General features: G+C 35.5%; 56 protein-coding genes, 1 other RNA gene, 1 riboswitch and 1 other annotated feature (1 of these 59 running past the window's edge). Of the genes, 40 read left to right on the top strand and 17 right to left on the bottom strand.

Going from position 1 to position 57,671, the window contains the following annotated elements; all coding sequences use genetic code 11:
- Positions 1 to 110 precede the first annotated feature (110 nt).
- On the bottom strand, positions 111 to 944 hold the full coding sequence (hisJ, locus tag JOC48_RS13530; protein ID WP_204500547.1) for a histidinol-phosphatase HisJ: 834 nt from the start codon (positions 942 to 944) through the stop codon (positions 111 to 113).
- A 185-nt stretch (positions 945 to 1,129) separates the two neighbouring features.
- On the opposite strand from hisJ, the gene JOC48_RS13535 reads away from it, so the two are divergent.
- From JOC48_RS13535 to hisIE, 8 genes are read left to right on the top strand one after another with little or no spacing between them, the layout of a single operon-like run.
- A complete protein-coding gene (locus tag JOC48_RS13535; RefSeq protein ID WP_204500548.1) occupies positions 1,130 to 2,254 on the top strand; it encodes an ATP phosphoribosyltransferase regulatory subunit in 1,125 nt (374 codons plus the stop codon).
- Positions 2,251 to 2,871: an ATP phosphoribosyltransferase gene (hisG, locus tag JOC48_RS13540; protein ID WP_204500549.1), complete on the top strand. Its 621-nt coding sequence runs from the start codon at positions 2,251 to 2,253 to the stop codon at positions 2,869 to 2,871. Before JOC48_RS13535 ends, hisG begins: the two co-directional genes overlap by 4 nt.
- Positions 2,868 to 4,151, top strand: a complete 1,284-nt coding sequence (gene hisD, locus JOC48_RS13545) for a histidinol dehydrogenase (protein ID WP_204500550.1) — start codon at positions 2,868 to 2,870, stop codon at positions 4,149 to 4,151. The genes hisG and hisD overlap by 4 nt, the downstream gene beginning before the upstream one ends.
- A gap of 29 nt (positions 4,152 to 4,180) precedes the next feature.
- Positions 4,181 to 4,768, top strand: a complete 588-nt coding sequence (hisB, locus tag JOC48_RS13550) for an imidazoleglycerol-phosphate dehydratase HisB (RefSeq protein WP_204500552.1) — start codon at positions 4,181 to 4,183, stop codon at positions 4,766 to 4,768.
- On the top strand, positions 4,765 to 5,364 hold the full coding sequence (hisH, locus tag JOC48_RS13555) for an imidazole glycerol phosphate synthase subunit HisH (protein WP_204500554.1): 600 nt from the start codon (positions 4,765 to 4,767) through the stop codon (positions 5,362 to 5,364). The genes hisB and hisH overlap by 4 nt, the downstream gene beginning before the upstream one ends.
- Complete coding sequence (gene hisA / locus JOC48_RS13560) at positions 5,361 to 6,065, top strand: 1-(5-phosphoribosyl)-5-[(5-phosphoribosylamino)methylideneamino]imidazole-4-carboxamide isomerase (RefSeq protein ID WP_204500556.1); 705 nt, start codon at positions 5,361 to 5,363, stop codon at positions 6,063 to 6,065. The genes hisH and hisA overlap by 4 nt, the downstream gene beginning before the upstream one ends.
- Positions 6,062 to 6,820 (top strand): imidazole glycerol phosphate synthase subunit HisF, encoded by a 759-nt coding sequence (gene hisF / locus JOC48_RS13565; RefSeq protein ID WP_204500558.1) that lies wholly within the window; start codon positions 6,062 to 6,064, stop codon positions 6,818 to 6,820. Before hisA ends, hisF begins: the two co-directional genes overlap by 4 nt.
- Positions 6,810 to 7,460, top strand: coding sequence for a bifunctional phosphoribosyl-AMP cyclohydrolase/phosphoribosyl-ATP diphosphatase HisIE (gene hisIE, locus JOC48_RS13570; protein ID WP_204500560.1), 651 nt, complete (start codon positions 6,810 to 6,812; stop codon positions 7,458 to 7,460). Before hisF ends, hisIE begins: the two co-directional genes overlap by 11 nt.
- 272 nt (positions 7,461 to 7,732) lie before the next feature.
- Here the strand turns inward: hisIE and msrA are convergent, their stop codons facing one another.
- A complete protein-coding gene (msrA, locus tag JOC48_RS13575; RefSeq protein WP_204500562.1) occupies positions 7,733 to 8,263 on the bottom strand; it encodes a peptide-methionine (S)-S-oxide reductase MsrA in 531 nt (176 codons plus the stop codon).
- 132 nt (positions 8,264 to 8,395) lie between these two features.
- Between msrA and JOC48_RS13580 the strand changes: the two genes are divergently transcribed.
- From JOC48_RS13580 to JOC48_RS13595, 4 genes are all read left to right on the top strand, one after another.
- A complete protein-coding gene (locus tag JOC48_RS13580; RefSeq protein ID WP_204500565.1) occupies positions 8,396 to 9,808 on the top strand; it encodes a PAS domain S-box protein in 1,413 nt (470 codons plus the stop codon).
- Between the two features lie 87 nt (positions 9,809 to 9,895).
- A complete protein-coding gene (locus JOC48_RS13585) occupies positions 9,896 to 10,777 on the top strand; it encodes a 5'-3' exonuclease (RefSeq protein WP_204500567.1) in 882 nt (293 codons plus the stop codon).
- Between the two features lie 55 nt (positions 10,778 to 10,832).
- On the top strand, positions 10,833 to 10,973 hold the full coding sequence (locus JOC48_RS13590; RefSeq protein ID WP_204500569.1) for a small, acid-soluble spore protein L: 141 nt from the start codon (positions 10,833 to 10,835) through the stop codon (positions 10,971 to 10,973).
- Positions 10,974 to 11,166: 193 nt separating this feature from the next.
- Positions 11,167 to 11,493 (top strand): CHY zinc finger protein, encoded by a 327-nt coding sequence (locus JOC48_RS13595; RefSeq protein WP_204500737.1) that lies wholly within the window; start codon positions 11,167 to 11,169, stop codon positions 11,491 to 11,493.
- 15 nt (positions 11,494 to 11,508) lie between these two features.
- Here the strand turns inward: JOC48_RS13595 and gltC are convergent, their stop codons facing one another.
- Positions 11,509 to 12,411: a glutamate biosynthesis transcriptional regulator GltC gene (gene gltC, locus JOC48_RS13600; RefSeq protein ID WP_204500571.1), complete on the bottom strand. Its 903-nt coding sequence runs from the start codon at positions 12,409 to 12,411 to the stop codon at positions 11,509 to 11,511.
- Positions 12,412 to 12,547: 136 nt separating this feature from the next.
- On the opposite strand from gltC, the gene gltB reads away from it, so the two are divergent.
- From gltB to JOC48_RS13635, 7 genes are all read left to right on the top strand, one after another.
- Positions 12,548 to 17,101, top strand: a complete 4,554-nt coding sequence (gene gltB / locus JOC48_RS13605) for a glutamate synthase large subunit (protein WP_204500574.1) — start codon at positions 12,548 to 12,550, stop codon at positions 17,099 to 17,101.
- A gap of 16 nt (positions 17,102 to 17,117) precedes the next feature.
- Positions 17,118 to 18,614, top strand: coding sequence for a glutamate synthase small subunit (gltD, locus tag JOC48_RS13610; protein ID WP_204500576.1), 1,497 nt, complete (start codon positions 17,118 to 17,120; stop codon positions 18,612 to 18,614).
- A gap of 348 nt (positions 18,615 to 18,962) precedes the next feature.
- The gene (locus JOC48_RS13615) at positions 18,963 to 20,195 is read left to right on the top strand and encodes a cysteine desulfurase-like protein (RefSeq protein WP_204500579.1); all 1,233 of its coding nucleotides are present in this window, start codon (positions 18,963 to 18,965) and stop codon (positions 20,193 to 20,195) included.
- A 198-nt stretch (positions 20,196 to 20,393) separates the two neighbouring features.
- Positions 20,394 to 21,467 carry a branched-chain amino acid aminotransferase gene (locus JOC48_RS13620; RefSeq protein WP_204500581.1) on the top strand — a complete coding sequence of 358 codons (1,074 nt, stop codon included), beginning with the start codon at positions 20,394 to 20,396 and terminating at the stop codon, positions 21,465 to 21,467.
- A gap of 275 nt (positions 21,468 to 21,742) precedes the next feature.
- On the top strand, positions 21,743 to 22,939 hold the full coding sequence (locus JOC48_RS13625) for an MFS transporter (RefSeq protein WP_420829222.1): 1,197 nt from the start codon (positions 21,743 to 21,745) through the stop codon (positions 22,937 to 22,939).
- Between the two features lie 19 nt (positions 22,940 to 22,958).
- Positions 22,959 to 23,246 carry a hypothetical protein gene (locus JOC48_RS13630; protein ID WP_204500585.1) on the top strand — a complete coding sequence of 96 codons (288 nt, stop codon included), beginning with the start codon at positions 22,959 to 22,961 and terminating at the stop codon, positions 23,244 to 23,246.
- A 60-nt stretch (positions 23,247 to 23,306) separates the two neighbouring features.
- Positions 23,307 to 25,289 carry a tripartite tricarboxylate transporter permease gene (locus JOC48_RS13635; RefSeq protein ID WP_204500588.1) on the top strand — a complete coding sequence of 661 codons (1,983 nt, stop codon included), beginning with the start codon at positions 23,307 to 23,309 and terminating at the stop codon, positions 25,287 to 25,289.
- A gap of 41 nt (positions 25,290 to 25,330) precedes the next feature.
- Here JOC48_RS13635 and lipA read toward each other — a convergent pair whose 3' ends face one another.
- The 4 genes from lipA to JOC48_RS13655 form a co-directional block, all read right to left on the bottom strand.
- Entirely contained in the window at positions 25,331 to 26,278 is a 948-nt protein-coding gene (gene lipA / locus JOC48_RS13640; RefSeq protein WP_204500590.1) for a lipoyl synthase, read from the bottom strand.
- Positions 26,279 to 26,289: 11 nt separating this feature from the next.
- Positions 26,290 to 27,108: a lipoate--protein ligase family protein gene (locus JOC48_RS13645; RefSeq protein WP_204500592.1), complete on the bottom strand. Its 819-nt coding sequence runs from the start codon at positions 27,106 to 27,108 to the stop codon at positions 26,290 to 26,292.
- 194 nt (positions 27,109 to 27,302) lie between these two features.
- Entirely contained in the window at positions 27,303 to 28,274 is a 972-nt protein-coding gene (locus JOC48_RS13650) for a tripartite tricarboxylate transporter substrate-binding protein (RefSeq protein ID WP_204500594.1), read from the bottom strand.
- Positions 28,275 to 28,368: 94 nt separating this feature from the next.
- Entirely contained in the window at positions 28,369 to 28,995 is a 627-nt protein-coding gene (locus JOC48_RS13655; RefSeq protein ID WP_204500596.1) for a YitT family protein, read from the bottom strand.
- Positions 28,996 to 29,229: 234 nt separating this feature from the next.
- Positions 29,230 to 29,453, top strand: a binding site (T-box leader).
- 123 nt (positions 29,454 to 29,576) lie between these two features.
- Here JOC48_RS13655 and proB point away from each other — a divergent pair.
- The 3 genes from proB to JOC48_RS13670 all read left to right on the top strand — a co-directional run bounded on the left by proB (position 29,577) and on the right by JOC48_RS13670 (position 33,025).
- Complete coding sequence (proB, locus tag JOC48_RS13660; RefSeq protein ID WP_204500597.1) at positions 29,577 to 30,695, top strand: glutamate 5-kinase; 1,119 nt, start codon at positions 29,577 to 29,579, stop codon at positions 30,693 to 30,695.
- Entirely contained in the window at positions 30,692 to 31,939 is a 1,248-nt protein-coding gene (locus tag JOC48_RS13665) for a glutamate-5-semialdehyde dehydrogenase (RefSeq protein WP_204500599.1), read from the top strand. Before proB ends, JOC48_RS13665 begins: the two co-directional genes overlap by 4 nt.
- Positions 31,940 to 32,101: 162 nt before the next feature.
- Entirely contained in the window at positions 32,102 to 33,025 is a 924-nt protein-coding gene (locus JOC48_RS13670) for a manganese-dependent inorganic pyrophosphatase (RefSeq protein WP_204500602.1), read from the top strand.
- A gap of 137 nt (positions 33,026 to 33,162) precedes the next feature.
- On the opposite strand, the gene JOC48_RS13675 is transcribed toward JOC48_RS13670, so the two are convergent.
- A complete protein-coding gene (locus JOC48_RS13675) occupies positions 33,163 to 34,146 on the bottom strand; it encodes a LacI family DNA-binding transcriptional regulator (RefSeq protein ID WP_204500605.1) in 984 nt (327 codons plus the stop codon).
- Between the two features lie 391 nt (positions 34,147 to 34,537).
- On the opposite strand from JOC48_RS13675, the gene JOC48_RS13680 reads away from it, so the two are divergent.
- From JOC48_RS13680 to add, 5 genes are all read left to right on the top strand, one after another.
- Entirely contained in the window at positions 34,538 to 35,824 is a 1,287-nt protein-coding gene (locus JOC48_RS13680) for a Gfo/Idh/MocA family protein (RefSeq protein ID WP_204500607.1), read from the top strand.
- A gap of 201 nt (positions 35,825 to 36,025) precedes the next feature.
- The gene (locus tag JOC48_RS13685; protein WP_204500609.1) at positions 36,026 to 36,385 is read left to right on the top strand and encodes a sensory rhodopsin transducer; all 360 of its coding nucleotides are present in this window, start codon (positions 36,026 to 36,028) and stop codon (positions 36,383 to 36,385) included.
- A 110-nt stretch (positions 36,386 to 36,495) separates the two neighbouring features.
- Entirely contained in the window at positions 36,496 to 37,629 is a 1,134-nt protein-coding gene (locus tag JOC48_RS13690) for an MFS transporter (RefSeq protein WP_204500612.1), read from the top strand.
- A 136-nt stretch (positions 37,630 to 37,765) separates the two neighbouring features.
- Positions 37,766 to 39,025, top strand: a complete 1,260-nt coding sequence (ilvA, locus tag JOC48_RS13695) for a threonine ammonia-lyase IlvA (RefSeq protein ID WP_204500614.1) — start codon at positions 37,766 to 37,768, stop codon at positions 39,023 to 39,025.
- Positions 39,026 to 39,284: 259 nt separating this feature from the next.
- Positions 39,285 to 40,343, top strand: a complete 1,059-nt coding sequence (gene add, locus JOC48_RS13700; RefSeq protein WP_239584373.1) for an adenosine deaminase — start codon at positions 39,285 to 39,287, stop codon at positions 40,341 to 40,343.
- 104 nt (positions 40,344 to 40,447) lie between these two features.
- On the opposite strand, the gene JOC48_RS13705 is transcribed toward add, so the two are convergent.
- Both JOC48_RS13705 and JOC48_RS13710 read right to left on the bottom strand, forming a co-directional pair.
- A complete protein-coding gene (locus JOC48_RS13705) occupies positions 40,448 to 41,374 on the bottom strand; it encodes an exonuclease domain-containing protein (RefSeq protein ID WP_204500616.1) in 927 nt (308 codons plus the stop codon).
- An 81-nt stretch (positions 41,375 to 41,455) separates the two neighbouring features.
- Positions 41,456 to 42,400: an AEC family transporter gene (locus JOC48_RS13710; RefSeq protein ID WP_204500617.1), complete on the bottom strand. Its 945-nt coding sequence runs from the start codon at positions 42,398 to 42,400 to the stop codon at positions 41,456 to 41,458.
- Between the two features lie 275 nt (positions 42,401 to 42,675).
- Here JOC48_RS13710 and JOC48_RS13715 point away from each other — a divergent pair, with 275 nt between their 5' ends.
- Positions 42,676 to 42,972 (top strand): rhodanese-like domain-containing protein, encoded by a 297-nt coding sequence (locus tag JOC48_RS13715; RefSeq protein WP_204500618.1) that lies wholly within the window; start codon positions 42,676 to 42,678, stop codon positions 42,970 to 42,972.
- Between the two features lie 30 nt (positions 42,973 to 43,002).
- A complete protein-coding gene (gene cysK / locus JOC48_RS13720) occupies positions 43,003 to 43,926 on the top strand; it encodes a cysteine synthase A (protein WP_204500619.1) in 924 nt (307 codons plus the stop codon).
- Positions 43,927 to 44,198: 272 nt separating this feature from the next.
- Here the strand turns inward: cysK and JOC48_RS13725 are convergent, their stop codons facing one another.
- Entirely contained in the window at positions 44,199 to 44,552 is a 354-nt protein-coding gene (locus JOC48_RS13725) for a hypothetical protein (RefSeq protein WP_204500620.1), read from the bottom strand.
- A 321-nt stretch (positions 44,553 to 44,873) separates the two neighbouring features.
- Here JOC48_RS13725 and JOC48_RS13730 point away from each other — a divergent pair, with 321 nt between their 5' ends.
- The 3 genes from JOC48_RS13730 (at position 44,874) to ssrS (ending at position 46,476) form a co-directional block, all read left to right on the top strand.
- Positions 44,874 to 45,041, top strand: coding sequence for a hypothetical protein (locus JOC48_RS13730; RefSeq protein ID WP_204500747.1), 168 nt, complete (start codon positions 44,874 to 44,876; stop codon positions 45,039 to 45,041).
- 19 nt (positions 45,042 to 45,060) lie between these two features.
- Complete coding sequence (locus tag JOC48_RS13735) at positions 45,061 to 46,227, top strand: iron-containing alcohol dehydrogenase (protein WP_204500621.1); 1,167 nt, start codon at positions 45,061 to 45,063, stop codon at positions 46,225 to 46,227.
- Between the two features lie 63 nt (positions 46,228 to 46,290).
- A non-coding RNA gene (gene ssrS, locus JOC48_RS13740) (6S RNA) lies at positions 46,291 to 46,476 on the top strand.
- Between the two features lie 65 nt (positions 46,477 to 46,541).
- On the opposite strand, the gene JOC48_RS13745 is transcribed toward ssrS, so the two are convergent.
- On the bottom strand, positions 46,542 to 46,991 hold the full coding sequence (locus JOC48_RS13745; protein WP_204500623.1) for a YaiI/YqxD family protein: 450 nt from the start codon (positions 46,989 to 46,991) through the stop codon (positions 46,542 to 46,544).
- 133 nt (positions 46,992 to 47,124) lie between these two features.
- On the opposite strand from JOC48_RS13745, the gene JOC48_RS13750 reads away from it, so the two are divergent.
- From JOC48_RS13750 to JOC48_RS13760, 4 genes are all read left to right on the top strand, one after another.
- The gene (locus tag JOC48_RS13750) at positions 47,125 to 47,988 is read left to right on the top strand and encodes a CvfB family protein (protein WP_204500626.1); all 864 of its coding nucleotides are present in this window, start codon (positions 47,125 to 47,127) and stop codon (positions 47,986 to 47,988) included.
- Positions 47,989 to 48,158: 170 nt separating this feature from the next.
- Positions 48,159 to 48,380 carry a hypothetical protein gene (locus tag JOC48_RS21685; protein WP_338024315.1) on the top strand — a complete coding sequence of 74 codons (222 nt, stop codon included), beginning with the start codon at positions 48,159 to 48,161 and terminating at the stop codon, positions 48,378 to 48,380.
- Between the two features lie 14 nt (positions 48,381 to 48,394).
- Positions 48,395 to 49,294 carry a M20 family metallopeptidase gene (locus JOC48_RS13755; RefSeq protein WP_338024316.1) on the top strand — a complete coding sequence of 300 codons (900 nt, stop codon included), beginning with the start codon at positions 48,395 to 48,397 and terminating at the stop codon, positions 49,292 to 49,294.
- 119 nt (positions 49,295 to 49,413) lie between these two features.
- Positions 49,414 to 49,665, top strand: coding sequence for a sporulation protein (locus JOC48_RS13760; RefSeq protein ID WP_204500628.1), 252 nt, complete (start codon positions 49,414 to 49,416; stop codon positions 49,663 to 49,665).
- Between the two features lie 148 nt (positions 49,666 to 49,813).
- On the opposite strand, the gene dapA is transcribed toward JOC48_RS13760, so the two are convergent.
- From dapA to JOC48_RS13780, 4 genes are all read right to left on the bottom strand, one after another.
- Entirely contained in the window at positions 49,814 to 50,701 is an 888-nt protein-coding gene (gene dapA / locus JOC48_RS13765) for a 4-hydroxy-tetrahydrodipicolinate synthase (protein ID WP_204500630.1), read from the bottom strand.
- 153 nt (positions 50,702 to 50,854) lie between these two features.
- Positions 50,855 to 51,037, bottom strand: a riboswitch (Lysine riboswitch).
- Positions 51,038 to 51,205: 168 nt separating this feature from the next.
- Entirely contained in the window at positions 51,206 to 52,021 is an 816-nt protein-coding gene (locus tag JOC48_RS13770) for an ATP-grasp domain-containing protein (protein WP_204500632.1), read from the bottom strand.
- Between the two features lie 100 nt (positions 52,022 to 52,121).
- Positions 52,122 to 52,388 carry a YqhV family protein gene (locus JOC48_RS13775; RefSeq protein WP_239584375.1) on the bottom strand — a complete coding sequence of 89 codons (267 nt, stop codon included), beginning with the start codon at positions 52,386 to 52,388 and terminating at the stop codon, positions 52,122 to 52,124.
- An 85-nt stretch (positions 52,389 to 52,473) separates the two neighbouring features.
- Positions 52,474 to 53,430 (bottom strand): nucleotidyltransferase domain-containing protein, encoded by a 957-nt coding sequence (locus tag JOC48_RS13780; RefSeq protein WP_204500636.1) that lies wholly within the window; start codon positions 53,428 to 53,430, stop codon positions 52,474 to 52,476.
- A gap of 172 nt (positions 53,431 to 53,602) precedes the next feature.
- Here JOC48_RS13780 and JOC48_RS13785 point away from each other — a divergent pair, with 172 nt between their 5' ends.
- Positions 53,603 to 54,433, top strand: coding sequence for a deoxyribonuclease IV (locus tag JOC48_RS13785; RefSeq protein ID WP_204500637.1), 831 nt, complete (start codon positions 53,603 to 53,605; stop codon positions 54,431 to 54,433).
- Positions 54,434 to 54,473: 40 nt separating this feature from the next.
- On the opposite strand, the gene JOC48_RS13790 is transcribed toward JOC48_RS13785, so the two are convergent.
- On the bottom strand, positions 54,474 to 54,725 hold the full coding sequence (locus tag JOC48_RS13790) for a DNA alkylation repair protein (RefSeq protein ID WP_204500638.1): 252 nt from the start codon (positions 54,723 to 54,725) through the stop codon (positions 54,474 to 54,476).
- 149 nt (positions 54,726 to 54,874) lie between these two features.
- On the opposite strand from JOC48_RS13790, the gene JOC48_RS13795 reads away from it, so the two are divergent.
- The 3 genes from JOC48_RS13795 to JOC48_RS13805 all read left to right on the top strand — a co-directional run.
- Complete coding sequence (locus tag JOC48_RS13795; RefSeq protein ID WP_204500639.1) at positions 54,875 to 55,366, top strand: hypothetical protein; 492 nt, start codon at positions 54,875 to 54,877, stop codon at positions 55,364 to 55,366.
- Positions 55,367 to 55,798: 432 nt separating this feature from the next.
- Positions 55,799 to 57,169 carry a hypothetical protein gene (locus JOC48_RS13800; RefSeq protein ID WP_204500640.1) on the top strand — a complete coding sequence of 457 codons (1,371 nt, stop codon included), beginning with the start codon at positions 55,799 to 55,801 and terminating at the stop codon, positions 57,167 to 57,169.
- A 65-nt stretch (positions 57,170 to 57,234) separates the two neighbouring features.
- On the top strand, positions 57,235 to 57,671 hold the 5' portion of the coding sequence (locus tag JOC48_RS13805) for a carbon-nitrogen family hydrolase (RefSeq protein WP_204500641.1). The gene runs 352 nt beyond the window's last position; 437 of the gene's 789 nt are visible here — the first part of the coding sequence; its start codon is at positions 57,235 to 57,237; its stop codon lies off the right edge, out of view.

A 57,671-nucleotide genomic window follows, 5' to 3' on the forward strand; every position in this document is an offset into this window, starting at 1 on the left:
AACAAAAAAAAGACCCTGCAAAACAGAGTCAGTAAAAAGTTCAAGGACAAGCCTCTTTTTTTAAACTGTCTATTCTACAGGGTCCATTTTAAAAAAGGATAGCCTCTTTTTTAATTTCGTTTGGCAGGTGCTGTAAAGAAAATACCATCTGGCAGTAAGTCAAATCCTCTTGCAATATCATTACTAGCGTGGCTATCTGACCCAGTGATTAATGGGATATTCAGGTCGCTTGCTAGTTTAATAATTTCAGGATCAGGATAGATTTTTCCGTTATAGGCTTTGAAATAACCTGATGTATTAACATCTAGTTCCAAGTTATTCTGTTTCATTAATTGAAGAATGTCTTCGATATCACCTTTAAAATTAGTAGACGCTGGAAATAATTTTGAAAATTTTTCGACTAAAGTAATATGACCAACACGTATTGGTTTAAAGCTTCCTAATTGGGCATGAATTGATTTTTTAATCGTACGATAATACCATGCGTAAACTTTATCAACAGAACCAAATAGCTGGATAATGCGTTCAAATTCAGTTTCACTAAAATCTAAACAAACATATTCACCATTTGGTGCTTTGAGCATGTGTACAGACAAAATGCTATCATCCATGAATTTCCCGTATTGATCTAAGAAGCTGGTTATTTCTTCTTCGTATCCTTCAATGTAGTCAACTTCAAGGCCGATATAAATCGTTATTTTTTCCTTGTATTGATTCTTTAATCGATTGGCTTCATTAAAATAATCCTCAATATCCTCCCATTTCATTGCACTGTCCTGATCAGGTGTAGGGTCGTTAAAGTTTTTGGGAAGAGGAGCATGCTCAGTAAACGTGATATATTGTAAACCTTTTTCGATGGCTTCTAAAACATAGGATTCCATTAAATCATTGGAACCGTGAGGACAATACGGGCTATGTATATGAAAATCTCCTTGTGTGATCATTCGATTAATTCCTTTCTATTGGCTATAATGAGATGTAACTAGCTATCAACATTTCTTGTTATTTTACAGTAGACGGTTGACTTGAACAAGTAAATTATGATAACTTCTAGGTACCAAAAACACTTTACCGTAGTAGAGTGGTAAATAACTAAAGAATGAAATTGACTTTTAGGAAGTGATTAAAATTGTTTTTACCAGCAGGTAGTATAGATGAAACAGGACAAACAGTTGATGCACGTTCACAAGCATATGAAGTATTTCGAAATGTTACGACTCAAAGAAATTATAAACAAATCTCCACACCAGTTGTGGAATATGCCAACACATTTACCAATGAAATAGCTGGAATGAAATTACAAAATATGCTCAAATGGTTTAATCGTGAGGGAGAAATCGAGGTATTGCGTCCTGATTGGACTACTGCCATTGCAAGAGCATTAGTCAATCAACACCCTTCTCAATTAAAATGGTCCTATCAAGGTTCTGTTTTTCGCAGTGATAAAGATGGTATAGAAAGTAGACAAGCTGGGATTGAAATCGTTCATACTCCAGTGTTTTTAGGTGAAGGTGAATGTTTATTAACTGCTATTCATTATCTAAAAGAATTAAATATTTCCAGTTACCTCATAGAACTCGGACATACTGCAATTTTTGATGAGCTCACTTTTCCACTTCAGTTAACTTCTGAAGAGGTTGATCAGCTTAGAGAAGCAATGCATGATAAGCGGCGCGATGTCGTCTATAGTATTGTGATAAATAAGGGGTCAAAACAAATTGCAGATGAGTTAACTTCATTAGTTGACGCGTTTGGATCGTTCGATATTATTGAAAAATATGAAGATAAATGGAAAAACAATCGCAAGCTTTTGGAAATTATTCAACATATAAAGCAGCTAGCATTATTGTTAAAAGATAGTGGTGTCGATGAAGTCTCAGTCGACCTTGGCAGAGTGAAAAACTTACCATATTATTGCGGGACGATGTTTAGAGGATATATAAAAGGAAATGGTGCTACCTGTTTCTCAGGTGGACGATATGACAAACTGTATGAACAGTTCGATGAGAGTATTTCTGCAGTAGGATTAGCTTTTGATGTAGATGTATTAGCAGAAAATATTGATATGAATGAAACGAACCAAAAAATATGTATAGTTGCATCAGAAGAAACGCATGCCTATGCAGAGTCCATGCGACAATCGTATCCAAATGTAATTGTTGATATTCGATATAACTTACCGGAAGTTCACCAATTTGATAAAGTGTTAGAAATAAAGAAAGAAAATAATGATTACAAGGTGGTTGAAAAATGAAACCATGTATCGCATTAACAAAAGGTAGGATTGAAAAGCAGTTTTTAGAGTTTTTTCAGTCTCTTTCCTATGATGTTGAACCATTAATCAATAAAGGTAGAAAGCTTCGAGTTGAAACTGATCAATTCTCTTTTGTATTTGCAAAAGGGGTAGATGTTACGACATATGTCGAGTATGGTATTGCTGACTTAGGTATTGTCGGAGAAGATATTTTAATAGAGCATCAACCGGATGTTTTTAACTTATTTCCTTTACCATTTGGACACTGTCGAATGGCACTTGCAACAGAAGTAGGAAAAGAGTGGCCAGAAAGAAAAAGGCGAATTGCCAGTACGTTTACCAATATCACGAAAGAGTATTTTCGACAAAAGGGTGAATCGGTAGATATTGTGAAGCTAGAGGGATCAGTGGAGTTAGCTCCAATTTTAGGGTTGGCTGACGGAATTGTGGATATTGTCGAAACTGGAACTACACTAAAAGAGAACGGTCTTGTTATAAAAGATGAATTTTTAGAGTTTAGTGCACGCTGTATCGCTAATCGTTCCTCATTAAAAATAAAGCGTGATGTATTGACACCTGTTATTGAGTCCTTCCAGAAGGGGGTAGCAGTTAAATGATACCAAACTACGATACGAACACATTCTCAGATTTGTTTTTGAAGAAGAATAGTAAAAATCAACCAGATAATGAAATTTTACGAACGGCAAAAGAAGTAATTGATGACATTCGCATAAATGGAGATATCGCACTCAAAAAATATGTCGAGAAGTTTGATCGAACAATACCTTCTAATTGGGAGGTAACAGAAGATGAACGCGAACAAGCTTGGCAACTAATCGATGAATCTACCATTGATTCCTTAAAGAAAGCTGCACAAAACATAAAAAAATTTCACGAAAAGCAATTGCAATCATCAAGATTCATGGATGTGGAAGATGAAATCATTGCTGGTCAGTTGTATCGCCCGATTGAACGGGTCGGAATTTATGTCCCTGGTGGAACAGCATGCTATCCTTCTTCTGTATTAATGAATGCAATACCAGCAGTTCTTGCAGGTGTCACAGAAGTTATTATGGTCACACCTGCACGTAATGGCGAAAACATAGCACCGATTTTATCGGTAGCCGCTGATATTGCTGGTGTTTCAAAAATATATAAAATTGGTGGAATCCAAGCAATTGCGAGCTTAGCGTACGGAACAGAATCTATCCTATCTGTCGATAAAATTGTAGGACCAGGAAATGCATACGTAGCCGCTGCTAAATCATTGGTTTTTGGAGATGTAGGAATTGACATGATTGCGGGACCTTCAGAGGTAGCAGTTGTTGCTGATGATTCTGCTGATGCTTCTTTTGTAGCTTCGGATTTAATTGCACAAGCAGAACATGATACCAATGCTCGAGCGTTTTTGCTCACAACGTCCAACACACTTATTGAACAAGTGAATGAAGAAGTGGTCAGCCAATGTGCAACGTTACCTAGAAGGGATATAGCAGAAGAAGCATTAAAAACAAAAGGAGCTAGCATTCTTGTCAAAGATATTGATCAAGCGTTTGAATTAGTTAATCAACTAGCACCCGAGCACTTAGAAATTCAGTTGAATGATCCAATGATTTATTTAGGAAAGATTAAAAATGCCGGATCAGTCTTTTTAGGAAATTATACACCAGAAGCATTAGGTGATTATTTTGCAGGTCCTAACCACGTATTGCCTACCTCTGGAACTGCTCGTTTTTCATCAGGACTTTCTGTTGATGACTTTTTGAAGAAAACGACCTTTCTGTACTATTCGGAAAAAGCTTTACAAGATGCTTCACAGCACGTAATCAATATTGCTACAGAAGAACAATTAGACGGACATGCTCGAGCAGTCCAAAAAAGAATCAATAAGCAATAATAATAGAAGTTGATAAATGGAGTGATTGGATGCGAACTGCTAGTAAAACAAGAAAAACAAATGAAACATTTATTGAGGTAGCTTGTAACTTAGATGATAATAAAAATGTGGCCATCGAAACTGGTGTAGGTTTTTTTGATCATATGCTCGAGTTACTCGCTCGACATGGTCGGTTTGGGTTAACCGTTAAAGCAGATGGTGACTTACATATTGATAGTCACCATACCGTGGAAGACGTTGGAATAGTCCTAGGCCAAGTACTGAAAGAAGCCTTAGGTGACAAAAAGCAAATAAATCGGTATGGACATGCCTATGTACCAATGGATGAAACGTTAGGCTTTGTTTCATTAGATATAAGCGGTCGTCCTTTTTTAGCTTTTGATGCAACTTTTGATAATCAGAAACTAGGAAGCTTTGATACAGAGCTTGTTCGTGAATTCTTTCAGGCGTTTGCCTTTCAATCAGGAATTACATTGCATGCGAGAGTATTATATGGTATAAACACGCATCATAAAATCGAAGCTTTATTTAAAGCAACCGGGAGAGCTCTATCTGAAGCAATTCGTGTTAATCCAGATATAGAAGGAGTAAATTCAACAAAGGGGTTAATTGAATGATAGCAATTGTAGATTATGGAATGGGGAATGTCGCTAGTGTATCTACTGCATTTAGACGACTTGGATATGAAGTAATACTGACGGATAAAGAAGCTGAATTAGCAAAGGCTTCCCATATCATTTTACCAGGGGTTGGTTCTTTCCAAGCAGCTGTTCAAGAGATTGAGGAGCGAGGCTTAAAAGAACCGTTACAAAGGCTAGCAAAGGAAAAACCTTTTTTAGGCATATGTTTGGGAATGCAATTATTATTTTCGGAAGGATATGAGGGTGGTACATCAGCAGGATTAAACCTTATTCCCGGAACAATTGAAAAAATAGAAACAGACTATATTTTGCCGCATATTGGTTGGAATGCGCTGGATATAAAAGAAGGACATGAACCATTTGAAGCCTTTCAAAATAAACATGTATACTTTGTTCATTCTTTTGAAGCAAGAGTAGATCGTAAATACTTAGTGGCTAGTACGGAATATGGGACTGAAGTTCCAGCAATTGTAAAAAACGAAAACGTATATGGTATTCAATTTCACCCAGAAAAAAGCGGGGAAGTTGGAGTGGAAATTTTAAAGACATTTCTTCAGGGGGAAGCGAAATGAAAATTCTACCAGCAATTGACTTGATAGATGGGAAATGCGTTCGACTATATCAAGGCGATTTTGATAAAACGACACAAGTAGGAAGTGACCCTGAGTCACAGCTTCAGACTTTTATCGAAGATGGAGCGGAAATCGTTCATATTGTAGATTTAGATGGGGCGCGTAATGGGGAAGCCCGACAATATGATTTAATAAAAAAATTATGTGCACAATCAACGGTACCGATTCAAGTCGGTGGAGGAATTCGTACTTTAGAGACGATAAAAAACTTAGTCGATATTGGAGCAAGTCGACTCGTTCTAGGAACTGCTGCATTAGAAGATGAAAAATTTTTACGTGAGGCTTTAAACCAGTACGCTGATCACATCGTTGTGGGGATTGACGCAAAGGATGGAAAAGTTGCTACACGAGGATGGGAGACCGTATCCGAAATAAACTATATTGATTTTGCAAAACAAATGGAAGCTCTAGGTGTAAAAACGATTGTTTTCACAGATATATCACGCGATGGCACAATGACTGGTCCGAATCTTGATGCACTACAAGATTTGTTAAAGGCTGTAGACTGTAAAATCGTTGCTTCTGGAGGAATTAAAGACAATGCAGATTTAAAAGCGCTTGAGGAAATTGGAATAGAAGAAGCAATTGTAGGTAAAGCAATTTACGAAGGTAAGGTAACATTAAAGGGGGCAAAATCGTGATTGTTAAACGAATTATCCCCTGTTTAGATGTAAAAGAAGGCAAAGTTGTAAAAGGAACTAACTTTGTTTCATTACGCGAGTTAGGGGAACCAGTAGAAATGGCTTCTGCATACTCAAAAACAGGAGCAGATGAAATCATTTTTCTAGATATATCTGCCACGAATGAAGGTAGACAAACAATGGTTGATATTGTTAGGGAGACAGCTGAAAATGTGTTTGTTCCGTTTACTGTTGGTGGTGGCGTAAGAACAATTGATGACGTCACAAGATTGCTGCGTGCAGGAGCAGACAAAGTTGGTATGAATTCTGCCGCTGTAGCTGACCCGGAGCTAATCTCTGAATCTTCTGCACGATTTGGTGCGCAATGTATCGTTGTAGCGATTGATGCAAAGAAATATGAGGATGGATGGCATGTCATGACTCATGGAGGCAGTAAGGATACAGGTATTGATGCGATTGAATGGGCAAGAACAGCGGAACAAAAAGGAGCGGGAGAAATTTTATTGACTAGTGTTGATACGGATGGCGTTAAGGATGGCTTTGATATCGAATTAACGAAAGCTATCGTTGATGCAATTCGTATTCCAGTTATAGCTTCTGGCGGTTGTGGAAATCCTGATCACTTTGCAGAAGTTTTTGAAAAAACAGATGTCTCTGCTGGGTTGGCTGCCTCCATTTTCCATGAAGATACTTATTCCGTACAAGAAGTAAAAGAGCGTTGTAAACAGCAAGGAGTGAATATTCGTGAAACCTGATTTCTCAAAAGGACTAGTCCCAGCAGTAATCGTAGATAATCATACGGAGCAAGTGTTGATGTTAGCGTATATGAATGAGGAAGCATATCAAAAAACATTGGAAACGAAGCAAACCTGGTTCTATTCTCGATCACGAAATGAATTATGGAATAAGGGAGCCACCTCAGGGAACTTCCAAACCGTGAAATCTATCCAATTGGATTGTGACCAAGATACACTTCTAATTCGAGTTGATCCCAAAGGACCAGCCTGTCACACGGGTGAAACTTCTTGCTTTTTTGAAACAGTAATGGAAGAAGATGTAACTAGGTATGATCCGAATATTTTCGAAGAAGTAATGGCAGAAATAGAAGATAGATTAAAGGTAAAAGTAGAGGGTTCTTATACAAACTATTTATTCGAAAAAGGTATCGACAAAATAGGGAAGAAGGTTATTGAAGAAGCCGGTGAGGTAATTATTGCTGCTAAGAATAGAAATAAAGAAGAGGTAATGAGTGAAGTTAGTGACTTACTTTATCATTGTTTTGTATTAATGGCGGAGCAAAATGTTTCTTTAGAGGATATTAAAGCAAAGCTAACGAAACGGTTTTCTAAAAAAGGCAATCATAAAGGTGAGCGTCCCGAAATCAAAGAGTGGTGACGCTCTTTTTTCACGCAGTAAACATATAAAATTTTAAGCCACAGGATTACTGTTTTATTTGGAGGCTGCTTTAAAGTTATACATGTAAATAAATACTATCCTTTAACAGAAACGTATTGGAAAAAAGATCCATTATTAGAGAAGGAATGTTATTGTTGTCAAGTCTAATTTTGTAAAGCAGCTATAATCCGGTTGTTGTCTATAATGATATTATGTAAACTAATAAACGTAAAAAGGATGACTATAGAGTATATGTAGTCACCCTTTAATTTTCATGTTTGCCAGTATGATTCAATAAACTTATCTCTACCAGACTTTGCTCTATCTTCATCATATTCTTTTTTATTTTTTTTATAAAATTCTTGATGAAAATCTTCTGCTGGATAGAAAGTAGTAGCAGGTAGAATTTCAGTGACAATTGGTTTTGTAAATCTGCCACTATTTTTAATGTTTTCCTTAGACTTTTCAGCTATTACTTTTTGCTTTTCATTATGGTAAAATATAGCAGTTCTATATTGGCTGCCTCGATCGTGAAATTGCCCATTTGCATCGGTTGGATCAATTTGTTGCCAGTACAAGGATACTATTTTTTCATACGGGATAATTTCAGGGACAAATTCAATTTGTACAGCTTCATAATGACCAGTTGTTCCGGTTTTTACCTGCTCATAGCTCGGTTGTTTTGTGGTGCCACCGGTGTAACCTGAGATAACAGTTTCGACACCATCCCATTGATCAAATGGCTTAACCATACACCAGAAGCATCCGCCGGCAAATGTAGCTTTTTCAACTTGTTTTTTCATATTACTCACTCCAAAATAGGATTAGAATGTTAATATAGCACCATAAATATAAAAATAGCAACTATTTTTTGTAATAAAAGATTTACAATTACCTGTTAGTCATGTTTAATTTTAAAATAGGGGGGGGATTTTTTGACAACTAAATCAAGCTCAATTGATTTCTTTGAAATAATAGAGAAATCCCTTATTGGGATCGTAATTTTAAATAAAAATGGAATTGTGTATGCTAATCCATATGTGTATCAACTCCTCGGTTATAATATGGATGAACCCCTTCATTGGGAAAAAATTATACACCCTCAGTTCCAAAGTACTTGTAAGGAAAAATTCAGAGCTATCCTAGAAGAAAAATTGGTGGTTAAGCCTGAAGAACAAAAGTTCATTCGGAAAGATGGTTCAACCATTTATGTCGAAATTGACGGTTTGCCTTGTGTACAAGGGGACGAAGTATTAGGACAGATTCATATTCGGGATATTTCAAAAAGAAAAACATATGAAAAAGATTATGTATCAAGGAATGAAGAATATCAGTTGATTAGTAAACATATAAGCGATATTATCCTCGAAATTACGATACAGGGGGAAATTTGTTATATCTCTCCTTCTGTTGAATCAGTATTAGGATATAAGGTTAATGAAGTTATTGGGCGAAATACCTATGATTTTCTTCATCCAAGCGACGTACCATCGGTAAAAAAGGCACGTATCCAGTTAATGAAAAATGAACTCCCTATTTCAATTACATATAGAATTAAAAATAAAGACGGTATATATATTTGGGTGGAATCAAGGAGTCATGTTGTATCTAAACAAAACGAGAAAAGAATTGTTTTAGATATTCGAGATATTTCAGGACAAGTAGAAACTGAGAAACTCCTTAGACAATCGGAAAAGTTAGCTTTAATTGGAGAATTAAGTGCTGGTGTTGTCCACGAGATTAAAAACCCTTTAACTTCAATAAAAGGATTTTTACAACTTATGCAAGCGGGGACAATTGAAACAAAGGATTATATTGCGATACTCAACTCAGAAATTGATAGAATTGAACAAATTGCAAATGATTTATTAGGTTTTGCCAAACCAAAAGAGGAAATGCATCCATTAGATATTGCAAAAGTTATTGATGAAGTTGTTTTTTTATTAAATGCCCAAATAAAAAAGAAAGATATAATAATCGATTGGCAACCTCCTATTTCTGATGTTTATGTATTAGGTGATAAATCTCAGTTAAAGCAAGTAATGATTAACTTAATCAAGAATGGAATAGAAGCTTCTGATAATGCTGATAGGATTGAGGTTTTTCTTCAAACCAATGAAGCTTATGTATTTATTAAAGTTAAGGATTATGGTTGTGGGATTCCTCAAGAATATTTAAATAAAATCGGTGAGTCTTTTTTTACAACAAAGAAAAAGGGTACTGGATTAGGATTAATGGTCTCTCATAAAATTATTAATAATCATAAAGGGAAAATTGCAATTGAAAGTGAAGAAAATAAAGGAACAACTTTTACTATACAATTACCAATATATAAACTTGATTCGTAATTCGTCTTAATTTAAACTTGGTAAATCTATTTTTCTATGAGAATATATATATGGTTAAAAATAAAAAGGGTAAAGGGTAGGTACTTAATGGCAGATAAAGAAAGAGTCTTATTAGTGGATGGCATGGCATTATTATTTAGAGGCTTTTATGCTACAGCTTTTACAGGTAATTTTATGATAAATAGTAAGGGTGTTCCAACAAATGGAATTTTTGGTTTTTTAAATTATTTTACGAATGCAATAGAAACGTTTTCTCCTGATTACGTTATTTGTTGCTGGGATATGGGTAGTAAAACTTTTAGAAATGACATGTACCCAGAATACAAATCTAACCGAGGGGAGCCGCCAGTCGAATTAATTCCTCAATTTGATATAATAAAGGAAGTTATCCATGCCTTTGATGTACCAAACATCGGTGTACCGGGTTATGAAGCGGATGACTGCATTGGAACGCTTTCAAAGCATTTATGTGAAGAGAAAGAAGTAGTTATTCTCACAGGTGACAAAGATATGCTACAGCTTGTTGAGCCCAATATTTCTGTTTCAATTATGAAAAAAGGACAAGGGAATTATCATATATATAATGAAGAAACTTTTTACGAGCAAACAGGTCTTTTCCCCGAACAAATAGTTGACATTAAAGGCTTAATGGGTGATTCTTCTGACAATTATCCAGGAGTTAAAGGTATTGGTGAGAAAACGGCCTTAAAGTTAATTCAGGCATACGGTACAATTGACAAAGTACTCGATAACTTGGATCAATTGTCAAAAGGGATGCAGAAGAAGATTGATGAAAACATGGAAATGCTTCAATTGTCAAGAAACTTAGCTAAAATCCATTGTGATGTTCCATTGGAATGTCAATTAGATAAGGCTTGTTGGAACATAAACAATGATAAAGTTTTAAACAAAATGAAAGAGCTTGAATTTAAAAATCCTTCTAGATGGATGGTTAAGGTTGCTCATTAATTTTTTAGGATAAATGTTCCCTTCTTCAGATAGACTAACTGTTGGAGGTGTTAAAATGAGTGCAAAAAATAATATTCGTCAAAAAGGAAGAAATCGCTCTAGTGTAAATCCTCAAGGTTTATCCGAAGATGTTGCTGATCAACGTCCGAAATCAGAGCTGGAGGACAATGCAAAACAATCGAATACAAAAAGATAAATGATGTAAAGGAAACAAATCATTAACAAAATGCCGACCGATGTGGGCCCAAAAGGGAATAGGGTACAGCGGTCGGTTCTTTTTAATTTTAATCAAGGATCTTTTTCGTATTATTCATTGTTTTTTATCATTACAGTTAACACATAATGCGCAGCAAAAGAAAACGGCCGTAATCAAAAAGGAGAGGATCCGGATGGAAAAAGAATTAAAGGTACATGGATCTATAAAAGATAACCAAACTAGGTGTACACATTATCATGGTCAAACAGATATTATCGCCATTAAGTTTGCATGCTGTAATAGGTATTATCCATGCTATAAATGTCATGAGGAAAGTGAAGGTCATCCAATACAAACGTGGAAACAAAGTGATTTTCATCAAAAAGCAATACTATGTGGTAATTGTAAAACGGAGCTTCGAATATCAGAATATTTAAACTGTAATAATCGATGCTTAAGATGTTCTGCTCCGTTTAACCCAGGTTGTTCTAACCATTACCATTATTATTTTCAACTATAATTGAAAAATTAGATATTATTGAAATTGCTGGAGTACAGAGAAAAAGTCTTTTACAAAGTTATAAAAAACCTTTTCAGACGGTGCAAGGTTCCTGTGCTTCGGAATAATGATACCTACTGTCCTTCTTAATTGTGGACTTTCTATTGCTACTTTTTTCGTATAACGAGATAAGGTTTCGCCAAATGCACTTTCAGGTAACAAGGTAATACCAATTCCTGCTGAAACAAGTCCTTTAATCGCATCAAGGTCTTCACCTTCAGATGTAACAATTGGTTGAAATCCTGCTTGTTTACACCCGTCTATAGCTAGCTTATGAAGGATGTATCCTTTAGGGAAAAGAACAAATGGTTCATTACGAAGATCACGCAAGTTAATACTCTTCCTTTCTGATAAAGGATGGGAAGCAGGGATAAGTGCACTTAAATTTTCTGAGAATAAAATATCACCTTTGATGTCTATTTGATCTGTAGGTACAGGACCTAAAAAAGCCAAATCGATATCTCTATTTTTAACAGATTCAATTAAAAAGTTATAGGAACCTTGTCGTAATTGAAAGGCCACCTTTGGAAATTTTTCCTTAAATTCAGAAATGACAGTAGGTAGTAATTGACTAGCCAAACTAGTAGGAAATCCAATTTTAATCGTACCTCGTTCTGGATCTAAGTATTCGTCTATTTGTTTTCTTGCATGATCAATTGCTTTCATTGCAGTTGTTGTGTGGGTGAAAAAGATTTTTCCTATCTGTGTTAATTTAACATTTCGCCCTTCTCGCTCAAATAAAGAAACTCCTAATTCAGCCTCCAAATTTGCTATTTGTCTACTAATTGCTGATTGTGCGACATGTAGGTTGGCGGCTGCTTCAGAAACGTGTTCTCTTTCTGCAACTTCCATAAAATATCGTAACTGTCTTAATTCCATTTTAAACCACTCCTATACAAACCATCTCAAAATGAGATAACTTTAATCTATATTATATATTGTTTGGATGAATAAGAAAACCTACAATAGAAATAAGACACCTTAAAAGTTATATAGTAAACGGGGGCGTATAAGTATGAGTTACAATAAGATGCCTAAATCGCAAGGGCTATACCGTCCTGAATTCGAGCATGATGCATGTGGAATCGGTTTATATGCTCATATGAAAGGTCACGCTACACATGACATTGTAAAAAAAGGATTACAAATGTTATGCCAATTAGACCACCGTGGTGGTCAGAGTGACCCGAATACAGGAGACGGTGCTGGAATTATGGTTCAAATACCAGACGGTTATTTTCGTAAAGTTTGCTCAGATATAAACTTACCGGAAAAAGGCCGTTATGGTGTAGGAATGGTATTCTTTTCAAACAACGACAAAGAGAGAGAGAAAATTGAAACTTATGTAAATGAACTAATTGAGCAAGAAGGACAGCAGTTATTAGGCTGGAGAAGTGTGCCTACAGATGAAAGCAAGGTAGGTGCTGATGCACAAGAAACTGCTCCAGTAGTTCGCCAAGTATTTATCGGTGCTGCTGAAGACTTAACAGATGAACTAGCTTTTGAAAGAAAGCTATATATTATTAGAAAACAGGCTGAAAATTGGGCGAATGAGCAGGAAATGCGTTTTTATTTTGCTAGTCTTTCTAACAGAACAATTGTCTACAAAGGTTTATTAACTCCTACTCAAGTAGATGAGTTCTATCTAGATTTGCAGGATGAAGATTTTGTATCTGCATTTTCGCTTGTACACTCGCGATTCAGTACAAATACATTCCCTAGCTGGGAAAGAGCCCATCCAAACCGATACCTCATTCACAATGGCGAAATTAACACAATGAGAGGGAATATCAACTGGATGAGAGCTCGTGAACAACAATTTGTTTCTGAAGCTTTCGGAGATGACTTAGAAAAAGTACTTCCAATTTTAAACGCAGATGGAAGTGACTCTTCTACACTGGATAATGCACTTGAATTCTTTACTTTAGCGGGGAGAAAACCTGCTCATGCAGCGATGATGTTAATACCAGAGCCGTGGAAGAATAATCCACATATAAGCAAAGAAAAAAGAGCTTTCTATGAGTATCATAGCTGTCTAATGGAACAGTGGGATGGACCTACTTCTATTACGTTTACAGACGGTAAACAAATAGGAGCAATCTTAGATCGTAATGGTTTACGTCCTGCTCGATATTATGTAACAAAAGACGACTATATTATCTACTCTTCTGAAGTTGGCGTCGTTGACGTGGAGGAAGAGAATGTTTTATATAAAGATCGTTTGAGTCCGGGTAAAATGCTATTAGTTGATTTGGAAGAAGGTCGGATTATTTCAGACGAAGAAATAAAAAAAGAAGTATCAGGAGAGCAGCCTTACCAACAATGGTTAGATGATAAATTAGTAAAATTAGATAGTGAAATTGTATCAACCCAAGAAAAAGCGGTGGAAGATTTATTAACGAAACAAAAAGCTTTTGGATATACAACAGAGGATATAGAGAAATATCTGATTCCGCTTGTAACGGGTGGTAAAGATCCGATTGGTGCGATGGGGAATGATACACCTTTAGCAGTTCTTTCTGATCGTTCACAATCATTGTTTAATTATTTCAAACAATTGTTTGCACAGGTAACAAATCCACCAATTGATGCATATAGAGAGCAAATTGTGACATCAACAATGACACTGCTCGGACCAGAGGGTAATATACTGCACCCGGATGAAGGAAACTGTCACCGAATTCAGTTGGAGACGTTTGTATTATCAAACAAACAATTAATGGATTTAAAATCAAATAAATACAATGGTTTTACTAGTGAAACCATTGATACACTATTCACTGAAAATTTAAATGAAGGTCTAGAAAAAGTCTTTGCCCAGTCAGAAAAGGCCATTGATGAGGGTGCTAATCTATTAATCTTGTCAGACCGAAATATGACAGAAAATGAGGTTCCAATTCCTGCTTTACTAGCTGTTAGCAGCCTTCACCAGCACCTTGTACGAAAAGGAGTTCGTACAAAAGTAAGTATAATTATTGAGTCTGGTGAAACGAGAGAGGTTCATCATTTCGCAGCTTTATTAGGATATGGTGTTGACGCCATAAACCCATATTTAGCTTTTGAATCATATCGTAATCAAATTGAGCAAGGAAATCTTACATTCTCTTATGAAGAAGCAGTTCAAAAATACATCGATGCCGTAACAGAAGGCGTCGTTAAAGTAATGTCTAAAATGGGAATTTCAACAGTACAAAGTTACCGAGGTGCTCAAATTTTTGAAGCAATCGGGATTAGTAAAGAGGTTATTGATCAACACTTTACTGGAACAGCTTCACAGATTGATGGTATCGGAATAGATACAATTGCTAAGGAAGCAATTACGCGTCATAAAGTCGGCTATGAGGATGAAGTAAGTAAAACGCTGGAACCTGGTAGTGACTTTCAATGGAGAAAAACAGGAGAGCATCATGCGTTTAATCCAAAAACGATTCATACGTTACAATGGGCTTGTCGAAGAGGGGACTACAACCTATTTAAGGAATTCTCAAAGGCAGCTGATGAAGAACGATTAGGCTTTTTACGTAACTTGTTTGCATTTAATTCAAATAATTCTATTCCTGTTGAAGAAGTGGAATCTGTTGATTCAATCGTAAAACGGTTTAAAACTGGCGCAATGTCATTTGGATCATTAAGCAAAGAAGCACATGAGGCTCTTGCAATTGCAATGAACCGAATTGGCGGTAAAAGTAACAGTGGTGAGGGTGGAGAAGACCCTAACCGTTACATCGTTGATGAAAATGGTGATTTAAGACGTAGTGCAATTAAACAGATAGCATCTGGTCGTTTTGGCGTGAAAAGCCATTACCTTGTAAACGCTGATGAGTTACAAATTAAGATGGCTCAAGGTGCGAAACCAGGTGAAGGAGGTCAGTTGCCAGGTAAGAAGGTATATCCTTGGGTTGCTGACGTTCGTGGCTCAACACCAGGTGTTGACTTAATTTCACCACCTCCACACCATGACATTTATTCTATCGAAGACTTATCACAATTAATTCACGATTTAAAGAATGCAAATCGTGACGCTAGAATTAGCGTTAAATTAGTTGCGAAAGCAGGAGTAGGTACAATTGCTGCTGGTGTAGCAAAAGGTAACGCAGATGTTATTTCTGTTGTGGGTTATGACGGTGGAACTGGAGCATCTCCAAAGACAAGTATTAAGCACACTGGTCTACCGTGGGAGTTAGGTGTTGCTGAGGCACATCAAACACTAATGCTCAATGGATTAAGAGACCGTGTTATTCTAGAAACCGATGGTAAGCTTCTAACTGGTAAAGATGTAGCAATGGCAGCTTTACTTGGAGCAGAAGAGTTTGGTTTTGCTACGGCACCTTTAGTGGTTCTTGGCTGTGTAATGATGCGAGTTTGTCATATGGATACATGTCCTGTTGGGGTAGCGACACAGAACCCAGAATTGCGTAAAAAATTCACGGGTGATCCAGATCACATTGTTAATTATATGCGATTTGTTGCTCAAGAATTGCGTGAAATCATGGCTGAACTTGGATTTAAATCTGTCGATGATATGGTAGGACGTACAGATGTTTTAGCTGTAAGTGATAGGACCAAGTCACATTGGAAAGCAAAAGACTTAGACTTATCTAAATTGTTATATCAACCAGAAGGCCAACGTACGTTCCGTGTCCCACAAGATCATAAAATAGATCAATCACTTGATATCACACGTATTTTACCTGCTGTTCAACAGGCAATCGAAACACAACAAAAAGTTGATGTATCTTTCCCGATTAGAAACATTGATCGTGTAACAGGTACGATTGTTGGTAGTGAAATTTCAAAACGATATGGTGAAGAGGGCCTTCCAGAGGATACGATTACTTTACGGTTTGTAGGTTCTGCAGGACAAAGTTTTGGTGCCTTTATTCCTAAAGGTATGACAATGTTATTGACCGGTGATGCAAATGATTATGTTGGTAAAGGATTATCCGGAGGTAAGATTGTTGTTTCATCACCGAAAGAATCCACAATTACAGCAAGTAAGAATGTTATAGCCGGTAATGTTTCCTTCTATGGTGCAACAGGTGGCGAAGCATATATTAATGGCTCTGCAGGTGAGCGTTTTGCTGTTCGTAATAGTGGTGCTAATGTAGTTGTGGAAGGCATTGGCGACCATGGTTGTGAATATATGACAGGCGGACGTGTAGTAATATTAGGTGAAGTTGGCAAGAACTTTGCTGCCGGAATGTCCGGAGGAATTGCCTATGTTTTAGCTGATGAGGTAGAAAACTTTAAAGATTTAACAAACACAGAAATGATTGAGTTTGAATCTTTAACTGATGCGGAAGAAGTAAATAAATTAAAAGAAATGATCCAAAAGCACGTAGCTTATACCAATAGTAGTAAAGCTAAGGCAACTCTTGAAAACTGGGAAGCTTCTGTTGCTAAATTTGTTAAAGTAATACCGAAAGATTACAAGTTTATGCTGAACCAAATTCAATCATTTATTGAAGCTGGCGAATCAGAAGACCAAGCACAAATGAGTGCATTCGAAGCAAAAAATTATAATAAAGAAGTTCCTGTCAAAAAGGAAAAAGAAGTTATCGTACAGTAAGAAAGGAGAGAGGAATATGGGAAAAGCAACAGGTTTTATGGAAATTAAGCGTGAAGAAGCTCAAGAAAGAGATCCTTTAACACGCTTGCATGATTGGAAAGAATATTCTGCTCCTTTCTCTGACGAAGTGATGAGCAGACAAGGAGCTCGCTGCATGGACTGCGGCACTCCTTTCTGTCACATTGGAATGGAGATAAATGGAGCAGCTTCAGGATGTCCTATTTATAACTTAATTCCAGAGTGGAATGATTTAGTATATAAAGGGAAATGGAAAGAAGCATTAGATCGTCTAATGCAAACGAATAATTTTCCTGAATTTACAGGAAGAGTTTGTCCAGCACCTTGTGAAGGTTCATGTACAGTAGCCATTTCAGATCCTGCTGTAGCAATTAAAAATATAGAGCAAGCAATAATTGACAAAGGATTTGAAAATGGATGGATTAAACCAAGAATTCCTCAAAGACGTTCAGGTAAAAAGGTTGCCATCGTTGGATCTGGTCCTGCTGGGCTTGCTGGCGCTGATCAGTTAAATCAGGCAGGACATTCGGTTACTGTTTATGAGCGTGCTGATCGAATTGGCGGATTACTGACGTACGGTATCCCTAACATGAAGCTTGATAAAGATGTTGTTGAGCGTCGAGTTCGTTTGTTAGAGCAAGAAGGAATTGAGTTTGTTACGAATACGGAAGTAGGGAAAGATATCACTGCTGACGAATTGAAAGAAAAATTTGATTCTGTCATCTTATGTACGGGAGCCCAAAAGCATCGTGACTTAGTTATTGAAGGACGTGAAGCAGAGGGCGTTCATTTCGCTATGGATTACTTGACTTTGGCTACAAAAAGTTTATTAGATTCTAACTTTGAGGATGGTAATTATATTGACGCAAAAGGTAAAGATGTCATTGTAATTGGAGGCGGTGATACTGGTGCAGACTGTATTGCGACATCACTTCGTCAAGAAGCTAAAAGCGTTACTCAGTTTGGTAAGCACCCACAATTACCGATGGCACGTACTTCTAATAATATGTGGCCAGAGTACCCTCATGTGTTTTCACTAGAATATGCACATAAAGAGGCGAAAGAAAAATTTGGTGAGGATATACGTCAATACTCTATCCAAACAAAGAAGTTTGTAGCAGATGAAAATGGTAAGTTAAAAGAATTGCATACAGTGGAAATGAAAAAAGTAAGAGATGAAAATGGAATGTTTGTTTATGAAGAAGTTCCAGGTACAGAAAAGGTTTGGCCTGCGCAATTAGTTCTGATTGCTATTGGGTTTGAAGGTGCAGAACAACCAGTATTAAAGCATTTTGGAGTAGATACTAATAATCGCAGAGTAAACGCTGAGTATGGTGACTTCTCTACGAATGTAGAAGGTGTCTTTGCAGCTGGTGATGCGCGACGTGGTCAGAGCTTGATTGTTTGGGCGATTAATGAGGGAAGAGAAGTTGCCTACACAGTTGATCAGTATTTAATGGGCAAATCAACTTTACCTACAGTAAATGCCATGTAAAAAGATAATAAAGGTCTAACCTAGATGATCGGTTAGACCTTTTTATTTGTATAGTAAATTATAAAATGTCTGGCTTGTGGATAAATGGTGTAGGTTAGCGACGTCCAGCTCCAGCGCCCAGCGACTAGTGAGACTTCCCTCACCTCCGTACGATAAGTCAACATCGGTTCACTTCGTTCACCGTGTTTCCTTTATCTCCTGCGGTTCAGTCCAGTCCATACGTCGCTACCAGGGCGCTTGCGCTTTTGTTCTTTACTTAAACTTTTATGAAATAAAGGAAATACATAATGTTTGTTGAATAAATAATACATTCTAAATTAATGATTTTACGTAATAGGAGGCTTGCATATGAACCAAAATCTCGTAACATTTCCTGTAGAAACAATAAGGGAACAGTTCCCTGCTTTAAAAAGACAATGTAATGGAAAATCAGCTGTTTATTTTGATGGTCCCGGTGGATCACAAGTAGTACAATCTTCTATAGAGGCTATTACCTCTTATATGAGAAATGGTGGAGCAAATCTTCATGGTGCTTTTCCGTCTAGTGTGGAAACGGAACATACTATTGAAGAAGCTAGAAAAGCTGTTGGTGATTTATTAGGAGTAAAAGATAAAGAGGTTGCCTTCGGTGCTAATATGACGACTCTTGCTTTTTCTATTGCTCGGGCTTTAGCGAAGGGATGGAAGCAAGGTGATGAAATTGTCGTAACAGAGTTGGATCACCGTGCAAATGTTGACCCTTGGATTACAGTAGCTAATGATCTTGGGTTGAAGATAAGATGGATTAAGGTAGACCCCCAATCACTAACACTGCAATATGATGAATTACATGAGCTAATTAATGAAAACACAAAATTGGTAGCTATAGGTCTTGCATCCAATGCAGTTGGCACGATAAATGATGTCGCAAAAATAGCGACGAAAGCAAAAGAAGTAGGGGCTTTAGTTGCCGTTGATGCTGTCCACGCAGTACCACATATACCAATTAATCGTGATTCACTTCAAGCAGATATATTATTATGCTCTGCCTATAAGTTCTTTGGTCCACATATAGGCATTGCAGCGATTAAATCGGATGTATTTGAATCTCTAGAGCCTTATAAATTAGTACCTGCACCAAGTTATATCCCTGATAAACTTGAAACCGGAACACAGAATCATGAAGGTATTGCTGGAATTAGACCTGCGATTGAGTTTTTTGCAAACCTTGGAGATGGTACTAGCAGAAGAGATAAAATTATTTCTGGTATAGAGAGAGTAGAAGTATATGAAAACAGCCTTGCTTCTAAGATTAGAGGAGAACTTGCTTCATTGAATAAAGTTACATTATATCAAGCGGATTCATCTGTTCCTAAGACACCAACTATTGCTTTCCAAGTAAAAGGAATTACGCCCGAAGAGGTTTGTAGAAAATTATCTGATCAATCAGCAATATTTATTGCAAGTGGTGACTTTTATGCAACAACTTTAGCTAATAAGCTGGGGATTAATAAGTCAGGTGGATGGATTCGTGCCGGATTAGCACCTTATAATACAGAAAAGGAAGCAAATCATTTTATTGAAGCAATAAAGCAATTGTAAGTCTTCAACTATAAGCGTAACTAAAAAAGTTTTCATTTTATTTAACGATGCGGTTGTTTTTATGTACTGTTTAATAATAGAATGTACTTTAGAGATAGTTCATACATAGTATGGATTCGAGAAAAGAGGTATATGAATAAATATAGATATTCATGACCTGATATAAAAAAATTGAATTTGTAGCAAGGAGAAATAGTCATGGAAGAACAAGAAATAACTGTTAGTCTTAGTACTCAAAAAAAAGAAAAACCAAAATCTGATGAACTACAATTTGGTCGTATCTTTACAGATCATATGTTTATATTGGATTATGAAGAAGAAGCAGGATGGCACAGTCCTCGAATTATACCTTATCAGCCTCTTACGTTGGATCCAGCTTCGATTGTTTTTCATTATGGGCAGACTGTTTTTGAAGGTTTAAAAGCTTACGTAACGAAGTCTGATGAAGTACGACTATTTAGACCCGAAAAGAATATGGAGAGGTTAAATCGCTCAAATGATCGAATGTGTATCCCGAGGGTGGATGAAAATTTAGCTTTGGAAGCAATTAAAAAGCTTGTGTCCATTGACAAGGAATGGATACCTACAGCTCCTGGTACGTCTTTATATATTCGTCCTTTTATTATCTCTACAGAGCCTTATTTAGGAGTGGCACCATCTAGAAGCTATCAATTCATTATTATTTTATCTCCTGTCGGTGCGTATTACGAAGAAGGAATTAATCCTGTTCGAATAGCTGTTGAAGATGAGTTTGTCCGCGCTGTTAAAGGCGGAACTGGAGAGGCCAAAACCGCTGGAAATTATGCATCAAGCCTAAAAGCTCAAGAATTAGTATCTGATAAAGGATATGCTCAAGTATTGTGGTTGGATGGTGTAGAGAAGAAGTACGTAGAAGAAGTAGGAAGTATGAACGTCTTTTTCAAAATTAATGGAGAAGTTATAACACCTGAATTAAATGGAAGTATTTTGGAAGGAGTAACTAGGTCATCTGTGATTCAACTATTAAGACATTGGGATGTTCCTGTTACAGAAAGAAAAATTTCGATGGAAGAGGTATATGAAGCATATCAACGTGGAGAGCTTGAAGAAGCGTTTGGTGCTGGAACAGCAGCAGTTATATCTCCAATTGGTGAATTAGCTTGGAAAGAAGAAAAACTAGTGATAAACGATGGAATAACTGGTGAAATTGCAAAAAAATTATATGATAAGTTGACTGGCATTCAATATGGTACGGAATCCGATCCATTTGAATGGGTAGAAGTTGTAAAATAGATGAAAACGCATGGATAATAATGAAATCCATGCGTTTTTTATTTTTCATTTATTTAATGCTTCCATGTTGTAGAGAGAAACGGTCTGTTCCTTATACTGGAACAGATGACTGTCCTAAATGCTTCTCCTGAATTATTTCCTATCTTTACTATGCATTTTTTTAAAAACAAAACCGAAGATAAAAAGTGTTAGACAAAAATAGAAGGGAGCGTAGTTAATTGGCAGAATCTAAAAATGGACTTGTCATATTAGCAATAAGTTCTATTCCATTAATTATGACATTAGGTAATTCGATGCTAATACCAATTCTGCCAAAAATGGAGTCAGAGTTGGGATTAAGCTCTTTTCAAGTTAGTTTAACAATAACAATTTTTTCCATTACTGCAGCAATCTTTATTCCAATATTAGGCTATTTTTCAGATCGTTTTTCCAGAAAGGTTATCATCGTTCCTGCTCTTATCTTGTACGGTGTAGGTGGCTTATTAGCTGGACTAGCATCTGCTTTCTTTAATAACGCCTACATATGGATTCTTATTGGTCGTGCACTGCAGGGGATAGGAGCTGCAGGAACGGCACCTATTGCTATGGCTTTAACAGGGGATTTATTTAAAGGTGGAACACAGAGTAAAGTGTTGGGTTTAGTTGAAGCATCTAATGGATTTGGTAAAGTCCTTTCTCCAATTGTCGGATCCCTTCTAGCACTAATTGTCTGGCACGGCCCATTCTGGGGTTTTCCGACATTTTGTATCATTTCTGTTCTTCTTACTGCTATTTTTGTGAAGGAGAAGAAAAAAAAGATAAAACCTCCTCCAGTAGGAGAATATATCAAAGGTCTATTTACTGTCTTTAAACAGGAGGGGCGTTGGTTATTTACTGCTTATTTAGCTGGTGCAACGTGCTTATTAACATTATTTGGTATTTTATTTTATATCTCAGATGTTTTAGAAAAAGATCATGGTATAGAAGGAGTAATGAAAGGTTTTATTTTAGCTATTCCTCTGTTGTTCTTAATGATCACGTCTTTTACAACAGGAAGCAAGATTGGAAAAAATTTGAAAGTGATGAAACGATTAATTGTAATTGGTTTACTTCTTATGACAGCTTCCTTTGCAACATTAAAATTCTTTACAAATCTACTACCATTTTTTTCAATATTGGTATTTAGTAGTATAGGCACAGGACTTGTTTTACCATGTTTAAACAGTCTTATAACAGGCTCAGTTGGGAAAGCAAGGCGCGGTTTTGTAACGTCATTATATGGGTCTGTCCGTTTTTTGGGTGTTGCAGCAGGACCACCTATTTATGGATGGCTAATGGGAATATCTCGGACATGGGTGTTTTTATCAACAGCAAGCTTAACATTTATTGTTGCATTGTTGTGTTTACTGTTAATCCATGTAAAAGATGAGGAGACACAATCAGATGAATCTTCTAATTCGTTATTTAAAAAAATCCAGCTTACGACTGAATAAAAAAGGAGGAATTTAAGTAATGCAAATTTACTTTTCACCAGAGTTTTTAAAAGAGGATGCTCAAGTGTTAAATATTGTCGATGACAAAAATAACGCTGTCGGTTATATGGCATTTTTAATGCAGGAAAAGAAAATGTATGTGTATGGGCAATTAGAGGAAGAGGGGGTTTTTCAAGATTTTAAAGACTTAGTAAAGCCTTATTTAGATGGTTTGTCAAAAATAAAACCTGATTTAGAAGTATATTCTTATTTGGCTGTTGGAGGAAAAAAGGTTGAGATAGATACTGAATCTGACAGTAATGGTTAACAACACACTTTATTAAGTGGGTGAATATCATATCCTAGCTTTATTTTTGGAGGTTAGGATATGGAATTTATTTTTCAAACCTTTGAGCTCTACCATGCATTTCTGTTAATTTTCGGTTTACTTACCGGCATATTAGTAGGTGCACTTCCTGGTTTAACACCTACAATGGGGGTAGCACTAACCATTCCATTTACCTTCTCATTAGGTGCAACAGAAGGTTTAATCATTTTAGGTGGTATCTATTGCGGAAGTGTTTATGGTGGTTCAATTCCCGCTATTCTTTTTAATGTTCCAGGTGCTCCAGCATCTGTGGCAACTACTTTTGATGGTTATCCTATGACCGAGAAAGGAGAAGCACGAAAGGCATTAGAGATAGCAACTATTTCATCTGTAATCGGTGGTTTGTTCGGAATGGCGATGTTATTATTCTTCGCTCCACTATTTGCTGATTTATCCTTGAAATTTGGACCTACTGAAAGCTTTTGGGTTGCTATATTCGGTCTTACGGTAATTGCAGCAATTTCTGAAGGATCAACTTCCAAAAATTTAATCGGTGGATCGATTGGCGTCATGTTATCGTTTGTAGGTATCCATACAATTACTGGCACTACTCGTTTTACATTTGGGATGGACAGTTTAGTTGGTGGTTTTCATGTTGTAGCCGTTCTAATTGGATTGTTTGCTTTTCCACAGGCTTTACGAATCATTGAAAAGTTAACTTCCATCGATAAAAGACAACCATTGATTTACAAAGTAAAGAAATCATCCATTAAACAATCTTTTGTTGATGTATTAGGAAAGCCAAAGTCTGTTTCTCTCGGAAGTATGGTTGGCGGATTTATCGGATTAATACCTGGAGCAGGAGGTAATATAGCAAGTATTCTCGCTTATAATGAGGTAAAGCGTTTTTCTAAGAACAAGCAATTCTTTGGTAAAGGTGAAAAAAAGGGAGTAATTGCATCTGAAAGCGCTAATAACGCGATGGTTGGTGGATCATTAATTCCTTTATTAACATTAGGAATTCCAGGGTCACCTACAGCAGCGATTTTCTTAGGTGGATTACTTATACACGGCATCTGGCCAGGGAGGACCTTGTTTATTGATAATGCCGAGGTGGCTTATACATTTCTGTATAGTATGATTGCTGCACAATTATTTTTACTAGTTCTAGGGTTGTCATTAATCAAGTATATGACCAAATTGTCGGCCATTCCAGGATATATTATGGCACCAGTTATATTATCATTTTCAATTATAGGTGCGTACACGATGCAAAATAACATTTTTGATATACACACTGTGATTCTCATCGGTTTCATCATGTTTTTTCTTCAAAAATTAACCTTTTCACCAGCTCCAATTGCCTTAGGCTTTATATTAGGGCCAATTGCAGAAGAAGGGTTATTACATGGCGTCCAAGTTGGAAGTTCACACGGATCTGCTTTAAGCTATTTTTTTTCTGGTGGAATAAACATTGTATTGTTTTTATTAATTTTTTTTACAGTTGTTGTTTCATTCATTCAAAAAATAGTTATTCATAAAGAAAACTCCTTAAAGCAATGTTGTGTTGCATTGAAATGGAAGCATCTGTTTTACCCATCAGCAATAGTTTGGCTTATCGTAGCTATATTAGATATAGTTATCATTATTTCTATTCAAAGTCTTCCATTTGAACAGAGATTATTTCCACAAATTACTTTAAGCATACTTCTTGGATTAATTATTATTGAATATATGAAAGTGATCGGCACAAATCACGAGCAGAAAATGAAAATGATGCCTAACACTATACCGTTTAAGTGGTCAATGCTACCCATCCTTTTATTTGTTACGATTGTAAGTTTTTTAACAGAAGTAATTGGATTTTATTTACAAGTTCTTCTATTAATGATGGCAGTTCCTCTATACTTTAGATTTGTGAAAAAGAATAAAGATATCGTTCTACCCAAGGTGTTTTTCACTGCAATAATCTTTACGCTCATTTTATTCACTGTATTTACACTTATTGTGAAAGTGCCACTTCCTGTTCCTGACATATTTTAATAAGCACAAATACAACCACCTGCAATGCAGGTGGTTGATAATTAAAAATTATAGTTTGTCAGTTGTTCTCCTTCTGATTGTTCGTAGCCTTTCATGTATTTTATTCGGCGTTGAGCAGAGGATTTGTTTACTTGTTCATCTGCATGGTAAGAAGAGCGAACTAAAGGTCCAGCTTCACAATGTCTGAATCCTTTTTGAAGAGCAATTTGCTTTAATTCTGCAAATTCATCTGGATGATAATAACGCTCAACTTTTAAATGCTTTTTCGTTGGCTGTAGGTATTGGCCAATTGTCATAATATCTACATTATTTGCAAGGAGATCATCCATTGTTTCAATAATTTCTTCTTTTGTTTCACCTAGCCCAACCATGATACTAGACTTCGTAGGTGTATTAGGTGAAATTTCTTTTACTCGTCTTAATAATTCTAAAGAACGATCATACATAGCGATAGCACGAACTCGTTTCGTTAAGCGCCTAACTGTTTCAATATTATGATTAAAAATATCCGGTGGGTTATCCATTAAGGTATGTAGACTTTCATAATCCCCCTTCATATCAGACGGTAAAATTTCTACTGTACATCCCGGAACACGTGCACGTATTTGTTTAATTGTTTCTGCAAAAACAGCTGCACCGCCATCCTTTAAATCATCACGTGCAACAGCCGTTACGACAACGTGTTTTAATCCCATGACTTCTACTGATTCTGCTACTCGTTTTGGCTCTCCCCAGTCTAATTCATTTGGAAGACCTGTTTTCACTGCACAGAATCGGCAACCCCTAGTACAAGTGTCACCTAAAATCATAAACGTTGCTGTTTGTCTTTCACTCCAGCATTCATGAATATTTGGACATCTTGCTTCTTCACAAACAGTGTTTAATCGTTTGTCACGCATTAAATTTTTTAACCGATTGTAAGACTTGTTCGTATTAATTTTAATTTTAAGCCATTCCGGTTTTCGGACGTATTCTTCTTTTTTTGCCACTTAAAACACTCCTAACGTGTGAAATTCCATTCTGAATTTTTATATTTCGTTTCTGCAAGCTCATTTACTTTTGCCAATTGCTCGCTTGTAAGTTCATAGCGCTCTAGGTCAATGTTTAAACCTTTTTCAAAACCTGTTTTAAATGCTTCCCTTACATCATCAAAGGTAAACTGATTTTCTGAAACTTCATTAATAGAGATTGCTTTATCATTAAAGGCACGTCTTGCCCTTTCTTTTACTCGTTCACTTGGATAAAGGAACAAATCAAATAATTTAACTTTATCTACATCAATCGGAATAGAGCCATGTTGGAGGATGACTCCTTTTTGACGTGTTTGTGCACTTCCAGCAGCTTTCTTTCCTTCGACAATTAATTCATACCATGACGGTTCCTCAAAACAAACAGCTGAATCTGATGTCTGTAGCTTTTCGTCGGGTATGGCAAATTCAGCGTTAACATTTAATGCTTTAAAACCTTCTAAAAGACCTTTTGAAATAACTAAATAAGCTTCTTTAACTGATTTTGGCATATTATCGTGTGATTCGGATACGATGACGCTATATGTAAGTTCATTGTCATGAAGTACAGCACGACCTCCAGTTTGTCTTCGTACTAGCTCAATCCCATGATTTCTAATGCCTTCCAAATCTATTTTTCCCCTAACTTTTTGGAAATATCCGACTGAAAGACCTGCAGGATTCCATCCGTAAAAACGGAGAACTGGGGGTATTTCACCTTGGCTATGCCAATTCAATAGTGCCTCATCCATTGCCATATTGAAGGCTGGTGAACAATGTCCAGAATCCACAAAGTACCACGTTTCCCTCATTTTGTTCCTCTTTTCTTGTTATATTTCTTCTATATCATACGACATAATGGTAACAATTTCTATCTTTCAAAGTCAATTTATGTACCACTTATTAGATGAAAAGCAGAAGAGGAAAACTTCTTCCAATCATTATAACCCCCTTCCTAAGCAAGAAGGGGGGTTATGTTATTAAAGGTGAACTTAATAGGTATACATTATTTTATAACCCCAATAGAGCTTAGTATATTTTCGTAAGTCTTTTGTCGGTTATTCAAATCTTCTATTACTTCATCTCTGTTCATTACTAACATGTCCGCTCCTGCTTTTTCCATTTCTTTGAGAAAATCCTCATCTTCTAATAGATCAAGAAACGCTTCTTCCAGTTTTACAATAATATCATCAGGTGTTCCTTCTCTCGCTGCTATACCTCGATCAGTACTCATTATAACATCTGGATGCCCCAGCTCCTTAAATGTTGGAATACTAGGATCAAATGGATGAGGTTCTTCTGTCGCGATTGCAAGAGGTGTTACTTCATCTCCAAGACGGTATATGTCCGAAAGGTTTCCGGCAACAATATCTGTATGACCACCGAGCATGGATGCGATCGCATCGGAGGCACCTTTGAAAGGCACATCTTCCAACTCTATACCTGCACTTTTTTCTAACAATAATGTAGCTAAATGCTGACCAGCAAATTTACCAGGCGTTCCAACTGTCAGAGTATTTGGTGCTTGTTTTGCTTCCGTTATTAATTCCTCTAAACTTTGTATCGAGCTATCATTTTTAACAGCAAAAACTGTTGGATCACCACCCCAATTAACAAGCGGTTCAAAGGTATTTAAGTTAAAGGATGTTTCATTTACTAGTGGTTGCGTAATAATGTGAGGGAGGTTATACGCTACGAGTGTATACCCATCTGGTTTTACTGATGAAAACTGGTTCCAGCCGACTTGGCCACCGCCACCTGCTTTGTTTACAATAACAAGTTCTTCTCCAAGATATTTATTAGCATGTTTTGCAATGATCCTTGCTTGTGTATCCGTTGCAGCACCAGGGGAAAAAGCAACAATCAATTCTATACTTTTGTCTGGGTAACTATTAGCGCTTGATTGACAGGCACTAAACAATAATAAAAGAGAACTACATACGACAAAAAACACCACATTTTTTCTTAATCGATTCACATTAGGCACACCCTTCGATAAATATTCTCCACAAAAAGAATATGCCCATTTCATTCTTATTAAATATTGTCCCCTGAAACTTTACGAGCCCATTTTATTTGATTTGTTTTTTTCTTACGCTGAAAAACATAGTTATAACAGGCATTATGTTCAGTTTATAAATAAAATCGACCATTCGTGTTGAGATGGATTGCGAAATGATTGCTTGTAGTACGATACCCCAATGGATGATAGAACCAGTTAATATAAAAACAGAACCGTTCAAAATAAGAAGTGGTTTTCCTGGTGCTGTTTCCCGATATTTTGCAATAATAAGCGCTAGTACCCCCATACCACCATTTGAAACTTGCTGCCTTAATAAAATTCCAACACCAATACCTAAAATGACTGAACCTATAAATAGATCAACCACAATAGATGTATGATGATGAAATAATTCTAAGCTAAAAAAGTGAACACTAATAGACGTGATGGTAATGGAGTACATCGTTCCTATTGTACTAGCATTACCTAACCAAAATATTGCTGCTACTAATAAGGTGAAATTGACAAACCAGAGCGCAAAACTAAGCGGTAGGTCAAACCAATGGTTTAAGAGAACTGCTAAGCCGGCAGCACCACCGGAAGGAATGGAATGGGGGAAGAGAAATAGTGCCATTGCCATTCCTTGGATAAACCCACCACAAGTTATTAATAGGTATTGATATATTCGTTCCTTCATTTTTTTCTCTTTTGTTTAATCATTCTGTTATTCACCATTTACATCCCCATCCCCAATAAAACTTGTCCTATTTCATTTTATTTAACTACAAAGTATTTATGTTTAGTATTGACATTTGATCGGGTGTCAAGCATAATTTTATAAGATGTAATATTTAAATAATTATTAAGCTGTGTCAAAGTTCGGTGTTGATGCTTGACGTTTAAATATTAAAAAATAATTAGGTTAATGTAAAATAAAGTGTTGAAAAGGACTAGTAAATTGGTATCTTACGAAAGAGAATGGAATCCATCGGCTGAAAGGTTCCAACGTATAAAGAATCAATTGAACCTATCCTTTGAGCTGTTGAGCTAATAACTCAACCGTAAACCTGCGTTAAAGGTATTTAAGCGGGTATTGGCTTCACAGCCGATGCCAATTGAAGGTGGTACCGCGGATAAACTCTTTCCGTCCTTTACAAGATAATTGTAGGGATAGAAAGAGTTTTTTATATGTACACCGGAATGTATAGGTGGAGTCGATAAGAAAGAATAAGAAAAACTAGAAATGTCGTGTTTTTCTAAGATTAAAGGCGTGATTAGATGGCAAAAAAGAGAATTGTTGTAAAAATAGGTAGCAGCTCACTAACCAACAAGTATGGTGGATTAAGTAGAGCAAAACTTAAAGAACATGCTGAAGCAATTGCAATGCTGAAACAGAATAATTATGAAGTGATCTTAATTTCCTCAGGTGCAGTTTCAGCCGGATTTAGCGATTTAGGTTACCCAGCAAGACCTGTGACTGTATCAGGTAAGCAAGCAGCAGCAGCTGTTGGTCAGGGATTACTTGTTCAAGCATATACCGATCTATTTAAGTCGTATCAAATGGTTACAGCTCAGTTATTAATTACAAGAGACGTATTCGTTAACCAGGAACAATATAGCAATGTGTATAACACATTAACAGAACTATTAAAACGTTCCGTCCTTCCGATTATTAATGAGAATGATACGGTTGCTATAGATGAACTTACTTTTGGGGATAACGATATGCTCTCGGCATTGGTAAGTGGATTAGTTAGCGCTGATTTTTTGATCATGTTGACAGATATAAATGGATTATATGATGTTAATCCCCAAATAAATCCGCAGGCAAAAAGGTATGATTTTTTGCCTGTAATCAACGATCAATTAATTGATCAAACAAAAAGTGAGTCTGGATCAAAATTTGGAACCGGTGGAATGAAATCAAAATTGTTAGCAGCTAAAACAGCCTTATCGCTTGGGGTCAATGTATTTGTTGGTACTGGCTCTGGTAACGAGAAATTAATAGAAATTGTCGATGGAAAGGGAGATGGAACCTATATAGGTGAAAATCAAAATCATAGCTTAAGAAAGCAAAAGCAATGGATAGCATTTCATTCCCCTGTTTCCGGGCAACTAGTTATAGATAAAGGAGCAGAGCAGGCAATTTTAAAAGGTGGTAAAAGCTTGTTACCCGCAGGGATTGTCGCAATAAACGGCGCATTTCTTGCAGGTGAAGTAGTTGAGATCTCTAATGGTGATACAATCATCGCTAAAGGTCTGGTTAATTATTCATGGAACGAGTTAGCGGCCATTAAAGGTTTGGGTAGTGAGGTTGCAATGAAAAAAACGAAACGGTCAAAACCAGAAGCAATTCATCGAGATCAATTAGTTATTTTAAAGGAGGTAATGGCATGAGTGATTTATTAACAAAGGCGGCCAAGGTCAAATCTACCGCTATTCAGTTAGGGAAAAAATCAACAGCACAAAAAAATAAAGCTCTTGAATTAATTGCTGATGAACTTAGAAATCAGTCTGCTTTTATTGTTAGAGAGAATGAAAATGATATTAGATTGGCAAGGGAAAAAGGATTTCACGACTCTTTAATTGATCGATTAATCCTGAATGAAAACCGCATTCATGATATGGCAGACTCTCTTAACCAATTGACGAATTTACCAGATCCAATAGGAGAGGTGTTAGAGGAATGGGCTCGGCCCAATGGGATAAATATTAAGAAGGTACGTGTTCCGTTGGGAGTTGTAGGTATGATTTATGAAGCAAGGCCGAATGTTACAGTGGATGCAGCAAGCCTTTGTTTAAAAACTGGTAATGCAGTTCTGTTAAGAGGGAGCACATCGGCATTATATTCCAATAAAGCATTGGTACATGTGATTCATGAAGCGTTGAACAAATCTGAGTTGCCAAATGACGCAGTTCAATTAATAGAAGATACTAGCAGAGAAACAGCCAATCAAATGTTTAAAATGAATGAATATCTAGATGTGTTAATACCAAGAGGTGGAAAAAAACTGATTCAAACAGTTGTTGAACAATCAACCGTACCGGTGTTAGAAACTGGTGCAGGAAATTGTCATTTATTTATTGATGAATCAGCTAATAGCGATATGGCAATGTCTATTGCAATTAATGCAAAAACACAACGTCCGTCTGTTTGTAATGCAATGGAGACACTTCTTGTGCATGAAAACTGGGCAAAGCAGCATATGTCTTCACTAATTCATTCATTTAAAGAAAACGACGTGGAAATTCGAGGAGATGAAGCAACCCAAACATATGATGACTTGGTTAAGCCAGCTTCAGAAGAAGATTGGGAAACAGAATTTTTAGATAAAATTCTTGCAATCAAAATTGTTAGAAATGTTAATGATGCAATTGACCATATCAATCAATATGGCTCGAAGCATTCAGAAGGAATCATCTCTGAACATCTAAGCAATGTTACGGAATTCATGAATTCCGTTGATGCGGCGGCATTATATCATAATGCTTCCACTCGCTTTACCGATGGATTTGAATTTGGATTCGGTGCAGAAATTGGAATTAGTACGCAAAAACTACATGCTCGTGGGCCGATGGGCTTACCTGCATTAACATCAACGAAATACTTGATTCATGGAGAAGGTCAAATTAAACAGTAAATGAAAAAGGGTTAACTATCCTATAAGGTAAGGATAGACCCTTCCTTTTCCCTTTTGTATTTTTTATTGACTTACAATAGTGAAATCATTATTAATTTACGATAAAATAGACATGGCTATCCAATTACATAATTGAAAAATTAAATGCAAAGGAGAGGTAACATGGAAAAAATTCTTATTTTTGGGCATAAAAATCCAGATACTGATACGATATGTTCTGCTATTGCGTATGCAAATCTGAAAGCAAGCTTAGGTTATGAGGTTGAACCTGTAAGGTTAGGTTCCATTAATGGTGAAACTCAGTTTGCTTTAGAAAAGTTTAATGTTGAAGCACCTCGTTTAATTGAAAAGGCAGCAAAAGAAGTAAAGCAAGTAATCTTAGTCGATCATAATGAAAAACAACAAAGCGTAGATGATATTGAAGATGTTCAAGTGACTGAAGTAATTGACCATCACCGTATTTCTAACTTTGAAACAAGTGATCCATTATACTATCGCGCTGAACCAGTAGGATGTACAGCTACCATTTTAAACAAATTGTTTAAGGAAAATAATGTAGCCATTCCAAAAGAGGTTGCAGGACTGATGTTGTCAGCTATTATTTCCGATTCGCTTTTATTTAAGTCACCAACATGTACAGAGGAAGATATTGCAGCTGCAAAGGAACTTGCTGCTATTGCTGAGGTTGATGCAGAGGAGTATGGCTTACAAATGCTGAAAGCTGGTGCTGACCTAAGTGATAAATCTGTGACAGAACTAATTTCACTCGATGCAAAAGAATTCGAAATGGCATCAAATAAAGTGGAAATTGCCCAAGTAAATACAGTAGATACAGATGAAGTGTTCACTCTACAAGAGGAAATTGAGTCTGAAATTTCTGCTACAATTGATCGTAAAAACCTGGATTTATTTGTATTTGTCGTAACAGATATTTTAGAAAATGATTCAGTCGTACTTGCATTAGGGAAACAAGCAAATGTCGTTGAAAAAGCATTTAATGTATCATTAGAAAATAATAAGGCCGTCTTACAAGGTGTTGTATCACGTAAAAAACAAATTGTACCTGTTTTAACCGAGGCATTTTAATTTACAGACGGACATCGAATGAAGTAGTTTTCCTATGTTTTTAAATAATGAACGTACCGTTGCCACAAAAATTTGATATATGTAATAAGAGAACGCTCTGGTCAAATGACCGAGCGTTTTCATTATGCTGTTGATGTCTAGGAATAAAGATTTCGACAAGATTTTGCAACGTTGATTTCTGGCTGAAGTAATATAGACTGGTCCATTTGCTTACCTTCAATTGTATCGAGCAATATATTCGTTACTTCTTTGGCAATAGTGTCTAAAGGAACTCCAACTGTCGTAATAGAATATTCGAGTTTTTCTACTTGCGGAACATTGTCATAGCTGATGATTGATATATCCCCAGGAATAGACAAATTATATTCTTTTATTGCAAGCAAAATCCCTTTTGTACAATCATAACTGCTGCTAATGATAGCAGAGGGTTTTTTTTCTTTGTCCAACATTGCTTTTGTAGCTATATAACCATCATATTGTTCAAGCTCAGGAACGGGTATAAGCATTTCATCAGAAAAAGGAATGTTATTTTCCATTAACCCCTGTTTAAAGCCTTTAATTTTATCAGCTTGTAAAGGGTCCTGTTCTGAGATTTCACCAATATAAATTATTTCTTTATGTCCTAGTTTATGAAGGTAAGCAACAGCTTCTTTCATTGCTTCTCTTCTGTTTGCATCTATTGTTGGCACTTCGGGTTGGTTAGAAGCAATGCCGTAAGAGACAACTGGTACAGAAGATGAGAAGCGATAGTCGCTATGTGTGTCTTCAAACAACAAAATAGCGTCAACCTGAAAACGGTTAAATGTTGTGACAGCTGTATTAATGCGGTTGATCGATACAAGTGTAGTATAACCCTGATCTTCTAAGTATTGATTAATTCTTGTTATTAATGCTGAATGGGCAACTCTTTCTATTGTTGGCCAAATCACACCAATAGTATTTGATTTTTTGGAAACGAGACTTCTAGCCGCTACATTTGGCTGATATCCAATTTCTTCAGCAATTGCTAGAATTTTTTTCTTTGTAGGCTCTTTAACAAGTGGACTATCTCTTAATGCTTTGGATACAGTTGAGTAGCTGACGCCCGCATGTTTTGCTATATCTTTAATGGTTACTCCCATAATAAAACCTCACTAACTTTATTATAACAACGTTGTTTTTTACAACTTATTATACTAGATAGGGAGGAATTATTACAATAAAATTTATAAAAATACAAATCTATAACTCTTTCATTTTGATAATGGCTTGATAACGATAAAAAATTTTATTTGACAGATATGTTCAACAACTTTAATATATAAATAACAACGTTGTTAAAAAGAGGAGGGTATGTACTATGAGTAAAAGGGATTGTTTAAGATATTACCTTGAGCTCGATATTTGCTAAAGTCTGTTATAAAGATTGAAATGTCAACAATAATGAAAACGTTATCAAATTGAGAAGGTTAACTTTGGCGGATTTTACTTTGGTTAAAAGTGATTGTAAATGGATTTGCAGGGGGTAAAACAATGAGAAAAATAGCTATTTGTGGCCTTAGTAATAGGGCATTTGGGATGTTTATCGAACCAATCTTATCCCATTATTCAGCGGCAAATAAAATTGTTGGTCTTTTAGATGCCGACGAACGCAGAGTTTCTTTATGCAAGGAAAAGTTTCCTCAATTAACGGACGTCGCAAACTTTTCTTCTAATCAGTTTGATTTTATGATTGAAGAAACAGGTGCAGATACAGTAATCGTTGCAAGTAGAGATGACACACATGTTGATTATATTTTACAGGCCTTAAAACATGATTTGCATGTTATTACGGAAAAACCAATGGTAACAAAAGCTGCAGATGCTCGCAGAGTAATGGAGGCAGAGGAAAAAAGCGCGGGTAAAGTAACGGTAACATTTAACTATCGTTACAATCCATACCACCGAAAAATAAAAGAATTAATCCTAGACGGGAAAATTGGGCGCGTTACTTCTGTTGATTTAAATTGGTATATTGATACGTATCATGGGGCTAGCTATTTTAAACGATGGAATAGGGATCGTGAATCTTCGGGTGGATTGTCAGTTCATAAATCAACGCATCACTTTGATTTAGTAAACTGGTGGGTTGATCAACTCCCTGTCGAAGTATTTGCATATGGAGCACTTAATTATTATGGAAAAGACGGAGAGTTAAATCCTAGTCCTAAAGATGGTAGATTTTGTGGAACATGCTCTGAGCAGTTAGACTGTCAATACTATATGAGATGGACCAATAGACGGAACAATGTAAATGTAAAGGATGACCATATTCAGTCAAATGAAAATGATCAAAATTACACAAATTATCGTCCCGATATGTGTATTTTTGATCATGAAATTGATATTGAAGATACCTATGTTGCAACAGTTAAATATGATAAAGGGGCGTTTTTAAGTTACTCTATTAATTTTTCACTTCCATATGAGGGGTATCGGTTAGCGATAAATGGCACGAAAGGAAGAATTGAAACGACTGAATTCCATGAACCAAGTCGCGTTCCTTTTCCAATTCCTGAACAAACGATTGATTATTTTCCGCTATTTGGATCAAAAGAGGTTATTCATGTAGTTAAAAGCGATGGTGGTCACGGAGGCGGAGACCCGATTCTTCAAGAAGATTTGTTTTTAGGAGTTGACCCAACTCGTCCATATGAAATTCTTGCAGGATCAAAAGCAGGTGCGTATTCTATCGCATTAGGTGAAGGTGTATGGCGTTCAAGCAAATCAAATCAACCAATTCAAATCGATGATTTATTGAAAAACCCTGTAACCAGTTAATTGAAACACTAGATTATGTGAAAAAACAGCCCCCGCCATGTAACAAATACTATGGTGGGGGCTTTCAATGATAAAAATACTATTCCTAACGTCGTTGTATAGAAATCTACTTTCAAATAAAAACCTAGAAGGTTCTATTTCCATACTAGGGATGGACGTTGCTATTTTACAATACAGGTAATTAGGAAAGGAGAAAGTTAAATGAAAAAGGGAGAATTAAGCTGGTTTATTCCAGATGGGTATATCCCTCCAAAAAGCTCTGGAGAACTTGTTAGTCATGAGTCAATTTGTGTATTGAACTGTAATGATGACGAAGCAAATTTAAAGATTACTATTTATTTTGAAGATCGTGATCCAATCGAAGATATATCCTATGTAGTTAATGGTAAGCGAACGAGCCATATTCGAACAAGTACGCTTGATAAAAATGGGGAAAAAATACCTGAAGCAGTTCCTTATGCTATCGAAGTAGAAAGTGATGTACCAGTGATTATTCAGTATAGTAGACTGGATTCTACCCAACCTTCGTTAGCATTAATGTCCACATTAGGCTATTCCTAAAATGTGGAACATATCATATAATTAAATCTATAAGTAGGTACAACTAAAATATCTCTATAAAATAGTGACAAGTGAATATATCCGTTCCTTTTCATCAAGGGAGTTAAACCATGATAAGACTATCTATCTTCTTTTTCCTTTTATTTTGTACGTTTGCAATCACAGGGGCTCTAATGCCCCTGTATTTAAATTATTTAGGTTTTAGCACTGATCAAATAGGATTACAGCTAGCATTAGGAGCAGTAATCGCTGTTATTGGTCAACCCTTATTTGGCTATGTTAGTGATCGACTACAGTCAACAAAAAAAGTGTTAATTGGTGTGATGATTGCAGGACTTATATCAGGGATGATTTACTTCATGCTGGATTCCTTTTATTTTGTTATTGTTTCCTTTATCATATTAAATTTTTTCATGAGTGCATCAGGCCCCTTGATTGAAAATTTAACCATTGCATATTCTCAGAGATACAATGCTAATTACGGCTTAATTCGTTTATGGGGAGATATCGGTGTTGGGACATCCTCTGTTGTAGTAGCTTTTCTCATTAGTCTGATTGGCATTCAATACATGGGAGCCATATACATAGCTATGTTACTAGCTGGAATGATTACTGCTCTCTTTTTACAGGACGTTGAGCGAAAAAGTAAGGCAGTTATATCGATGAAATCAATTGGCCAATTATTTTCGAATAGAAATTATCTTTGGTTTTTATTTATTAGCTTAATTATTTTTACAACGAACCGTATGAACGATAGCTTATTAACCGTATATTTATCAAATTTAGGCGCTACTGAATCTCAAATTGGTATGGCATGGATGCTAGCAACCTTTGCTTCTGCACCATTGTTTATTGTAATGGGCAAACTTTTAAAAAAATACTCAGAAATGGTTTTTGTGTCAATTGCAGCATTTTTGTATTCTGTTCGTTGGTTTCTTTACAGCTGGTTTGACGATGCTGTTGTTATTATTTATTTACAATTACTTAATGGTATCTCTTTTCCTGTGTTTATTGTAGCTGCTCTTTTCTTAGTTACAAAAATTGTTCAGGATGAAGTTATTGCTACTGCTCAAACTGTATATATCGCAGTTATTGTTGGCTTAGGTGGGTTAATCGGCAGTGGTGGCGGTGGTTGGTATATGGAAAGCTTTGGTCCACAAGCTACATATGTTTTGGGTGGATACATTACACTGATTGGAGCTATATTATCAGTAATTACTCTTTATAAACAAAAAAAACAATAATTTCTTACATGAAAAAGTAAACAGAAAAGATTATAATGGATAATAGGCTTGTTTAAATGTAATGAATAGTTTTCTAATTTATCTGAATATGATAGTATGTATCTAACCATTTTTACATTAGGAAGGATTATTAGCTATGAAGACAAAATTAAATCCTATACAAATCAAAGACATTGTGATTGCACACCAGGTGTTAAAGGACGTTGTTGTTAAAACCCCTTTACAAAAAGATACGATTTTATCTGAACGGTATCAGTGCAATGTATTTTTAAAAAGAGAGGATTTGCAGGTAGTACGCTCATTTAAAATTAGAGGGGCCTATAATCATATGCAATCCTTAACGAAGGAAGAATTAGAAAAAGGTGTTGTTTGTGCGAGTGCAGGCAATCATGCTCAAGGAGTAGCATATTCTTGTAAGGTTTTAGGTGTTGAAGGTAAGATTTTCATGCCTAGTACAACACCTAGACAGAAGGTTAATCGGGTCGAGTTTTTTGGCGGACCATTTGTTGAAATTATCTTAGTGGGTGATACATTTGATGATTCCTACTATAATGCAAAAGAATATTGTGATGAACATGATATGGCATTTATTCATCCATTCGATGATTATAAAACAATTACAGGTCAAGGTACGATTGGCCTGGAAGTATTAGATAACATGGAAGAGCCGATCTCTCATATATTTATGGCAGTAGGAGGGGGCGGGTTAATATCTGGTGTAGGCTCCTATATTAAAAACATTAGCCCAAGTACAAAAATAGTTGGAGTTGAACCAGAAGGTGCACCTTCCATGAAACAATCGTTAGATCAAAAAAAGATTGTTCGTTTGGAGAACATAGAAAAATTTGTGGATGGTGCCAGTGTTCAACAAGTTGGTAACTTAACATATGAAATTGCACAGGATGTTATTGATGACATTGTTGTCGTTTCGGAAGGAAAGGTTTGTTCTACGCTACTAGATTTATATAACGAAAATGCAATTGTGGCGGAACCAGCTGGTGCGTTACCAGTTGCAGCGTTGGAATATTATAAAGATCAAATAAAAGGAAAAAACATCGTTTGTGTTGTTAGTGGTGGTAATAATGATATTGATCGTATGCAAGAGATAAAGGAACGTTCCCTTATCTATGAAGGGTACAAACATTATTTCATTGTAAATTTCCCACAGCGTGCTGGAGCATTACGTGAATTTATGGATGATGTTCTCGGGAAAACAGATGATATCACTCGTTTCGAATATACTAAGAAGAATAACCGTGATAAAGGGCCTGTCCTAGTAGGAATAGAATTAAAAAATAAAAGTGACTACGCTCCCTTAATTGACCGAATGGAGAATAAAGGCTTTTCTTATATTGAAATAAATAAAGATCAAGATTTATTTAATTTGTTAATCTAAAGATAATCAAGGCACCTTTTCTTTGGCAAGTAAATGGTAATCCAAAGAAAAGGTGTTTTTTTCTTTATCCGTTATAATAGTCCAAAACAACCGGAACGGGGGTTGGCCTGTTCTAACTAGAACGTTATATGTGGATTGTTAGATACACCTTAAATTGAAAGATATTGTTATAAATACTAACAACATAGTAGATATAATTTATAAATTAATCTACAATTTAAATCAATATTAAATCAACCAAGGAAAGGGGAATGAAAGATTGAAAGAATCTAATATGTATGAACTGATTAAAAGACTACCGAAAGTAGATCTTCATGTCCACCTTGATGGAAGTGTTAAACCAAATACGGTAATCGAGCTTGCTCAAACCCAAGGAATTAATTTGTCGGTATCGAATGTTAAGCAATTAATACCATTAATACAAGTAAATGATAATTGTACTGATTTGGCACAATATTTAACCAAGTTTGATTTAGTTTCTAAAGTTCTTCATACATCTGAAGCTTTAGAAAGAGTTGCATTTGAAATTGTTGAACAGGCATATGAGGATAATTGTAAATATATTGAGGTGAGATTTGGTCCGCAATTACATTGTGAAAAAGGTTTAACTGTTGAAGGGGTTATCCATTCTGTTATTAAAGGATTAAAAAGAGGTGAAAGTGTATTCGGTGTAAAGGCAAATGCGATTGCTTGTTGCTTAAGACACCATACTGTTGAACAAAATATGTTGGTCATTAAAGCTGCAACTGGATTTTTAAATCATGGTCTGGTAGGAGTAGATTTAGCAGGTGATGAAGCTTCTTATCCAGCTTATTTATTTGAAGACGTATTTAAACTTGCATCTAAAAATGGATTGCCAATAACGATTCATGCTGGAGAAGCAGGCGGACCGGAGAATATAAAAGTTGCTTTAAACAATTTAGGCGCAGCAAGAATTGGTCATGGGGTTCGTTTACGCGAAAATACTGAGTTATTGAACAAGCTAAACTTGCGTCGGATTCCTCTAGAAATGTGTCCAGTTAGTAATATCCAAACGAAGGCTTCCTTAAGTTGGGATGATTATCCAATTCGAGAATATTTCGACCTTGGACTTAACATAACCGTAAACACGGATAATCTAACCGTTTCCAATACAAATTTGACTAATGAGTACTATATATTAAAAGAAAAGTTCAATTTTTCCATTGGTGAATTAGGTCAACTTATTATGAACGCTGTTGATGCTTCATTTTTAAATTTCAGAGAGAAAAAGAAGTTAAAAAGTAAGTGTTTATTAGAATATTCCAAAATTGTCAGTGTAACAGAACAGGTTATATAATAAGGGGTCGGACTTCGATCCTTTTTTTGGACTTTTAACATGAATGAGTGGTTGAAAAGTTTAAATCAAGTTATGTACGAAGGAAGACGGTATCCATCCTCACTTCACATCGCAATCTGCTTTATCGGTTGAATAGTATACTCATCCAAAATCATTACTTTTGATGAGTGTTTAAAATGATCCTTGTACGTTGAATTTAAGTCCTTATAAAACTCTTTCAATAATTGAACATTTTCAATAATATCATCTGAAAATAGACCAGAACGATTAATGGTGATATTTTCATATTTGACTACTAATCTTCTAACCCTTTTCATTTCCTTTACCACTTGCTTTAAACTATAAATTTCTTCCAGCTCAGATACTAATCGTTTCATATCCTTTTTCAATGATTTTCGAAGCATAGCATTGACCGCTGAACGATTGGTCAGCTTTTTTCCAAATACAAACTTTTGAAGCATAATAAGGTCTGATTGTATTGGATCATGCAAAAAGCTTAAATAGACCCGGAGTGTATTGTATGCATCATACATTGGATTGTGTGGTTGACCTACAAATGTTAATCCGTATAAGTTTAATGCATTCTCAACTGATAAATTGTCTTTTGAAACCCGTTTTGATAAAACAGCTTGGAAGTCAACATAGCGTTTTTCGATTTTCATAATCGTTGAATTCGGAACTTGGTGTTTATTAGCATCTAATTTTAAACGTGAAAGATCACTTTTTGACCAAGAAAAGAAACGTGCTTTTTTTACTCCGCCAACCCAAGTCAAAAACGATGAAAAAACTTCAGAGAAATCATTTGCACAAACCAAGTCAGCATCTTCAATTCCAGTTAATTTTTTACAAAACTTGTTTAGCGGACGTAAGTTTGTTGGACGTATAAACTGATCGAAGTAACTAATTTTTCTCGTTTCAATATGATATTTGACAGCTCCTAGTCGGATAGCTTCCATATCCTCATATGGCATTCCTCGATTAGAACAAAGCATTTCAAAATCGAAAAAAACATAAAACTTTGTTTCTGCCACGTAAATTCACCACCTTTCCAACTTTATATTATATAAACATTTCTCCAATTTTCATAGTAGTAAATAATTCCTTCCACTCATTTAAACAAAACTTTCCCACCATGATGAAAAAAAAGAAATCAATGGAATGGTTAGTAAGCATAATATTGTTGAGTAAATGGTTGTAATTATTGCAGTTTCCTCATCTTGGGTATATTTGGAAAATATTACAGTTACTAGCATGAATGTCGGCATGGAGGACAAAATGATTATTAAATTACGTGTTAATTCATTTAGTGGACTATTCGTTATGATGATAATTACTAGTATTGGAATTAACAATAGCCGTAGTGTTATAGGAAACCATAGCTGAGGAAAAATAGTGAATCCCCTCTTTTTTATAAGAGGAGGGATCAACATACCTATATATAACATAGCCAAAGGACCTGCAATAGAAGAAAGCATTTCAGTCAATTGCTTTACAATATTAGGCGCTTCTATACCTGTTGATGCGGCGATTAATCCAAATGTGATAGCAAGCAGTGGTGGATTAATTAGTGCTTTTAAATGTTTCATTTGAAAACGACCATTCGATTGCAACATATATATAACAACTGAAAAAATAATTAAATCTAGTGCAGCATCGAATATGGCAGCTAATAAACCGCCAATTGGTCCAAATATCGTTGCACATAATGGGATACCAATAAAACCTGAATTTCCAAGCGCAGCCAGTATGGTCATTTTTTTAGCGAATAATGATTGAAAACCAAATAACCGAGCTAATAACCATGCAACAAGTAATCCAGCTAAATGATACATAATCGATATCATAAAGATTAATATAACTTGATTTAATATGTGAGAGGTTATTTCTGTGTTAAAAACTCCATTTAGTATAATAGAAGGAACTGCAATATTAAGAATAATAAACATTAATCCTGCTTTTAAATCAGATGTTATCTCTACTCGAAGTGCCGTAAGCACACCGAGTAAAATCATGATACCCATTACTATAATAGAAGAGGTTACTATATAAAGATCCATAATCAATACCTTTCTAGCTAAACGATAGTCTTTGATAATGATAGCTATTTTCTGTGTATTTGTCTATAAGTGCGTTTACAAAAAGAGGTTAAAAAAGACGAGTATCCACTGTGATATATTTCCATGGAAACCGCAGAAAATGACATATATTGATGCATTTATCCTTTTTCTTAAAGGATAAATTTCATATCAATTCAAAACATTGGTATGATAATAAGGGAATTGTTACTATAACTAATAGAAACGATGGAAGTAAACGTTAAGGAGGAAAAATGGTGAAGGAAATATCAGCAAAAGAATTAGAAGAGATCGTCGGAAAGGGAAAGAGCTTGAATATTGTAGATGTTCGAGAAGATGAGGAAGTAGCAACTGGAATGATACCAAATACTCTTCACATACCTCTTGGAGAAATCGAGTCAAGAGAGAGTGAATTGGATAAAAATAAGGATTATATTTTCGTTTGTCGATCTGGAAGAAGAAGCGCAATGGCTTGTGAATTTTTAGAAGCAAAAGGGTATAACGTAACGAATATGACTGGTGGCATGTTAGATTGGGCAGGGCCTACAAAGTAGTCATTAATGTAAGAGAGAGGAGTTTCATCAATGAGAGTTGTAAACAACATTACTGAGCTTATTGGGGACACACCGATTGTCCGTTTGAATCGAGTAGTTCCTGATGATGCTGCTGACATTTATGTAAAACTAGAAATGTATAATCCTTCTAGAAGCGTCAAAGATAGGGCTGCTTACAATATGATCCGGGTGGCAGAAGAGCAAGAGTTAATTAAACCAGGAGATACCATTATTGAACCTACAAGTGGTAATACTGGAATTGGTCTTGCGATGACTGCTGCTGCTAAAGGCTATAAAGCAATACTTGTCATGCCGGATAATATGACAAAAGAAAGAATAAACATATTGAAAGCTTACGGAGCAGAAGTTGTACTTACCCCCAGTGATAAAAAGATGCCTGGTGCTATAGAAAAAGCAAAAGAGCTACATAATCAAATCCCCAATAGCTTTGTACCGCAACAATTTGAAAATGGTGCAAATCCCGATATTCATAGAGCAACAACTGCAATGGAGATTTTAGATCAGATGAATGGTGAATTAGATGGATTTGTTGCTACTGCAGGAACAGGAGGAACGATTACCGGTACTGGAGAAGTATTAAAAGAAAAAATACCTGGATTATATGTGGCTGTAGTTGAGCCACAGGGGTCACCGGTTTTATCTGGAGGAAAACCTGGAAAGCATAAATTAGTCGGTACTAGCCCAGGCTTTATTCCACCGATTTTAAACACAAATATCTATGATGAAATCATCCAAATTGCTGATGATGATGCAGTCGAAATGTTTAAAAGTATGGCTGCTAAGGAAGGTATCTTTGTAGGACTATCGGGTGGTGCTGCTGTTTTTGCTGCAATTCAAGTAGCGAAGCGTTTAGGAAAGGGTAAGAAGGTATTATGTATTGCACCAGATACAGGTGAACGTTATTTAAGTATGAATATTTTTGATGAGAAGTAATGGTGAGGATGGATAAAAAATAGCACGAATTTGATGTTTTAAAAAGAGGAAGTGTACCTCGAAAGGATGTATCAACAACAGTTATTCAATCGTTAAAATTAACTAGTTCTTTTTTCGTTTTCGAATACGAAGGTTAAATTATTGTTCAAACGTTTGTTTAATTTTTTCTGTTTGTACTTGTTCAAAAAAGAAGACAAAAAGAACAAAGAAGATAGAACCGCTCACTTCAATCGTGGTGTAGCGGTTCTGTTTATACTAATTAATATTTAAATTTAAAATGATTCTGGACCATATCCAGCTCCATAACCTGGTCCGTATCCTGGACCTGGACCATATCCAGGCCCGTATCCATATGGTCCATAACCAGGTCCAAATCCAGGGCCGTATGGTCCATATGGTCCATAACCTGGTCCAAATCCTGGACCATAGGGACCATAAGGCCCATAAGGACCATACGGGCCATCAAATAGCTCGCCGCCTAAAAAGCCTAATCCAAATCCTAGTAGCCCTGCACCTAATGGTCCAAATCCAGGGCCACCAAACACAGGATTACGAACATCTTCATGTGTTGCATAATAAGGATTAACTTGTTGTGGTATTACAGAATAATTATATTTATTATACATAAAATGCTCTCCTTTCCCCATATTGTAAAATTCGATCTACTGGGTTAATCCCTATTAGCATATGGATGATTTAACCATTTTGTAATGGACATTCACCTAAATTTAGGTGAATTTGCTATAGAGTGAAACATTAGCTAAGAACGAAAAGGAAAATAACGATAAATTGTAGAATAATAATAGGGTAATAAAATAAATATGGCAATCTAGATTATTTGCTATGGACTTAAATTATTTGAGACTGGCAAACATGTTCAAGTGATATCGTTTCGAGAAACTACGACAAACTATATGAAGTTTTGGTTAAGTTTAAGGAAGGGAATAGTGAGTAAAATGGCTAAAGTTGAAATGATTGTACAAACCATGTACAATGGCCAGCTATTACGAGCTGGAAAAGTATATGAAGTAGGAGATGATACAGCACAGAGATGGCAAATAAGTAATATTGCGAAAGTTGTAGAAGATCAACAAAACAGAAACAGTAAAAATTGAATTTTTAGTGGAGGACTATATGAATATATTTGATTTTCATCTGCCAACAAAAGTACAGATTGGTTCAGGTACATTTGAAAAGACAGGTGAGTATTTACATACAACTTTAAAAGGTAGACGAGTGTTTATTGTCACAGACTCTGGCATTGAAGCATTAGGTTTAGTAGATAAGCTTATTAATATTTTGAAATCACATAATTTTGATATAAAAGTTTTTAATCAGGTAAAACCAAATCCTAGAGATAAGGATTGTGTATTAGGTGGTAAATTGGCTAACGAATTCCAAGCAGATTGTATTCTTGCACTAGGTGGCGGTTCGGTTATTGATTCTGCAAAGGCAATTTCTATTTTACAAACCTTAGGTGGTACTCCACAGGCTTATGCAGGGAGGGGGAATGTACCACAGCCAATTACTCCAATTGTGGCAATACCTACAACAGCAGGAACTGGTGCTGAAGTTACGAGGTCATCAGTTATTACTGATACAACTAAGAAAATTAAAATAACCATAAAAGATGTGAAAACTGCACCAGTTTTAGCCATTGTTGACCCTGGGCTTACGCATGGATTACCAGCAACTTTAACGGCGTCTACCGGGATGGATGCACTCGTGCATGCCATAGAGGCCTATACATGCAAGTTGTCTAATCCAATTGCCGATGCGCTTGCGTTACAAGCAATGAAACATATTTATCCTCATATACGTAAAGCTGTTCTGAATGGAAACGATAACAATGCAAGGGATCATATGATGATTGGCTCAACCATTGCTGGAATGGCTTTTTCACATGCAGATGTAGCTTCAGTTCATTGTATGGCAGAAGCAATTGGAGGACTTTACGATACACCACATGGAGTAGCCAATTCCATGTTTTTACCATTTGTACTAGAATACAATGCTGTTACAAACATATCTAAACACGCAACAATTGCTCGGACTATTGGCATTGCTGATAATGATACGAAGGATGAAGAAGCTACTAATCGATTAGTGGAAGAAATGAAACAACTTGCTATCGACATAAACATACCTAGTTTTTCTTCATTGGAACAAGTCCATCCTTCCGATTTTGATTACTTAGCAGAGAAATCGTTTGAGAATGGCTCTACGCCAAGTAATGCACGTGAAATAACGAAGGGAGATTATTTAAATCTCTTTAAAACAGCGTACACTACAAAACAATGAATATTTACTCAAAATGGATGTTTTTTCTATTGCATATTTAAAGGAATTCATGTAATATTACAATACAAGCTGCGTTGTACGTAATAATAATAAGTTTTAACCTTTATACTGTAATAGGGAGTTTTATATTAAAATAGGAATGTCATGCCTCTAATAAAGTGGAAGACAGGAGTATTTTTGCGAACACCCACTTTGAGGAGTGGTGGTTTAAAACTTTATTGCGGATGTTACGGCAATTGTGGCTGTACTTATAATTGAAATTGACACCAGTTCTATAAAAGGAACTGGTTTTTATTATGCAGGAGGATTTTAAATCATTTATTATTTTGTATTAAAATATCGGCTAGAGTTTTTTTAAACAGGATACGATCTTCTTCCGTAAAAGCTTTTGGCCCTTTCGTTTTTACACCACTTCTTCTTGCTTTTGCGTTTGTATGCCTAGAAAGAAGTAGTTGATCAATATTTTCTTCCGTGTATTGAAATCCTTTATGGTGTAAAACGATACACCCTTTACCCAAACCTAATGAAGCTAATCCGTAATCTTGAGTGATGATGATATCATTTTTTCTTGCTAATAGCATGATTCTATAATCAACTGCATCTGCACCAGTATCAACATATACTGTTTCAACACCTACTGGTTTATCTGTATTGGAGTAGTGTGAAAAGCTTTTAACTAGAACTACCGGAATATGATGATTACTTGCTTCTTCAATTATTTGTTTCTTTACTGGACAGGCATCTGCGTCTACGTATATTTTCATACGAATCACCTTTCTTTATTAATTCTATAAAAATGAATATAGCCAACATATCAACTTATAATATAACTGGTTTTGTTTTGTATAACAAGTAACAAATTGAAAAACTATAAAGTAAACGAAGCGAGGGATGTTAATGAATAACTGGAAAGTTGGAACAGTTCATAATCTTAAAGTTGAACGTAAAATTGACACTGGATTTGTTTTAACAAACGGAACCGAGGAAGTATTATTACATAAACGAGAAGCAAACGAAGAGCTAAATGCTGAGGACGAGGTAACTGTTTTTCTTTATCACGATAAACAAGGTAAAATGGTTGCTACCATGAGTATACCATCCATTGGATTTGATACCTTTGACTGGGCTGAAGTGGTTGAAGTTGTAAAAGGTCTAGGTGTTTTTGTAAACATCGGAATTGATAAAGAAATACTAGTTTCTAATGATGATCTACCATTGTTAGAATCTGTCTGGCCACAGGTGGGGGATATGTTGTATGTAGCATTAAGTACAGATAAAAAGGGCCGATTAACAGCAGAACCTGTTACGGAAGGTGATTTTGCTAATAACTGGGATGCTGCACCTCCGTCTTTAATGAATAATACGGTTGGGGGAAGAGTTTTTCGAACAAGTAAAGAAGGAGCGGTAATGATAACGGAAGAAGGTTATCGTGGATTCATTCACAATACAGAACGAAAAAAAGAACCACGTTTAGGTGAATGGGTAAATGGAAGAGTAATAAAAGTGAAAGAAGATGGAACACTTAACCTCTCATTAAGGCCGTTTAAACGAGAAGGAAGGCTAGAAGATGCAGAAGTTATTTTACATTTCCTAAAAGATAACCAAGGAGTCATGGATTTAAATGACAGAAGTACACCAGAGGATATCTATAACACATTTCGAATCAGTAAGGCAGCTTTTAAACGAGCAATTGGTAAATTAATGAAAGAGAATAAAGTAGAACAAAAGGGTGGAAAAACATACTTAACGAATACGAACTAATAATGCGGGTTCAAAAAGCCAGTAAATTGGTGACTTTTTGAACATTATCTAATCATATTTTTAGATGAACCGGAACCGCTATAAATTATAACTATTATATTCCTGCTATTTATAGTATTATTTTAATATTAATATTTCGTCTTTAATAAGAAAGACAGGGGAAGACACAAATGAACGAATATTTAGAAGAACATCTAGATGAAATGCTTCAACTACTTGAAACTTTTGTTAATATTGATAGCGGTTCTGATGATAAAAATGGCATAGATAGAATTGGTGACATGATAAAGGATCTCTTTGAAGAAATTAATTTTACAGTTGACGTGCATGTTCATGAAAAGTATGGCAACCATTTGAGCATTTATCATCAAGAACTACAAAAGCAACTATAATCATACTTGCTCATATGGATACTGTTTTTTCAAAAGGAACGACAAAGCAACGTCCATTTACAATTGTTGGTGATCGTGCTTATGGACCAGGAGTCATTGATATGAAGGCTAGTTTAGTATCCGTATATTATGCGATCCGTTGCTTAATAAATGATGGAAAAGCAGGTTTTAAGAATGTTCATATTCTTCTGAATAGTGATGAAGAAATAGGATCTATTTCTTCAAAATCGCTTATAGAAGAAACGTCGATTGGAAAAAAATATGCATTAGTCATGGAACCAGCAAGAAAAAACGGTTCACTAGTATCAGCCAGGAGAGGAAATGGAAAATATACGTTAAATGTCCAAGGTAAAGCAGCTCATTCTGGGATTGAACCTGAAAAAGGGAGAAGTGCCATTGAAGAATTGGCACACAAAATCATCCAATTACATGGATTATCTGACCCAGAGAACGGCATAAATGTTAATGTCGGATTAATTGAGGGTGGTTCTTCGATAAACACTGTTTCTGATCATGCAGTTGCTAAAATTGATATCCGTATTTCTAAAATGGAACAAGCGGAATCTTTAGAAGAAAAAATGGAAGAAATTTGCTCATCTACGGATGTTAGAGGTACTAGGTCGTTAATAAAGGGTAAAATAATTAGACCTCCAATGAAAAAAAATAAGCAAACAGAGCGGTTACTTAAAAAAATTAAAGAAATTGGCCAGGATATTGGTCTTGAAATCAGTGATACAGCAACAGGTGGGGGATCAGACGCGTCATTTACTTCAGCCCTAGGGATCGCTACAATAGATGGATTAGGACCAGTTGGAGGAAATGCACATAGCGAAAATGAGTATTTAGATATCCCTTCTTTCGTTACTCGAACTGAATTACTTGCTCACATTATTCAACGATTATCAGAAGAGTAAATGTGAAAATTAACTCCAACTGTTTTATGTATGTGATGTATAGAACCGTGATAACGAAACATCCTAATTTTGTGAGGAAAAATCCTCCTTAAAAATGTACCTCGAAAGGATGTTGACCGATGGATCAGTCACTTGGCTATTTACATGAAGTGTTGTCCAATTATATAGAAGAAAACGATTCTGTTAAACATATCGACCAAAAAATTGAACAATTTGACTATAGTTCAGAACAAACATTTGCCAAAGGACTTGAACAAGAAGATATTCAAATGCTTAGACAAATATTATTAAGAGAAATGGATCATGCTAATCAAGCAGGTGACCATGAGAGAGGTTACCAGTTAAACGAAGTATATGAACAGTTATATTAGGTAGCTCAATACTTTTTTACACATAATAGTAAATAAGACAAAATTTAAGTTCAAGCTAGTTCCAATTTAAGGAACTGGCTTGAACTTTTACTAAGATAAGAATGAAAAAACCCTGAAAGAATAGCTACTTCTTTCAGGGATTACAGAATCAAACCGCGTTATATTGTCTTAAAAATTGAAACGTATGATTTAATGTTTGTCTTTCTTCTTTATTTAATGGGATAAGAGGAAGGCGCACTGTTCCTACATCTAATCCTTCAATTGCAAGTGCTTCTTTTACTGCTGTAGGATTAGGAGCCATAAATAAAGTCTTAATTATAGGTAATAACGCTTGGTGAATAGTAGCAGCGGTTTTACAATCTCCTTTTAAGTAGCTTTGAATCATTTTTTGCATGTCATTGCCAACAATATGTGATGAGACAGAAACGACTCCATTTCCACCAACCGATAAAATAGGTAATGTTAAACTGTCATCTCCACTATATAAAGAGAAAGATTCTTCCGTCTCTCGAATGATTGTTGTTATACCATCCAAGTCACCACTAGCTTCCTTCACAGAAACAATGTTTTCAATTCTTGACAACCTTATAATTGTTTCTGGAGTCATACCAACGACACTTCTACCTGGAATATTGTACAGCATGACAGGTAGGCTCGTTGATTGAGCGATTGCTTTAAAGTGTTGATACATTCCTTCTTGTGATGGTTTATTGTAGTATGGTGTTACTAACATTACACCATCTACACCAATAGTTTCAGCTTGCTTCGTTAATTCGATGGAAGCTCGTGTGTTATTAGATCCCGTACCTGCAATAATAGGTACTCGTCTGTTTACAGTTTTCACCACGAACTGTAATAGTGAAAGGACTTCTTCTTTTGATAGTGTAGGGGACTCACCTGTAGTTCCTGCTACAACTAAAGCATCCGTACCATTCGCTATTAAATGCTCAATTAAAGTTTCCGTTTTTTCATAATCGACGTCTCCGTTTTGGTCAAAAGGTGTTACCATAGCTGTTAAAACACGACCAAAATCCATTTCCATCACCTCTATTCATAGTATTAAAAAATCCTATCGTCCAAAGTAAAAACCAAGTATGAATAGAGGGTATCTCATCACAACAAAAAGTACTACAAGCAAAAAAGCAACAACGAGGGCCTCGTTGTTGCATCTCTATTGGTTTATTATGATGCATGAGATAGCCCTCCATATAGCAAAGAAGCTATATGACAGCTCTATATTTATTCAATACAGAACCAGTACTCAGAACAATGAGTTTCTGTGTACTTCGGCAAATTCCCCTTTCAGTAACATTCAAAGGACCTCATTTTCCTCCTGTTACTTACTCATGGTCATTGCACCTCTATCCTCACTTCAACATCTTATTGAAGTAAAGTGTATTCAATTGTTATTTAAACTATAACAGACATTACCAATAGACGCAATAATATAGGAATAATTTTATCTAGATTTTTTTATTTTTCTTATCAAGCTATTATTTATGAATCATATAGTGTTTTGCCCGCGAGTGGTGGGAGTAGTTCACGAAATCCCTTTAAGTGGTGTTAAAGGAGCTGTTGGTTTTGGTGGATTGATCGTTTTTAATAAATAATCATATATTTCTCTTTCAAGGGAGATTCCTTGTTCACGAATACCTTGGTTTCCGAACAAAATATTAAATTCGAGAATATAAGGTTTTCCATTAGAATAAAGGATGTCAAATCCAGCATGGTTTATGTTTAAAGCTCTAGCAACCTTTAAAACTAACTCACAAGCATCCTCAGGGATAAAATCAAAACACAATTGTCCTCCTTGAGAGATATTGTGAAGAAACGATCCTTGACTCGCAGTACGCCAATACGCGGTAACAATTTTATCACCTATTATACATACACGTAGATCTTTGTCTTCATTCGGCAAGTATTCTTGTACATATAAAACATCCGAGTGAGTGGCATAATGATTAAAATCGTCTTTGCAGTTAATTAAAAAAACACCCTTTCCCATTGAATTTCTTGACTCCTTAGCCACGAAAGGATAGGGGAATGTATCTAGCACATGCACACGATTTTGTTCTGTATTGGCAAGTATTTCTGTATAGGCAACATGATCTGGGCATATGGTCCACAACGCCCTTGTCATTTCAACCTTACTAAAGCCAAGCTGAATCGATTCAATACTAGGAAAAATTGGTTTCTTTAAACCATATGTGAGAAACGTAGTTTGCCAGGTTTCAGGAAACAATAGTGCATCTGCATTACGTAATGTGTCTATTTCACGAAAGCTTTGTTCTGGTTTAACATATTTGATCCCAGGGATACCGATGGTTCTATATGGATTAAACGTCACCAAGTTCATCTTTTTTCATGTTCTCCTCTATAAAAATATATTGTTTAAACGAAATAATCATAGTGTTGTTTTGCAAATACGTCAAGCAATTTTTTAATAGTTATAAAGATTAACTTCCTTTAATTCCATATAAAATACAAATAATACCGATAAAAATCCATAGAATATTAGAGTAGGAAATATTGTTTGCAATACTAATAACACCAATTGAAGTCGTTAATATAAGAATAATTGGTCCAACGATAGCGAGTGAGCTATTAATAATGAGTGCTTTTTCGACCTCATTTACTTTTACTATTAAGAATGCTGCTAATATCTCTATCGTTCCTGATAAAACTCTCAATAACGCCATTGCAACGATTGCTTTCTCAAACAACGAAAAATCCCCCCTAAATTTTCCTTTTTTAATTTTTATGTTAATGAATAACATAATAGACAAGTTAATATTAGAAGGAAAATTATTAAAGGTTATAATGTTCACTTATTAGCTTAAAATAGAACTGATCAATTTTTTCTGCATCCGTTTTTTCAGGCAATATACTTGTTCGTTTTGCTTCCTCTAACTGCAAAAACAAGTCATCAGCCATTGCAAATAATTCATCCCATTCATATTTCTTATTTCGAATATTTAATAAGAAGTCTCTATCTTTTTCTCGGTAAACGTTTAACTCTCCTGTTTTTAGTACCTCAATGCCCATTAATAATAAACGGAATAAATGCATAGCATGTTTAAACAATTTAGCTTCTGATTTCTTACTTTGATGAGAAATTTTTTTATTGTAATTTCTATATGTTGTTGATAGTTCCGAAACAATCCCATTTATTTCAGTTAATGAAATGTTGTCAAAGCGTATGTCAAAGTTGACTTGCTGTTTTTCGTAATCATCCCTAAAAACATCCTTCACTTGAAAGATTCCACTTTTTAACGATGGATATTTTTGTTTCATCTGAAAAAGCATTTGCTCCAACACATGTTTTAAGTGAATATCTTTATCTTTTTTCTCTGCTTTATCAATCCCATTTTTAATTCGCATTAATTGATCTTTTGCATAACCACCAAAAGAATAAAAGCAGTTTTGCGATAAAAATAAATGTCTATGTTCGCGAAGTTTTTTCCCTTCACTACTCTGTTTGATAATAAAACGGTCTGGCACAAATAAGGTTTCCAATACGGTGGGGTTCTGTCCATTCAGCAAATTAATGGCCTTTTTTAAGGAGTGAAATTCAATATCTGGATCATGAAAAGTTTGTGTTTCCCATTCCTTGTTCCGTGTTAATAAATAGTTAGCTGGTAAGATAACGAATGCCTTTTGATCAATGTCACTTTCTTTATTAGCTAATCCATAAGCTGTTGAACCAGTAAAGATGTGATAGATAGAATGATTGTTTAAAAATTCTTTACTTAGATTGGTAACCATTATTTATGGTGTCACCCTTTCCGACAAATTTTACATATATTATCATTTTTAGCGGGATTTCGGAAATAATACAGTGTAAGGAATGAAAGGGAAAGAAGAGGTTTCATCACGAAACCATTTTATTGTACTTAATGTCAAAAGTAAATTGCTTTAGGAAATGGGTAGATTATAGATGAAGTTTGGATGTCACGTAAGTATAAAAGAAGGTTACACTGGAGCGGCCATAAGAGCAATAAAACTAGGGGCAAATGCTTTTCAATTTTTCCCTAAAAATCCGAGAAGCTTATCAGTGAAAGCATTTAACCGCACAGAAGCAGTTCACTGTCATCAGAAAATGGCCGAAAACAATTTGGTTTCTGTTGCACATTCCCCTTATCCGACCAATTTAACAGCATCTGATGATAAACAAGACCTTGTAGTCCGATCGTTATTAAACGATTTAGAGATAGCTGAAGCGTGTGGAGCAATCGGTGTTGTTGTTCATTTTGGAAAACAAGTTGACAAGGATCCAATACACAGTTATAAACGAATGATCCATACTTTAAATACTGTTTTAAAGAAGTGGGAAGGGAATGGTAAATTGTTATTGGAAAACAATGCTGGTAAACCCGGGACAATGGGGACGACAATAGAAGAACTTGTACAGGTACGCAAATTATGTGATTATCCAGAGAAGATAGGTTTTTGTTTTGACACGTGTCATGCATTTGCTAGCGGTCTATGGATTGGTGAAAACTGGGAGGAAGTTCTTACAATAGGGGAAAGGTTAGGATATTTCGATCATCTGTATGTGATCCATTTAAATAACTCAAAGTATCCGGCTAATTCCGGAAAAGACCGCCACGCAAATATATTTCATCATGGTCACATTAGAGAAGCGGATTTTGACAAAATGATTAATTCTACCATCTTGAAGGATATTCCTTTTATCCTTGAGACGCCATCTGATAATGGTGTGACACATGAGGAGGAATTAGCACAATTAAATAAGAAATGGAAATAAGCAATAATGATAAAAAGCACTTACAAAAATAAGTGCTTCTTCACTTTCTTGGGTTTTTTTCTGCATACTTTACAAACTGTTGTTCATCTTCAATTAACCCGCATGCTCCACATTGAATTCTTTGCCTTGGACCATTATATGGAGTGTGAAACATATCGAGATCGTCATTTGTATATTCATTAATTATGCTGCCGGATTGAGGATCTAACCTTACTGGCTTAGCTACTTGTTCAATCAGATTGAATCTTGATCGATTTGTCTTGCAATTTGGACAAAGATATGGACTTGTCATATTTACACCTCCAATTTGTAGTATGTCAATTCCGTTAGTACTTTATGTGGAATTTTTTATTAATTATCATTTATTAAAGTTTTACTCATATACTAAATTGGATTTTAGTTCACCGATATAGATCATTTACAACCGGAGGGGGAATTAGGTTGAAAAGCATTCTTGACATCTTAAATCATCAGGTTACTACGGTAACGGAGAAAGATTATGGTACACTTGCTTCAACGAATTATAAACTGTTACCTAGATTTGTATCCGTCCCAATAAAGAAAGAGATGATTTTATATGTCTTAAATCGAAAGAAACCAAAAGAAATCAATGATTTAGATGTTTTGTTTGAGGATAATTATATCATAATAAAAGGTAAAATGAAGAAAATGGGGTTATCGATAAACTTTTCGGTAAAGCTGTTACCAATAGAAATGGATGGTAGAATGCTTCAATTCCGATTAATGCATTTAAAACCAATGAATCATCCATGGTTAAATAAAATAATATTTAATCGTCCTCCAATATCACTGAAAAAAGATATTGTGTCGGTGGACCTAAATCAAATAGAAAAGGTTAAATCTATTCCTATTGGAACGATTAAAAAAATTGAAATTCGTAACCAAATGATTTGGCTAGGTATTTGGTTGTAATATGCTACTTTTTAATAATACGAGATTGAAATCTTTTACTTAGGTTGTTTCTAAATAATTATTGCTTTTTCACAAGACAAGGGAAGCACCGACACCATTACATCACACATAAGAAATTGGTTTATCTTTTCGAGGACTCTACGTGTTTTTCCGCAGCTTAGATTAGCACTCATCTTATATAGGATGGAAGTAGTCACGATAAGTTGTGTCGCAGTAGTTGTCAACTGTGTAATAAAAACAACAAAGAATACGAAAGTGTTTTATTATAATTTATTCAGTAAAAATTGCATATTAATATTTATTTTAGTCTAGTTCCACTTACTTGAAGGAATTGGACTTTTTTTATTAGGCTGACAAATTGAATCATGAATAAAAGAAGAGTAAAGTTAATGGGAGATTAATAAAATAAATTCTAATTAAAAGGGGAAAAACATGATTCATTTCGTCAGACAAAATCTTTATCTATTCTATACAAGTATTTTTTTATTGTTTATTAGTAATACATACTTTGATTCAGAAGTATTGGGATATGCTGTTGGAATATTAGCAATTCCAATGCTACTTATTTCGTTTATGGATGCGAGTAAATTATTTCGAATATTGGGTAGTTTATTTATAATCGTCGGGTTTAGCTTGTTTCTATATTCTGAATTACCTTTTTATAACATACCTTTACATATGACATCCACCATGCCTTTATTAACTTTTTTATCAGTGTTACCTTGGATGAACAGCGTTGTTCGTGCAGGTCGATTTGATCGGCGGATTAATTCATTAATGAACGACAATGTTTCTAATCTTGGTAAATTATATGTAAGGAGTTCTTTTACTACTTATCTATTAATTACATTTATTAATTTGTCTGCTTTACCACTAACACAAGATGTACTTCAAAAAAACATGAAGAAAATTAAGAAAAGAATTAGAGATTCTTTCATTAGCCGAACTACTTTAAGAGCATTTGCTGTTGCTTTAGCATGGAGTCCAATGGAAATCATTGTTGCTATTACAGTAGATACGACTGGTGTTAGCTATCTGACCTATTTACCATGGTTATTTTTGTGTTCTGTATTAGTTCTATTCGGAGACTGGATCGTTGGAAAGAGAAGGTTTGAAACCATTCCATTCGACCTAATAGGAGATAAACCAAAGCGTACATTTAGCATAAGACAGATAACTCTACAAATTTTACAACTATTTTTAGCACTATTCCTATTTTTAATTCTCGTTATCCTAATCGGTAACTTATTTCATTTGAATTTCATCTTGTCTGTAACGATCGTTATCATCCCTTTTGCCATTGGTTGGTCTTTGATGATGAGAAGGTGGCACAGCTTTAAAGCAATCGGTTGGCATACGTGGAAATCTCGAACGAATCGGATGCAAAATTTTGTAGTACTGTTTTTATCACTTGCGTTTTTTTCTAGTAGTTTAAATAAAACATCATTTTTGGAAGTAATACAGCAACCATTTATAGCCGTTTCCGAATATCCGATGATTATCTTACTTTTAATTCAAATGACCTATCTATTAATGAGTATGATAGGTGTACATCCAATTGCAACAATCGGTGTATTGATAGAAGTGGTCAAGCCTTTATATGAATTGGTTAATCCATTAAGCATTGGAATGGTACTGGTTACAGGTGCAATTGCTACAGCAACAGTAGGGACTTATGGTGTGACTGTAACAATGACTGCGATGAATACACAACAAAATCCGTATCGAATCACACTAAGAAACATGCCATTTGCACTTTTTTATGGTGGTGTAGGTACATTTATAGGCTGCTTATTATTATAGGCTATCTCTATATTGAGTTAATTTATTTAAGAACATATAATCTAGTAAGGAGAGGATGACCAAACATGAATTTAACCGTATCAATGATACAGTTTGATATCTTATTTGGGTCACCAAAAGAGAATTACGTAAAAGTAAAAGAATTAATAAATAAAGCGATGAAATCAAATCCTGACGTAATTATGCTACCTGAGCTTTGGACAACCGGCTACGATTTAACAAGATTAGATGAAATAGCTGATTACAAAGGGGAAACAACTATTTCATTTATCGGGTCATTAGCCAAGCAATATCGTGTAACAATTGTTGCTGGTTCTATTGCGAAAAAGGAATCGGATAAAGAAATTTATAACACAATGTTTGTTTTTAACCCGAATGGTAAAGTTGTTCATCAATACAGTAAAGTCCATTTATTTCGCTTAATGAACGAAGAAAAGTATTTACTTGCTGGTAATGAAAAAGGTTCGTTTGCTATTGGAAATGTGCCTAGCGCTGGCTTGAT

The sequence above is a fragment of the Aquibacillus albus genome, assembly GCF_016908325.1.
Lineage (GTDB): Bacteria > Bacillota > Bacilli > Bacillales > Amphibacillaceae > Aquibacillus_A > Aquibacillus_A albus.

Excerpts from the sequence above, each read along its gene's own strand:
- msrA (WP_204500562.1), bottom strand. The coding sequence starts at position 8,263 with ATGAAAAAACAAGTTGAAAAAGCTACATTTGCCGGCGGATGCTTCTGG.
- hisG (WP_204500549.1), top strand. The coding sequence starts at position 2,251 with ATGAAACCATGTATCGCATTAACAAAAGGTAGGATTGAAAAGCAGTTT.
- JOC48_RS13710 (WP_204500617.1), bottom strand. The coding sequence starts at position 42,400 with ATGGATCTTTATATAGTAACCTCTTCTATTATAGTAATGGGTATCATG.
- JOC48_RS13760 (WP_204500628.1), top strand. The coding sequence starts at position 49,414 with ATGGATCAGTCACTTGGCTATTTACATGAAGTGTTGTCCAATTATATA.
- JOC48_RS13620 (WP_204500581.1), top strand. The coding sequence starts at position 20,394 with ATGGAAGAACAAGAAATAACTGTTAGTCTTAGTACTCAAAAAAAAGAA.
- JOC48_RS21685 (WP_338024315.1), top strand. The coding sequence starts at position 48,159 with ATGAACGAATATTTAGAAGAACATCTAGATGAAATGCTTCAACTACTT.
- JOC48_RS13595 (WP_204500737.1), top strand. The coding sequence starts at position 11,167 with ATGGAAAAAGAATTAAAGGTACATGGATCTATAAAAGATAACCAAACT.
- gltD (WP_204500576.1), top strand. The coding sequence starts at position 17,118 with ATGGGAAAAGCAACAGGTTTTATGGAAATTAAGCGTGAAGAAGCTCAA.
- JOC48_RS13770 (WP_204500632.1), bottom strand. The coding sequence starts at position 52,021 with ATGAACTTGGTGACGTTTAATCCATATAGAACCATCGGTATCCCTGGG.
- hisB (WP_204500552.1), top strand. The coding sequence starts at position 4,181 with ATGCGAACTGCTAGTAAAACAAGAAAAACAAATGAAACATTTATTGAG.
- cysK (WP_204500619.1), top strand. The coding sequence starts at position 43,003 with ATGAGAGTTGTAAACAACATTACTGAGCTTATTGGGGACACACCGATT.
- JOC48_RS13800 (WP_204500640.1), top strand. The coding sequence starts at position 55,799 with ATGATTCATTTCGTCAGACAAAATCTTTATCTATTCTATACAAGTATT.
- hisA (WP_204500556.1), top strand. The coding sequence starts at position 5,361 with ATGAAAATTCTACCAGCAATTGACTTGATAGATGGGAAATGCGTTCGA.
- JOC48_RS13785 (WP_204500637.1), top strand. The coding sequence starts at position 53,603 with ATGAAGTTTGGATGTCACGTAAGTATAAAAGAAGGTTACACTGGAGCG.
- JOC48_RS13690 (WP_204500612.1), top strand. The coding sequence starts at position 36,496 with ATGATAAGACTATCTATCTTCTTTTTCCTTTTATTTTGTACGTTTGCA.
- JOC48_RS13745 (WP_204500623.1), bottom strand. The coding sequence starts at position 46,991 with ATGAAAATATACGTAGACGCAGATGCCTGTCCAGTAAAGAAACAAATA.
- gltC (WP_204500571.1), bottom strand. The coding sequence starts at position 12,411 with ATGGAATTAAGACAGTTACGATATTTTATGGAAGTTGCAGAAAGAGAA.
- JOC48_RS13625 (WP_420829222.1), top strand. The coding sequence starts at position 21,743 with ATGACATTAGGTAATTCGATGCTAATACCAATTCTGCCAAAAATGGAG.
- JOC48_RS13630 (WP_204500585.1), top strand. The coding sequence starts at position 22,959 with ATGCAAATTTACTTTTCACCAGAGTTTTTAAAAGAGGATGCTCAAGTG.
- gltB (WP_204500574.1), top strand. The coding sequence starts at position 12,548 with ATGAGTTACAATAAGATGCCTAAATCGCAAGGGCTATACCGTCCTGAA.
- hisD (WP_204500550.1), top strand. The coding sequence starts at position 2,868 with ATGATACCAAACTACGATACGAACACATTCTCAGATTTGTTTTTGAAG.
- JOC48_RS13590 (WP_204500569.1), top strand. The coding sequence starts at position 10,833 with ATGAGTGCAAAAAATAATATTCGTCAAAAAGGAAGAAATCGCTCTAGT.
- JOC48_RS13780 (WP_204500636.1), bottom strand. The coding sequence starts at position 53,430 with ATGGTTACCAATCTAAGTAAAGAATTTTTAAACAATCATTCTATCTAT.
- hisH (WP_204500554.1), top strand. The coding sequence starts at position 4,765 with ATGATAGCAATTGTAGATTATGGAATGGGGAATGTCGCTAGTGTATCT.
- JOC48_RS13585 (WP_204500567.1), top strand. The coding sequence starts at position 9,896 with ATGGCAGATAAAGAAAGAGTCTTATTAGTGGATGGCATGGCATTATTA.
- JOC48_RS13685 (WP_204500609.1), top strand. The coding sequence starts at position 36,026 with ATGAAAAAGGGAGAATTAAGCTGGTTTATTCCAGATGGGTATATCCCT.
- JOC48_RS13675 (WP_204500605.1), bottom strand. The coding sequence starts at position 34,146 with ATGGGAGTAACCATTAAAGATATAGCAAAACATGCGGGCGTCAGCTAC.
- JOC48_RS13670 (WP_204500602.1), top strand. The coding sequence starts at position 32,102 with ATGGAAAAAATTCTTATTTTTGGGCATAAAAATCCAGATACTGATACG.
- ilvA (WP_204500614.1), top strand. The coding sequence starts at position 37,766 with ATGAAGACAAAATTAAATCCTATACAAATCAAAGACATTGTGATTGCA.
- JOC48_RS13655 (WP_204500596.1), bottom strand. The coding sequence starts at position 28,995 with ATGAAGGAACGAATATATCAATACCTATTAATAACTTGTGGTGGGTTT.
- JOC48_RS13750 (WP_204500626.1), top strand. The coding sequence starts at position 47,125 with ATGAATAACTGGAAAGTTGGAACAGTTCATAATCTTAAAGTTGAACGT.
- JOC48_RS13680 (WP_204500607.1), top strand. The coding sequence starts at position 34,538 with ATGAGAAAAATAGCTATTTGTGGCCTTAGTAATAGGGCATTTGGGATG.
- JOC48_RS13615 (WP_204500579.1), top strand. The coding sequence starts at position 18,963 with ATGAACCAAAATCTCGTAACATTTCCTGTAGAAACAATAAGGGAACAG.
- JOC48_RS13725 (WP_204500620.1), bottom strand. The coding sequence starts at position 44,552 with ATGTATAATAAATATAATTATTCTGTAATACCACAACAAGTTAATCCT.
- JOC48_RS13645 (WP_204500592.1), bottom strand. The coding sequence starts at position 27,108 with ATGAGGGAAACGTGGTACTTTGTGGATTCTGGACATTGTTCACCAGCC.
- JOC48_RS13665 (WP_204500599.1), top strand. The coding sequence starts at position 30,692 with ATGAGTGATTTATTAACAAAGGCGGCCAAGGTCAAATCTACCGCTATT.
- JOC48_RS13755 (WP_338024316.1), top strand. The coding sequence starts at position 48,395 with ATGGATACTGTTTTTTCAAAAGGAACGACAAAGCAACGTCCATTTACA.
- proB (WP_204500597.1), top strand. The coding sequence starts at position 29,577 with ATGGCAAAAAAGAGAATTGTTGTAAAAATAGGTAGCAGCTCACTAACC.
- JOC48_RS13790 (WP_204500638.1), bottom strand. The coding sequence starts at position 54,725 with ATGACAAGTCCATATCTTTGTCCAAATTGCAAGACAAATCGATCAAGA.
- hisJ (WP_204500547.1), bottom strand. The coding sequence starts at position 944 with ATGATCACACAAGGAGATTTTCATATACATAGCCCGTATTGTCCTCAC.
- JOC48_RS13735 (WP_204500621.1), top strand. The coding sequence starts at position 45,061 with ATGAATATATTTGATTTTCATCTGCCAACAAAAGTACAGATTGGTTCA.
- JOC48_RS13635 (WP_204500588.1), top strand. The coding sequence starts at position 23,307 with ATGGAATTTATTTTTCAAACCTTTGAGCTCTACCATGCATTTCTGTTA.
- dapA (WP_204500630.1), bottom strand. The coding sequence starts at position 50,701 with ATGGATTTTGGTCGTGTTTTAACAGCTATGGTAACACCTTTTGACCAA.